Genomic DNA, 57,671 nt, shown 5'->3' with positions numbered 1-57,671 from the left:
ATAGGGGACTATGTCTATCTTTTCTCCCCGGAGCTCCTGAACCACGCTCTGCACCCGGGCGCCCCTCATCCCCACACAGGCGCCCACCGGATCTATATCCTTGTCTCTGGTCCGGACGGCGATCTTGGAACGTTTCCCGGGCTCCCGGGCCACGTTGACGATTTCTATGAGTCCCTCTGCAATTTCAGGAACTTCCAGTGCAAACAGGGCCTTCAAAAAACCGGGATGGGTGCGCGACAGTATAATCTGCGGACCTCTGGTAATCTTTTTAACCTCGCAGATAAAGCTTCTTATTCTGTCCCCCCTTTTGTAGGCTTCTTTGAAGATCTGCTCATTCACCGGCAATACGCCCTCTGTAGTGCCAAGGTTGACAATTATGTTTCCCCCCTCGACCCTCTGGACAAACCCATTGCTGATATCGCCTTTTTTGTCATGGTATTCTTCATATATATTATCGCGTTCCGCATCTTTTACCCGCTGGATAATTATCTGCCTGGCCGTTTGCACAGCGATGCGGCCGAAGGTGTTCGTCTCAATCTTGCTGCCCAGAACGTCGCCAAACTGCGCTTCCTCATCAAGGTTTGCCACTGCCTCTTCAAGGGAAATCTGCGTCTCGGGATCCATGACCTTTTCCACTACAGTCTTGAACTGAAAGACCTCGATCTCGCCGGCCTCGTCATTATAATGAGCCTCCAATTCCACGTCAGCGCCCAGTTTCTTTCGGGCAGCCATCAGCATGGCGTCTTCCAGCGCCTGGATGATCACCTCCTTGTCTATCCCGCGATCCTTTCCCATCTGTTCGATCAGACGTTTTAGCTCCGCAAACATTCAAAAAACCTCCACTTTTATTCGTTAATAACCATTATAATGACAAGGTTACAATGTATATTCCAGATTGGCCCTGAAAACCTTTTCCCTCGGGATGCGCAAGGTTTGACCATCCACGGACATCACAATGACCTTTCCTGCAACGTCGCTGTCCTCATAACTTACCAACTCGCCCCGCAAGTCGCGCCGTCCTTCCAGTTTATCCAGAAGCCGGACATGAATCCGGGAACCGCAATACCTTGCAAAATCCTTGTCCCTGTGGAGCGGACGATCGAGACCCGGCGAGGAAATCTCCAGTGTATATTGCCCCGGCGGCACATCATGGACATCCAGCAGGTCGCCCAGCTTGTCGCTTACCTGTGCGCAGTCGTCCACGGCGACCCCGCCTGCCTTGTCGATGTAAACGCGCACCAGCCAGCAGGCCTTCATCTTCAGGCATTCCACCAGAACCATCTCCATCCCCTCAGCGGCGATCAGCGGCTCTGCAAGTTGCCCAATTTGTTCTTCATACGTTTGCATGGTCCCAGCAGCCAACCTTCTTGTTGTAAAATCCGGCTTCCCCATCTCTCTAAAAAAAAAGTGGGCACAAGCCCACTCATCAAAACCTGCCGATGATTTTGTCGTCTTCTACCATCTGCCGAGGATCATTGCAAGAAGAAAATTTAAGGCGCGACAATACGTTCCGCAGGACGAGCGCTGCGTCTTTTCCTTCTGCGGCGTTTTGCCGGCGCCGCGGCCTCAGCGCCAGGAGGGTCCAACCGGGTTTCGGCGGGGGCATTTATGAAGTTTTTCCACCATTCACGAGCTTTCCTGCCTTCTTCTTGCGTCCGGGTCGTGAAGATCAGATACGTCATGGCATCCGAGAATTCGGGCCGACCGGCCAGGGAGGCGGGACGCCGCGGCGGTATTCTGTGCAGGGAGGGCTGCAAGGAAAGAATGCGGCGCAGTTGACCGCTGATCCGTCCCGGCACGCTGACGGTAGTTGCCAGCTCCGTTAGAAACGATTCACAGGCGGCATCCAGGGCCTGCAAATAGGGAACGCCCTCACGGTGACGGGCCAGGGCGTCCTCTTCCAGCCCGGGGCCAAAGAGCATTGCCAGAAAAAGCGGGGGAGAGGGGGAGAGTCCCTTTTGCAGGAGCCGATCGAGACTGTCCATGTTTGCTTGCAAGACCGCAGTCAGATCGCCTTTGGCGGCGGACCACCGAATCAGCGCGGGGAAAAGGGCGGCAAGGAGCCCGCTTTTCTCCAAAAGGGTAAAAACCGGACGGGCAGATCCGAGCAGGAAGATCTTCAGCATTTCCTCGTAGAGCCTCGCCGGCGCGGCGCGGACGATGGTGGGAGCAAGTTCGCAGATAACATCCCAAGCCTCCGCATCTATGGCAAAATCGTGGGAGGCGGCAAAACGGACGGCGCGAATCATCCGCACCGGGTCTTCCGTAAACCGGACAAAGGGATCGCCGATGGGACGAATGAGCCGCTGTTCCAAATCGCTCATCCCATTGGTGTAGTCAATAACCGAAAAATCAGCGATGCTGTAGGCCAGGGCGTTGATGGTTAAATCGCGGCGAAGGGCGTCCTCCTCCGGAGTCCCGAAAACATTGTCGCGCAGCACCATTCCGTCTTCGTCTTTCAGATGAAGCGGCGGCCGTTTTTCGCCGTCCGCTTCTTTCACTTCCTCTACCTCGGAAGGCGCGGATGCGCGAAAGGTGGAGACCTCCAGAATTTCATCCTGAAAATGCAGATGCACCAGCCGAAAACGGCGGCCGATAACCCGGGCATTGCGAAAGAGATGTTTGATCTGGCCGGGTGCGGCATTTGTCACTATGTCAAAATCCTTGGGAGTGCGCCCCAGAAGCAGGTCGCGGACGCACCCGCCCACGAGGTAGGCGACAAAACCATTGTCCTGAAGACGATAAAGGGTATGCAGCGCGTTGGGGCTGATCTGCTTGCGGGATATTCCGTGTTCCTCTCGACCAATAATTCGTGGTTGCATGGCGGTCGCTATATACATCGAAAGCCCGGGGTGTCAATACGAATTTTCATCTCCTCCGCTTTGCAGGGTGAATAAAATGAGGCATGTTCGCAACAAACCGGTTTCGGCCATGCCTGCTGCTGAATGTAATTGCCAATATTTTTTTGTTCAACGTGACTAATTTCACTTTTTTACGCATATTATACTTGACAAAAGGCCTCCCAATGGCTGATAGTGTTTCCAAATACTTGCATTGGTGTGTAAAGTGTCAAATTCATTATGAGAAAAGTGCAACTGGCTGTTTTTAGTGGGGAAGGTAACGGCCCGGCAGGCTGGGAGTAAATCCTGCGGGCGGTGTTGTCAGTTACTTGGGAATATCGAAGATATTGTAATATTATTTTTAACCATTAAAAGGAGGAGGAACAATGAAGAAAATGGTTTTGGGCGTTGCCGTGCTTCTGCTGCTGGTATTTGCAGCCACGGGCATGGCCGAGGTGAAGGCGGGCTCGCTTTCGATCACTCCTTACATCGGGGGTTACCGGTTTGAGGGAAATATGGACGTCGAAAACGGACCGGTCTTTGGTCTGCGCGGTGGGTACAACTTTACAAAGAATGCGGGGCTCGAAGGGTACTTCCACTATGTGAAAGCCGAATTCAAGGGCGTAGCCGGCAATCCTGACATGAAGCTGCTCGGCTACGGCATTGACGGCCTCTACCATTTTCTGCCGGGCAACCGCCTGGTGCCCTTTCTGGCCGCAGGCGTCGGAATGACCCATTACGACCCGGAGATAATGAACAGCCGCAACAAGTTAACGATCAATTACGGCGGCGGGCTCAAGTATTTTCTCACTGATAATGTGGCACTCCGGGCTGATTTACGACATGTCCTGCCCATAAATGGCCGTTACAACGATCTGCTCTACACCATCGGCGTCACCTTCGCCTTCGGCGGGGCAAAGGAGACGCCCGCACCCGCGGCAGCAGCAAAACCCGCTCCCGCTCCCGTTGCCCCGGCGGCGCCGGCTGCTGTGGTTATCGGCGATTCCGATAATGACGGCGTTCTGGACAACCAGGACAAATGCCCTGGAACCCCTGCCGGTGTAAAGGTCGATGCGGTTGGCTGTCCCCTTGATGCGGACGGAGACGGCGTTTACGATTATCTGGACAAGTGCCCCGGGACCCCCGCCGGTGTAAAGGTCGATGCGGTCGGCTGTCCCCTTGATGCGGACGGAGACGGCGTTTACGATTATCTGGACAGGTGCCCCGGGACCCCCGCCGGTGTAAAAGTCGATGCGGTCGGCTGTCCGCCTCCGGCGCCCGCAACCCCCAAGGAGAAGGCAATCATCGAGAAGGGCAGGGTAACCCTGAATGTGGAGTTCGACTTCGACAAGGCAGTGGTAAAGAAACAGTACTATAATGAAATTAATGAACTGGCCACTGTCCTGAAAAAATACCCTGAGCTCAAGATCGCAATCGAGGGACATACGGACAGCATTGGCAAGGCCGCCTACAACGAAAAGCTTTCCCAGCGGCGGGCGGAGGCAGTAATGAATTATCTGATCAAACAATCGGAAATCGCTGCGGCGCGTTTGAGCGCCAAGGGGTACGGCGAGGCCCGGCCCATCGCCTCTAACGCCACCAAGGCAGGCCGTCAGAAGAATCGTCGGGTAGAGGCGGCGGCCGAGTACATCATCAAGAAGTAGCCAAAAAAGAATTGGCAACGCTCTCTTTAAACCGGGGCCCTGCGAACGGGCCCCGGTTTATTCGCTTCCCTGCCCCAAAAGACGACCTGCCTCATCATTCCCGTAAACATAACGCCGTTTCAGACATTGGCCGAGGTATGCGCCGATGCGGATAAAGAGTTGCTGCTGAGCCTGAAATCCGCCGACTTTCAGGAGGGGGTCGCGCACTTTCTGGAAAAACGCCCTCCCCGCTTCAGCGGGAAATAGAGACGCTGATCATCTTTTCTGACGCAGCCTGTTTAACAAATGCTCAATCAGATCCAGTGCGTCGGCATATGCTTGGAACATTATCAAGCAAGTTATTTTATATTCGCGCCTGGTGTTGTATAATGTTTGTCAAGCGGCGCTTATCCGTAAGGCCCCGGCTTTGCCTGAGGCGGCAATGCGACAAAAATTGGAGGAGAAAGCATGGATTTTGAATTGTCGGAAGAGCATAAGATGTTGAAGGATATGACGGCCAAGTCTGCTCAGGCGCAAAAATAAGCGCGGGCGCCTTCACCGAGCCCAACGCGGGCACGGACGTTGCCGGTTATGGTACGCGCGCCGTCAAGGATGGCAGCGACTATGTGATCAACGGCAACAAGATGTTTATAACCAATGGGACGGTCTGTGATTTCATGCTGACCGCTTGCATCACGAATCCAGAGGAGAAAAAACACAAAAGATTCAGTATAATCAGAATCCCCGCCGCTACAACGGGAATAACCCGCACCAAGATTCACGGGAAGATGGGGATCCGCACCACCGATACGGCGGAAATCGCCTTCGAAGATGTCCGGGTGCCCCAGTCCAATCTGATTGGAACGAAAGAGGGTCTGGGCTTCTATCAGCTTATGCATTTTTTCGATACGACGCGCATCCAGGTCGCCGGTCAGGCCCTGGGGCTTTCCGAGGCCTGTCTGGCGGAAAGCATCAAATATGTAAAGGAGCGAACAGTCTTCGGAGCGCCGCTGGGCTCCTACCAGCTTACCCGGAAAAAGCTTGCCGAGATGGCAATCCGCATTGAAGCGCTCCGGGGAATGACCTACAAGGCGGCGTGGCTGATGGATCAGGGACGTCCCGATTACACACTGGCTGCAATGGCGAAGTTTCTGGGCGGCGAGACCGCTGTCTTCTGCGCCAATTATGCCGTCGAACTCCACGGGGGCTACGGCTACATTAATGAATATGCTGTCGAAAAGCTGTACCGCGACGCCAAGGTTCTGGAACTCTTTGAAGGAACAAAGGAGGCGGAGATCATGACGATTGGCCGCACCCTCCAGACCGGATACCGTGCCGGGTAAGCTGCTCCTCCAGTGAGTCTTTTATTTTACTGCCGACCTGTCGGGGGAAAACGCGTCTGACGAAAACGGGGTTACGGAATATCCGTAACCCCGTGATTATTCTGGAGCGGGCGATGGGACTCGAACCCACGACGTCCAGCTTGGGAAGCTGACATTCTACCGCTGAATTACGCCCGCTCATTCAATACAGCGCTTGCCGCCAGTGCGGAAAAGCGAGCGCATCATATTAAAAGCCGCTATTTTGTCAAGCTATTTTTTCTGCCGCGTTCCCTCTTCCAATCCCTTGATCAGGCTGGTCAGCGTAAAATTGATTGGCGTCGGAACTCCCAGAGCCGCGCCTTCCCGGACAATCGCCCCGTTGATGAAATCAATTTCGGTGCGCCTCCCTCGTTCGATATCCTGACGCATGGACGAGATATTTTCTTTCGTGTTTCTCATTACCGCCTTGACATGTTCCAGCGGATCGCCGGCAAAGGCGAGCCGGATGCCCAGGCGGCGGGACACCTCCCGCGCCTCGCCGACAGCTTTTTCCATCAGCTCCGTCAACTCCGGGATCTCCAGAATCTGGCCGTTTTTAATCCGCGCCAGGGCGGTAATAGGGTTTATTCCAACATTTACCAGCAGTTTCCCCCAGATAATCCCCGGCAGGTTTTCGGCTATCACAGGATTCAGCCCGGCCTTTTCAAAGATTGCCCGCAGTTGCTCTATCCTCGCTGTTTTCCGACCGGAGGGCTCCCCGAAAGTCGTCGCCCCGGTTCCGGCATGGCGAATATGCCCGGGGGCAATCATCGTCGCCCCAAAGCCGCTCGTCCCCGCCAGTATCCGCTCTTCACCGGCTATCTCGGCCAATTGCTCGACATTGCCCAGACCGTTTTGCACGGTAAAAACGATCGTCTTTTCGCCCAGCAGGGACAGGGCGCCTTTCATTGCCTCACGGGTATGGTACGATTTGACAAAGACGATCACCAGATCGACCTTGCCGATTGCCCGCGGGTCGGTTTCCGCCTGCAACGGCAAGTTCCTGTCCCCGTTGGGAGAGGTAATGGTCAATCCCCGCTCCCGGATCGTCTGAACATGCGCCTCCCAGACATCCAGCAGCGTTACAGACTCCCCCGCCTCCGAAAGCAGCGCGCCGTACAGGCATCCCATCGCCCCGGCGCCCAAAACCGCAATTTTCATCTTGCCCCCCTTTTCAGCAATACCGGACCAGCTGTCTGGCCGGCAGAGGAAAATCCCGCCGGCCGGCTACTTCCCTGCCAGTTTTGCCGCCTCTCCCTCCGCCATCCGGTAAACATGCTCCTCGCCGGGAAAGGCGCCCTTGCGGACATCCTCGCTGTATGCGGCAAAGACCTTGCGATACTCCTCGGCGACATTGCCGTACCGTTTGACAAATTTGGGGGTAAACGCCTGAAAAAGCCCCAGAATGTCCGAACAGACCATGATCTGGCCATCGCAGTCGCCGGCGCCGATCCCGTAAACCGGGACAGGAACATTTCTGCGTATCGCCGCGGTTACCTCGGGAGGCACTCCCTCCACAAGCACCGAGAAGGCCCCCGCTTCACATACCGCGATCGCGTCCTCGACAATCGCCTCTGCCGCCGCCGCTGTACGTCCCTGGGCCTTGAATCCCCCCAATGCGCCCGAACTCTGCGGAGTCAAGCCGATATGTCCCATCAAAAGCATGCCGCCATCAACGATCGCCTTGATAACCGGTGTTACCCGTTTGCCGCCTTCCAGTTTGAGGCAATCCACCCCGGCCTCTTTGTAAAACCGGATCGCGTTGCGGCAGGCGTCATCGATCCCGGCATGGTACGACCCAAAAGGCATGTCGCCGATGACAAGGGTCTCCGGGGCTCCCCTGCGCACCGCTTCGGCATGGCAGATGCATTGGTCCATGGTGACCGGAACAGTGCCGGGATAGCCATAGACAGCCATCCCGAGGCTGTCGCCAACCAGCAGCATGTCCATCCCCGCCTCTTCGGCCAGCTTGGCGGTCATATAATCGTATGCGGTCATCAAGACGGCCTTGCGCCCCTCTTCCTTCATTGTCTGCAAATCAAAGCGTGTCAGTTTTTTCGCCATTGGTGTTCCTCCCCTCAAAATAAATACACTCGTTTTTTCGCCTCAGGCTTTCAGGCGCAAGCGGACGGAGCGTCCGTGCCCGTAAAGCCCCTCAAGATCGGCAAAGCGGGCGGTCGGCTCTCCATAACGCGCCAGCGCCGTTTGCGAAAAGGACAGGACGCTGGTGCGCTTGAAAAAATCATAAACGCCCAGCGGCGAGGCGAAGCGGGCGGTTCCCCCGGTGGGCAGAACATGATTCGGCCCCGCCATGTAATCGCCCAGAGCCTCGGGCGCGCTGGCGCCTAAAAAAACCGCTCCGGCGTTGCGCAGACGGGGCAAATATGCACGCGGATTTTCCACCATCAATTCCAGATGTTCCGGGGCGAAACGGTTGGCCAGGATTATCGCCTCGTCAAGATCCCGGGTAATGATCGCGGCCCCGTAATTTTGCAGCGCCCGGGCGGCGATCTCTTTCCGCTCCATCTGCGTCATTTGCCGGCTGAGCTCCGCGGCCGCCTCGCGGGCGAATGCCGCGTCCGGCGTCATCAGCACCGCGCCTGCCATTTCGTCGTGCTCCGCCTGCGCCAGCATATCCGCGGCCGCATAGGCGGCATTGCCCGTTTTATCGGCAATGACAAGCACCTCGCTGGGGCCGGCAATCATATCGATCCCCACCTGGCCAAAAACCATTTTTTTGGCAGCCGCCACGTACCGGTTGCCCGGGCCGACTATCTTGTCCACACGGGGGACCGATTCGGTCCCGAAGGCCAAGGCCGCAACCGCCTGGGCGCCGCCGATCTTGAAGATGCGGGTGACTCCGGCAAGCTTTGCCGCGGCGGCGATCAAGGGCGGCAGCACCCCGTCCCGGCAGGGGGTAGTCAGGATGATCTCGGTCACTCCCGCAATCCGCGCCGGAATCGCCGTCATCAAAACGGTAGAGGGGTAACAGGCCCGTCCGCCCGGAGCGTAGATCCCTACCCGTTCCAGGGGCCGGACCAATTGTCCCAGTTCCACCCCCTCCTCATCGTTGACAAACCAGCTTTCCTGTCGCTGACGCTCGTGGAACCTGGCAATCCTTGTGGCGGAAAGATTAATAATCTCAATCTCTTCAGGAGTAGCATGCTTCGCCGCGGCCTGCCACTCCGCGGCGGAAACCTCCACCGTCGCGGCGGCAACGGCAAACCCATCCCAGCGGGCGGTATATTCGAAGAGGGCCTCATCCCCGCGGACGCGGACAGCTTCCACAATAGCCCCCACCGCACTCCAAAGCTGGGTGTCAAAAACCTGGCCGCGGCCCGTCAACTGTTTGAAATATTCCTCAAATTCCCCACTGTCAGCTTTAATTATCCTCATAATTTCCAACTCGTTCCTGATTTCCCGAAATTCCCTCCGTCAATCACCCGGGGATGCGTTTAATGTCGGCGCCCAGGGCGGAAAACTTCTTTTCGATCTGCTCGTATCCCCGGTCAATATGATAAACACGCGAAAGTACGGTCTTTCCTTCCGCGGCCAGGCCGGCCAAGATCAGCGACGCCGAGGCGCGCAAATCGGTTGCCATCACCGGCGCCCCGTGCAGTTGCGGAATTCCCCGCACAATCGCGCTGTTGCCTTCGATAACGATGTCCGCGCCCAGCCGGATCATCTCGCTTACATGCATAAACCGGTTTTCGAAAACTGTTTCGGTGATGACGCTCAGACCCTTTGCGATCGTCATCATCGCCATGATCTGCGCCTGCAGATCCGTGGGAAAGCCGGGGTGAGGCATGGTCTTTACGTCCACGCTTTTCACCTGTTTTTTGCCTTGCACCCGAAGGTTGCCATCCTCAATTTTTATCTCCATTCCTGTTGCGAGCAGCTTGGCCGTCAGCGCTTCGAAATCGCGGGGCTCGCAATCGAGAATCCGGATATCTCCGTTGGTCATTCCGGCCGCAATAATAAACGTGCCTGCCTCGATCCGGTCCGGGATGACCCGCGCCTCTGCCGGGTGGAGTGCTTTCACCCCTTCGATCGTTATGACGTCGCTGCCCGCCCCGCGGATTCTTGCCCCCATCCCACTGAGCACCCCGGCTAAATTGACAATCTCCGGCTCGCGCGCCGCATTCTTCAGCACAGTTGTCCCATCGGCCAGTGTCGCCGCCATCATGATGTTTTCCGTGCCCGTAACCGTTGGGGTATCAAAATAGATCGTCGCCCCTTTCAGGCGCGAAGCCTTCGCCTCGATGTACCCATCCTTCAGCTCCACCTCCGCCCCCATTTCCCTGAGCGCCTTTACATGGAGATTTACGGGTCGGGCGCCAATCGCGCAGCCGCCCGGCAGAGAAACCCGCGCCTCGCCCCTTCTCGCCACAAGGGGACCGAGCACCAGAACCGAGGCCCGCATCTTCCGGACAAGATCATAAGATGCCTCACAACTGGTAATTTCTCCGGCGCTTATCATTAAAGTTTCGCCGCCTTCGCTTTTTACCCCCAAGCTCGCCAGCAGGGTGCGGATCGTCTTGATATCCTCCAGATCGGGGATGTTGTGAAAGGTATTCCAGCCATCGACGAGGAGCGCCGAGGCCAGCACCGGCAGGGCGGCATTCTTCGCCCCGCTGATCCGCACCTCGCCCTGCAGCCTCCGCCCGCCGATAATCTCTATTTTATCCATTATTATTCCCCCGCCCCGGCAATTGACTCTTGATATTCTAAAGCCTTATACCCTATCTCTTGCTTGCCGACAAGACACGATCCATCCCCCCGTAGTCGCTGCGGCAAAAGATGTCCGCATAGCTGCCCTCTTCCCTTAACAAGGAACTAACCGCGTCTTGCTGCTCCTCGCCTATTTCCATGAAAATACGACCGCCCCGCTTCAAATGGCGCGGCCCGGCCGCGATAATTTTCCGGTACAGCGCCAATCCGTCCGGGCCGGCAAGCAGCGCCTCGCGTGGCTCAAAATCGCGGATTCCCCCCGGCAGCAACGAGTATTGTTCGGCAGTTATATAGGGAGGGTTGGAACAGATGACGTCAAAATTGCCGGGAATGTCCGGGAAAACATCCGCCTGCTGAAAATCAATCCTCCCGGCCACGCCGTGATAAAGGGCGTTGCCGTAGGCCACGGCCAGCGCTTCTCGAGAAATGTCTGTCGCCACAATCCGGGCTTCCGGAAGTTCGCTGGCCAGCGCGATCGCAATTATGCCGCTTCCCGTTCCGATATCGCATACCCGCAGATTGTTTCCGGGGGGACGGTAAAAACGCAAAACCTCTTCGATCAGGCATTCCGTTTCCGGCCGCGGAATCAGCACGGCGGGATTCACCGTAAAGCGGAGGCCCCAAAACTCCTTCTGCCCGATTATGTAGGAGACCGGCTCGCCCTGCTTCCGTCTTTCCAGGAACCCCGTGAAAGCAGTCCTCTGTTGCTCAGTTAGTGTGCGCTCCGGATATGCCAAAAGCTGGGCGCGGTCGATCTTCAGCAGATGCATCAGTAGCAGATCGGCGTCAAGACGGGGGGAAGCGCTGCCGCAGATCGCGAGCTCGGAAGCAGCGCCGGCAAGGAGCGTTTTAATGTTCATGACTTCCCGCAAACTATGTACAGGTTAAGGAAATTTATTTAAGGGGCCGCCTTGTTCAGGGCATCCGTCCGAAAATGGGCAGTCAGCGCATCGAGCATAAATTGGATATCGCCGCTCAGAAAACCTTCGAGATTGTAGGAGGTCATCCCAATCCGGTGGTCGGTCACCCGGCCTTGGGGGTAATTGTAGGTTCGGATCCGTTCGCTGCGATCCCCGCTTCCCACCTGGCTTTTGCGCGTTTCCGATATTTCGTCGTCATGTTCCCGGACGGCGATATCGAGCAGCCGGGAACGAAGAACGTTCATCGCCTTGTGTTTGTTCTTGAGCTGCGATTTTTCATCCTGGCAGGTGACGATCATCCCCGTCGGCAGGTGGGTGATGCGGACCGCCGAATCCGTGGTGTTAACGCTCTGACCGCCATGACCGCTGGAGTGATAGACGTCTATTCGCAAATCGTTCGGGTCGATGTTCAGCTCGACCTCATCCGCCTCCGGGAGAATGGCCACAGTGACCGCGGAGGTATGGATCCGCCCCTGCGCCTCCGTCACCGGCACTCTCTGAACTCGGTGCACGCCGCCCTCATATTTAAGCCGACTGTAGGCGCCCTGCCCGGCAATCAGGGCAATGATCTCCTTGAAGCCTCCCATGCCGCCGGAGGGCGTGCTGCTGATGATTTCCACCTTCCAGCCGGAGGCTTCCGCGTAACGGGCGTACATCCGGAAGAGATCCTCGACAAAGAGGCCCGCCTCGTCCCCGCCGGTGCCGGCGCGAATCTCCAGAAAGACATTTTTTTCGTCGTTGGGGTCGCGGGGCAGCAAGAGAAAATTCAGCTTTTCTTGCAGGGTTTCCACGGATTCTTTCAACCGAGGGAGCTCTTCCCGGGCAATCTCCTTCAATTCTTCGTCGTTACCCTGCAGGAGCGCCTGATCCTCCTGCAGCAGGGAAACGGCTTTTTCATATTGGCGAAAGGTCTCGACCAGCGGCAGGATATTGGAATGCTCCTTGGCGTATTTCTGGTACAGACCGGCATTCCCCAGGACAGCATGATCGCTGAGCAATTGTTCCAGCTCCCGGAGCCTGGCTTCAATTTCCTTAAGTCTTGAAAACATCGCATCCCACTATTAAAATTAATCGAGTTCATCCGCTGACTGAAGCCAGTCCGTTCCAGACACAAACAGCCGGCGACTGTCACCGGCTGTTTGTGTCTGGAACGTTATTTGGCAAAGGCAGCAGCCCACTGTTAAAACCCTCCGTTCCGGCTAAGGCCGGAAGTGGAGGGAATCCGTTGGGAAGGCGGCGCCTATAACGATAAAGGGTTACGCCTTTTTCTCAAATCCCGCATACTTGCGGTTGAACCTCTCCACCCGTCCCGCCGTATCGACAATCTTCTGCTTTCCGGTCATGAAGGGATGGCACTGGGAACAGACTTCCACCTTGATATCCTGTCTGGTTGACCTGGTCGCGATAACATTTCCGCAAACACAGCTTATCGTTGTTTCCTTATATTCGGGATGAATTCCCTGTTTCATGTCTGTATGTCTCCTTTTAATTAATCTTGGCTTCCGGCTTTTTCCGCCTTCGGCGCTTAGTATAAACCATGCAAAAAATACCCGCTCCCCTGCTCAAGCAACATCACCCTTGCCAAGCGGGCGAATTGGGGATTATAGTCATTTAAAATTGAATTTCAAGCACTTTTTATTCGCCCCTCGGCAAATCCCCATCCTGACTGCGTTGAGGCCCCCGGAACTTGCAAAAAACCGCTTACGAATTCATCGAATCGAGGAATAATTTATTGTTGTCCGTCTTGCGAATCTTGTTGATGATGAATTCCATGGCATCCACCGGATTCATCTCCTGGAGCAGTCTCCGCAATATCCATACCCGGTTGAGATTGGCCTTCGGGATGAGCAGCTCTTCCTTCCTCGTTCCGGAACGGATCAGATCGAATGCGGGGAAAACCCGCCTATCGGCGATGCGGCGGTCAAGGTGCAGTTCCATGTTCCCGGTCCCCTTGAACTCCTCGAAGATGACCTCGTCCATCCGGCTGCCGGTATCAATCAGCGCAGTGGAAATGATCGTCAGACTGCCGCCGTTTTCTATGTTCCGGGCCGCCCCGAAGAAGCGCTTGGGCTTATGCAGGGCGTTGGAATCCACCCCGCCGGAAAGCACCTTCCCGGAGGGGGGGACAACCGTATTGTAGGCACGGGCCAGACGGGTAATGCTGTCTAAAAGGATGACGACATCCTTTTTGTGCTCCACGAGCCGTTTGGCCTTTTCTATAACCATCTCTGCAACCTGTACATGGCGGGTAGCCGGCTCGTCGAAGGTGGAGGAGATCACTTCCCCCGCCACGCTGCGCTGCATGTCCGTTACCTCTTCGGGCCGTTCATCGATCAAAAGCACCATCAGCACAACCTCCTTGTGGTTGGCGGTGATGCTGTGGGCGATGTCCTGCAGAAGAACCGTCTTCCCGGCGCGCGGCGGAGAAACGATCAAACCGCGCTGCCCCTTGCCGATCGGGGTGAAGAGATCCATGATGCGCGTGGAGAAATTCTCCGGATCGTGTTCAAGATTCAACTTTTCTTCCGGGTACAGCGGCGTCAGATTGTCGAACAGAATTTTGTCGCGCGCCGCTTCCGGACTCTCGAAATTGACATCATCGACCTTCAGCAGCGCGAAGTACTTTTCCCCCTCTTTGGGGGGCCTTACCTCGCCGGAAACAGTATCACCCGTTCGCAGACTGAATCGTCTGATCTGCGAGGGCGAAACGTAGATGTCGTCCGGGCTGGGCAGGTAGTTGTAATCTACGGCCCGTAAAAAACCGAATCCGTCCGGCAGTATCTCCAGGACGCCTGAGCCCGAAATAACGCCGTTCTTTTCGGCCTGCGTTTGCAGGATAGCGAAGATCAGATCCTGCCTTCTCATGCCGCTGGCGCCGGGAACATCCAGCTCCTTGGCCATTTTTGTCAATTCACTGATAGGTTGTCTTTTAATATCTTCGATGTGCATTTTTTTTGCCTGTATAGTTGATTATTAACGAGATGCCGGATGGCACCCACCCCGTGCGGAAAAGCGAAGCTTAATGTTTATAGAGCGCTTTCGATCTCTTTTCGGTTCTTTCCATCAAAATAACTTAGATTTTATAGAAAACGATTTATATAAGAAGTGCACCGAAATATTACGAATCCCTGTTTGATAGTTTGATAAATGGATTTTATTTTAAGGGAGGAGCAACGCTTGCCTCTCTGATTTTGCAATAGGCTATACCCAAACATTACCAACTGTCAAGCATTTTTTATTGCAGCGCTCAATTAATCATAATGAGGGTGAGCTGCCGGCCTTCGTCTTTTCCCCGGGCGGCGCGATGAGAAAAAAACAACTCCCGCCGGCAGGCTGTGCACATTGCGGATGTCATGATGTTATTTGCAGGAATTCCGGCTTCCCTGAGCTGAACGCGATTGGCAAGCGAGATATCGAACATCCAGCGCTCCTTTCCCCTGCGCTTGCGAAAAAACCGCTCCGTTTTTGTCCTGCCGGCAAAAGCCTCATAGACCGGAGCATCGACCTCATAGCAGCAGGAGGCGATTGCCGGCCCGACAAGGACAATTATATCCTCCCTTTGCGAGGCAAAGCGCCGCAGAAAGATGTCGATCATTTTCGCCGCGATTCCAAGCGCCGTTCCCCTCCATCCGGCATGAGCCGCCCCCGCTACCCGGAGACGGCGGTCAAAAAAGAGCAGCGGAACGCAATCGGCTGTTTTTATACCCAGGGCAATCCCCGGGCGGGCGGTAACCAGTCCGTCGCCTTCCGGCATGGGCAGCGGCAGAGGTTCATCCTTGCCTATCTCGATTATCCTGTCGCCATGCACCTGCCTGCACATGACCAGTCCGTTTGGGGGAATAGCAAACTCCCTTTTGACAAGTTCAAGATTTTCCTTGACGTTTTCTTCCGTGTCTCCAACCAGCTCGCCGACATTGAGGCTTTCAAATCCTCCCCGGCTGACGCCTGTCCGGCGCGTGCAGAAGGCGTGGGTTGCAAATGCAAGCCCTTGAATTCCCTGTGCCTCCAGATACCCGATTCGCCCTCTGTTCGCCAACCTAAACATTTTTTCCCCTTGCCTGCCTGATGGTCCCGCTGATGCCGCATTTCACCAGGTCAATATCTGTAGTTGCGAAATCAGTGTAGGCCAGCAGCTCCTGAGTCCGTTTTTTCATTGATTCTGTTTTCACAACTGCCCTTATGCTGTTTCTTATAAATCTTTTCATACCCAAAAGGGAAGGGTAATATTATGGCAGCATTACAATCTCTGTGTGAAATATTTGGTGTCCACTATTGACGACTTACCTCAAAATCTATAAAGTATGAGTATCAAGCTTCGCTTTCCGGCGGCGACCGGAAGGATGATGAAACATTTTCGCCTTTTGAGATAACGTAACCATCGAGCGGACCCAATGGCGCGGGGGACGCCTCAGGAAGGAGGTGGTAATTAATTTAGAGAGAATTCAAGCCAAGGACAAGGATATCATTGTCCATTGCGACACAGGCCACGAGCAGAACAAGGCCCTTTCGGTTCTCCGGATGCTCGGCTACAAGGCTTTTGACATGAAGTGGGGCATGATGTCCTGGAAGACGCTCCCTCCGACAGGGGTGACTTTAAAAGCAATAGAGGGTTCCATACTGAACAACTATCCACTGGAAAAGTAACAGAAGGAATTAAAGCAGAACTTGCTTCCGGAGCGAAGCGCAGAGAACCTCCATATCCTCCGGCAGCGGCGAAAGAAATTCCATCCTTTCTCCGGTAACCGGATGGGAAAACGAGAGGCGCCAGGCATGAAGCGCCTGACGTGAAAAATTTTTCATTATGAACCGGGCGGTTGCATCCTTGACAGAGTTGCACCGCCCGGTTTTTCCATACACAGGGTCCCCGACAACCGGGTAGCCGATATCCGCCAGGTGTACCCGAATCTGATGGGTACGCCCGGTTGCGATATCGACATCGAGAAGCGCCGACTCCCTGTAACGCTCGCGAACCCGCCAGAGGGTAAGGGCGGCGCGACCGTGTTTGCTTTTGGTGGACATTTTCTTGCGGTCAGAAGGATGCCTGCCGACAGCAGCCTCGATTATTCCCGCTTCAGCAGAGGGCAGACCGTAAACAACAGCCTGATAGGTCTTTTTTACCTCGTGGCGCTTGAACTGACCGGCGAGGCCCAGGTGGGCATCATCCGATTTGGCCGCCACCATCAATCCGGAGGTGTCTTTGTCGAGACGGTGGACAATCCCCGGGCGGAGCACACCGCCTATTCCGGAAAGATCACGGCAATGAAAAAGCAGGGCATTGACAAGGGTTCCTCCCCAATGGCCGGCCGCCGGATGGACAACCATGCCGGCAGGCTTGTCAATCACAATGAGAGACGCGTCCTCGTACACTACAACCAGTGGAATATCTTCAGGCAGGGCTGCGGCATAGGGGCTTGCCTCGGGAAACTCTATCCGGACCTCGGCCCCGGCCTTCATCTTCTGACCGGCACGGCAGGGGCGGCCAGATACAAGAACCCTTCCTTCGGCAATAAGCTTCGCAATTCTGGTTCGAGTTATCCCAAGCCCTTTTCCGGCAAGCAGCAGATCGAGGCGAACTCCTTCCTCTTCCGGGGACACCGGAAAGCGGGCCTGTCTTTGTCTTTCTCCGGAAAGCGAGGCTGTATTTTCATCGGGTGCGTCCATAAATTATCCGTTTCCCCGGATGCCCTTCGTCCCGCCGCAAAAAGTCCCTCCGTCACCGGTTGCCATTTTTGCTTTGCCTCAAAACCCCCTGCAGCCCAGCACAAATATCTTTGAAATCCACATCCCGCAGAGTTCTTGGATCGAGCAGCACCTGGTCGTCGGCAACGCGGACAATCACCGGCGGGTCGCTCTTACGAAGCCCCCGTTCTATCTCGGCCGCCGAACAACAATCTGCCCTGATGCCTACAAGCGCCGTTTCCATGCCCATGACCGGCAGCGATCCTCCCCCGGCCATCGAAAAACCGCCCACCAGCCGGATTTCTACCCCCGCAGGGCAATGCCGCCGGAGCAGGGACCGCAGTTTTTTCGCCCGCTTCTCGACAGCAGCCACGGATTCAGTCAGCGCATGCAGAACCGGAATATCCGCAATGGCCTCGTCGGGGCGAAGATATTTGACCAGCGTCCCTTCCAGGGCGGCGAGGGTCAGCTTGTCAATCCGCAACGCCCGGTTAAGGGGATTTCTCGCAATTTTTTCCAGAAATTTTTTCTTTCCGAGAATGATTCCCGCCTGTGGGCCGCCCAGGAGTTTGTCGCCGCTGAAGGAAACAACATCAACCCCGGCGGCAAGACTGTCCCGCACCGTCTGCTCCCGCTCCCGGCCGTAACGGTTCAGCTCGATGAGACAGCCGCTTCCCAGGTCCTCGACAACGGGAACACCGTGTTTTTTCCCCAGCTCCACAAGCTGGCGACGATCCGTCTCTTCGGTAAATCCGACAATCTTGAAGTTGCTGGTATGTACCTTCAACAGAATGCCCGTATCCGGGCAGACAGCCCGTTCGTAATCGGCAAGCCTGGTGCGGTTAGTTGTTCCCACTTCCACGAGGCGGGCGCCGCTTTTCTCCATGACATCGGGAATGCGGAATGCGCCGCCGATTTCGACCAGCTCGCCCCGGGAAACAATCGCCTCCCGGTTCAGGGCAAGGCTGTTCAAAACAAGCAACACTGCGGCGGCATTGTTGTTGACGACCAGGGCATCCTCCGCCCCGCAGAGCGCGCACAAAAGCCCCTTGACATTGTCATAGCGAATGCCCCGCTCACCCTTTTCCAGGTTGTATTCAAGGTTGGAGTAGCCGGAGGCGACCTCGAGTACCCGCTCCATCGCCTCCCGGCAGAGGGGCGCCCGGCCAAGATTCGTGTGCAGAATAACCCCCGTCGCGTTGATCACCCGGCGCAACCGAAAGCGACGATACCCGGCAATCGCCTTCAGCGCCTGGTCAGCCGCCTGCTCCGGGGTCGGCAGCGGGCGCAGCTCGTCCCCTCCCTGGATAATTCGTCCCCGCAGTCCCTCAACGACCGTCCGGCAGACATCCCTGAGCATCTCCCGCGAAACCCCCACTGCCGCTTCCTGCTTTTCGATCCTCAAGAGCAAATCGTCTATTTTCGGAAGATCGCGCAGCAACTCCTGTTTCCGTTCATCCATTTTCATCCCTCGCAATCCTGCCACTGGCAGCGACCGTCACATTTTAACCTGTTCCCGGCAATAGTCCCTGAAGTTATTGACGGAGATAAAGAATTCCCGCATCAGGACAACCCAGAAGTACCTTCCCCGCTTAGTCAGGAGAAATTCCGGGTTTTTCCAGGAAAAGGCGCCGGCCAGGTAAAAGGCTGCTATATCCGGCCAGAGCAGACGAAACGCAGTGCCGTACTTCTTTTTCAGCTCCGTGATATTCAGCCTGGTTCCAAAGAGCTTCATCAGAAAATCATACCTGATCCTCTCTTTTTGCGAAAAAACGCGGGAGACCAGCAGCGGCGACGCCCCTTTTTCCATCCTTCCGATATAGTCCCTGATATCGAAGGTGTTGGCGTAGGAAACACCGCCCAGATAGCCGATGGCGCCGCTGCCAAGCCCGGCGTACTCGTCGTAATCAACGATATACTCGTCAATCATCGCCTTTCCCCGCGAGAAACACCATGCCGAAGAAAAGCGATATGTCGGCGCAAGCCGTCCGGCAATCTGATGGTAAAACCGCCGTTCCTGGCCGTAATCGACCACACCTAGACTGCCTTCAACCTTCCTGCGCGTTGAAGCCGATACCATCAAGGGGTACCAGGTCGTTTGATCCACCCCGAGCTCAAGGAGAATGTCCAGGTCCCGATCCAGCATCCGGGCGGTTTGCGTCGGAAAATTGAAGATCATGTCGGCGTTGAGCGTCTCAAATATTCCCAGCGTGTTGCGAATCCGCTCCTGCACCTCGGCGCTCGTTCCGTAATCATGCCGCTCCATCCTTTTGAGGAGACCATCGTCAAAGCTCTGAATGCCGACGGAAAGCCGGTTCACACCGGCCAAGCGCAAGGAGCTCAGACGTTCCCTGGTCAGGTGGTTGGGATTGGTTTCCACCGAGATCTCGCGAATCCCGAATGTCTGTCTGGCAAAATCAATGGTCCTGGTCAGCTCGTCGATCAGGACTGTCGGCGTGCCTCCTCCCACGTACAGGGAACCGAATTGGTAGCCCATATCGCGATAACTGACTATTTCCTTGCGCAGCGCCTGGAAATAGTCGCGGCAAAGCGTCTCCTGAAAGACAACCCGATGAAAGGAACAGTAGGGACAAAGCCGCTCGCAAAACGGAATATGCATGTAGAGCATCCGGGGCTGTTGATCCGCCGGTGGCGGAATATGGGGCGTCTCGCCTCCCTCAAAGCGCAGCGACCGGGAAAATTCCCGCCGGGCCTGCGCTGCAATAATGGAATCTATCAATTTCCAGCTCCCTTATATTTTTTTACGGCAGGCGCCTGCCCGCCTTTCCCTTTTGCCGCATGAACAACCGTAAGCGGCGATAAAGCATCCGGAAACTAACAGAGCTTTGCGGATTCTGCAAGAAGCTAATTTGAAATTTTCTTGAAATGCCGTAGGCGTGGTGCTATAGACATCCCTTAAAATCAAGCGCCCGGCCTCTGCAAACCCCGATAGTTGCCTGCGGACCTGGGCAAAAAAGGACACGTCAATGACCGTGCAGAGAGTCCTTACCCTCTGGGACGAAGGACAGATAATCGAGGACGACACCCGTATCTTGAGGGCGCCTTCGCTGGAGGCTCCGCTGCCCTTTAACGCGGAAGTCATCGAGGCAATCCGCGCGCTCTGGGAAACCTTTCTTGACCGGGATGATTCCGTAGGGCTGGCCGCTCCGCAGATCGGAATAAACCTCCGGATAATCGCCGTCCGGACCAGAAACTTCGACGTCAAGGAACGCGAGCAGCGCCGGCTGGATTCCGAAATCCTTGTCAACCCGAGGATCACCCAGACCAGGGGGGAGCTGGCAGCGCTGGAAGAAGGCTGCCTTTCCTGTCCGGGGGTCAATATCGAAGTCAGCCGTTTCCCGGAAATAAAAGTCCGCGCTTTTGACGACGCAAAGGGCAAAAAACTCAACCGGCGCTACCTCGACTTCGCGGCTCGCGTCGTCCAGCATGAAATAGACCACCTCGACGGCAAACTCATCGTCGATTACGAAGGCCCCGTTTACGCCTCCAAAAAATACCACAATTTTCTGCAGACCTACTTCGATAACCGCTGAAGGCGATGTTTTCATATGAATATTTAACGTCGCCTTCTATAACGATTTCCCCCTGGGAACAAAAACGGAAATAACCCATGAAAACTTTTTTTGCCGGATACCTCGAAAAATCTGTTGATATATTGATCATGCTCGCTATCGTGGGCATCTCCATGGCCGTTGGCTATTTTCTCCGCCGACAGGTGCTCGGCAGGCTTTCCCGATGGGCGAAAAAGAACGATTCTCCGACGGGCGACATCATCTTTTCCGCCATCAAATCCCCGTTTATCGTGCTGAGCGTGATGATGGGAACCTACCTCGCGCTCGAATTTTCGGACCTGTCAAAAAAGCTGGTCGATAAGGCGGAGCAGGGGCTCTCGATCCTCGCGATCGTCGCCGTCGCCCTGGCCGCGGCGAATATCCTCAGCGGCTACATCCGGATGCGCGCCGCCAAAATCGACTCGCGCCTGCCGGTGACAAGTCTCACCGAAAACATCATCCGGATCACCTTTTACAGCGTCGCGGCGCTGATCATCCTGAATCAGCTTGGCATTTCGATTGCCCCGATCCTTACCACCCTCGGCGTCGGCGGCCTGGCAGTTGCGCTCGCCCTTCAGAACACCCTCTCCAATTTTTTCGCGGGATTCAACATTATTGTCGCCAAACAGATCAAGGTAGGAGACTTTATAAAGCTCGACTCTGCCGATAGCGGTTACATTGAAGACATCGGGTGGAGATCGACAACAATAAGGACCTTGCCGGGAAATTACGTCCTTATCCCGAACGCGAAGTTGGCGGAAATGATCGTGACCAATTACAATCTGCCGGAAAATGATCTGGCAGTCATTGTGCAATTGGGGGTGCATTACACAAGCAATCTGGAGCAGGTGGAAAAAGTCGTCCGGGAGGTGGCAACGGCCGTGATGCAGGATGCGCCAGGCGGGGTTCCCGCTTTTGAACCGTTTATCAGGTACCACACGTTTGACGCCTCAAGCATAAATTTTTCGGTTATCATGAGGGCGCAGACCTTTGTTGACCAATACGCGATCACACATGAATTCATTAAAAGAATACACCGCCGTTTCGCCCAGGAAAAAATAGTGATCCCTTTTCCGATCGTCGCGTTGAACACCGGACAAGAGGGCGGTGCTGCCAGTTCATAAACGGGGAGGAGCAATCCCTGCCCAAAAGGGCTTGACAAAAAACAGGGGAAGCAGATATATCCAGACAGCGCTCGGGGATGTTGGCAAAACGCCCCGTTTGTCATTGCGGGCCCCCAAACTCCCGCATATAAACCGTGCCCGCGGCTTCCCTTATTTGAGGCCGGCGACAGTAGAGCGCAATAAATTTTATCCTTAGAGGCAATTGCAAAACTCTCACATTCTGTCATTCCCGCAATGATTTTAAGCGGGAAAACGAAGTTTAATGTTCATAATCTGGTTCTAACTGCTTGAAAAACCGTATTCCCGATAGAAGCATTGTGTACATTAAGCTCCGCTTTCGGGAATGACAAATAGTTTTGCAATTGGCTCCTTAAATATATTAGTGAGGTGAAGACATGACTCAGGAGCAAGATGCCCGTTCAGCGGCCGTGGAGCTCGGAATCGGCCGGAAGCTGCAAAACCTTCGTGAAAGGAATCGCCTTACCCTCGACGATCTTGCCGCCAAAACCGGCCTCGCGCGGGAACTGCTTGCCGATATCGAAAAGGGTGAATTCGTTCCGCCGGTAGCAACGCTTTTGAACGTCGCCCGCTCCCTCGGCGTGGAAATGGCCCATTTTTTCAAGGACGACGAACCGGAGCTGAAAATCTCGCTTACCCGCCAGGCGGACCGAATCCCCATCCGGCAGCGGCCCCACCACCGGGAAGGCGAGGTGGATTACATCTACGAAGCGCTCGAAACCCGCAAGCAGGACAAGCACATGGAACCGCTCCTCGTGTCTTTTCAGCCGCTCTCCACCTCGGAAATGGTTTTTACCAGCCACGACGGGGAGGAGTTCACATATCTGCTGGAGGGACGGCTGGAATTCAGAACCAATGACCGGGTTGAAATACTGGAATTGGGCGACACCCTGTACTTTGAGTCGGCGCAGAACCACGCCTTCCGGTCGCTTGACGGCAAGCAGGCACGGGCTCTGGTAGTCGTCTGGAACCGCAGTTAGATTCAGGGAGGATAATTCATGCTTGAACTCCGCTTTCATGGACGGGGCGGCCAGGGAACGGTCGTCGGCACCATTGTCATGGCGAAGGCCTTTTTCCGGGCCGGCTACGAGGTGCAGAGTTTCCCCGTTTTCGGCGTCGAGCGGCGGGGCGCCCCTGTCGAATCGTACGTCCGCCTTGACAAAACAAAAATATATCTCCGGACGAACATCACCACGCCGGATCATGTCGTCGTGCAGGACACAACCCTGCTGCAGAATATCGACGTCGCCCGGGGGCTGAAACCCGGCGGCTGGATACTGATCAACGACGTCAAAAACGCCAAGGATGAAAAGCGCTTCGCGAACTTTCGCTGCGCCTTTATCGATGCGAACCGCATTGCGCTGGACCATAAACTCGGCACGCGCACCCATCCGATCGTCAATACGGCGATGCTCGGCGCCCTGGCCCGCGTGCTGGAAATGCCGCCTTTGGAGGCGGTACTCGAGGCGATTCGCGAGGATATCCCGATCCGCACGGACTCCAACATCAGCGCCGCCGAAGAAGCTTACAGGACGGTATGCCTATGAATAGCGAAATGAAAAACAAACTCCTGCTTCCCCTCTCCTGCACTACGAGCGAGGGAAACAAAACCGGTTCCTGGCGGTTTTTGCGCCCGTCCTTCGCCGACAAAACAGCTCCCTGCTCCGCTGCTTGTCCCGCGGGCGAAGATATTCCGCAAATCGAGCTTTTGGCCGCGCTGGGCGATTTCAAGGAAGCCTGGGACACGATCCTGCGGGAAAACCCTTTCCCCGCCACCTGCGGCCGGGTCTGTTTCCATCCGTGCGAGGGTATCTGCAACCGGGGCAATTACGATGAGGCCATAGCCGTGCACACGCTGGAGCGGTTTCTTGCCGATACAGCCGCCCGGTACGACTTTCACCCGCCTGCGCCCGGCGCTGCTTTGCGCAATGAACGGATCGCGATAGTCGGAGGAGGACCGGCCGGGCTGGCCGCGGCCTGGTTTCTGACCAAACTGGGTTTTAAGTGCGACGTCTTCGAGACGGCAACCGCGGTGGGAGGATTGCTCCGCTGGGGAATCCCCGCGTACCGTCTCCCCCAGGACTCACTGCTTCAGGATGTCGAGCGCATAAAAGCCGCCGGGGTTGAAATATTCACCAACCGCCGGGTTGACGAAAAGTTTCTGACCGATCCCGACAGCCGTTATCAAGCCGTTATTATTGCCTGCGGTCATGCCCGGGGGCAACAGATCGGCATCCCCGGCGAAAACGCCGCCGCTGTTGTCGAGGGGCTGGATTTTCTTAGAGACCTGCGGGCCGGGATCCCGGTTTCCTGCGACGGGACAACCGCCGTCATCGGCGGGGGCAATACCGCCGTCGATGTTGCCAGAAGCGTGGTGCGACTGGGGGGAAAAGCCGTCATCTACTATCGGAGGCGCAAGCAGGATATGCCCGCTTTCGCCGAAGAGCTCCGCATGGCGCTTGAAGAGGGGGTGACGATCCAGGAACTTGTCGCACCGGCAGAGGTTAAACAAGAAGGAAATCAGCTTGTTCTTGCGCTGCAACGGATGGTTGTTTCCGGTGAGGAAGCGGGAAGGGCTCGCGTTGTTCCCGACGGCAACAGCCCGGAATTCGTGAAGGCGCAGCGCGTTATCCGGGCAATCGGGGCGGGGCCGCAGAAGGCATGGATGGAGCCACCGGCAGCAGGCCCGGATACATTAGCGTTCAGTCACTCCCGCATCGTCCTCGGCCAAGGACAGCGACCGGTTCTTTACATCGGCGATCTGGCCAATGAAACAAAAAGCGTAACCCACGCCATCGCCTCCGGCAAGCAGGCAGCCATTGCCCTGGACATATTTTTCCGCGAAGGCGCAGCGGCAATCGCCTCTGCTCTTGCGGACTGCACCGTCGGCGACGGCAGCGCCCAATCCCTGGAAATCCATCTCGGCGGGGAGCGTAAACTCAGGAGCAGTCACGTTGTCGGCTATTCGGAGATCAACACCGAATACTTCTCCTTCGCGCCCCGGATCAAACAGCCGCGTCTGCTGATCGAGGAACGCCGCCGCTCGTTTTCGGAAATTGACCTGAAAATCTCCGCCGGACTGGCGATGAAGGAGGCGGCGCGCTGCTTCAACTGCGGCTTCTGCAACAACTGCGACAACTGCCGCCTCTTCTGCCCGGACGTCGCCGTCATCAGGAAAGAGGACACCCGGCGGATTAATTACGACTATTGCAAGGGGTGCGGGATTTGCGTTGTGGAGTGCCCGCGCAATGCGATGTCCCTGGATAAGGAGGAAAGCGCATGAGAAGGGTCATCGAGGGCAGTCAGGCGGTCGCGGAAGCGGTCAGGTTGGCGCACGTGCAGGTGGTGTCCGCCTATCCGATAACGCCGCAGACCCATATCGTCGAAACCATCTCGGATTACTGTGAAAAAGGGCTCATGGAGGCACGCTTCATGCGGATGGAGGGGGAGCAGTCCTGCCTCGCCGCCCTGATCGGGGCGCAGCTCATGGGGGTGCGCACCTTCACGGCGACCTCCTCCCAGGGACTCGCGTACATGCATGAGCTGCTGCACTGGACTTCCGGCGCGCGCCTGCCAATCGTCATGGCGGAGGTAAACCGGGCGCTGGCCCCGGGCTGGAATATCTGGGCCGACCAGACGGACAGCCTCTCCCAGCGGGACACCGGCTGGATACAGATCTACTGCGAAGACGGTCAGGAGGTGCTCGATTCGACTCTGATCGCCTACCGGCTAGCCGAGGCGGTCAACCTGCCGGTCATGGTGGTTCTGGACGCGTTTTATCTGTCGCATACCTACGAGCCGGTTGACATCCCGGATGAGGCGGACGCTTACCGTTTTCTGCCGCCCTACGCGCCCCGCTTCCGGATGTCCACCGCTGATCCGCGCAGCTTCGCCGGGCTTGTTCCCCCGGTTGATTACATGGAACTGCGCCACGACATAGCGCTCGCAATGGAAGACGTCCTGCCGCAGGCGGAGCAGATCGAAGCGGAATTTGCCGCGATTTTCGGCAGGCGGTACAGGGCGATCGAGGCGGTCAACTGCGAAGACGCGGAAATCGTGTTTGTCACCTCCGCAACGATCACCAGCACCACCAGGCTTGTCCTGAAAAAGCTGCGGGAGCAGGGGGAGAAGGTCGGGCTCCTCAAGATTCGTCTGTTTCGCCCCTTCCCGACTGACCTGCTTCGGGAAGCGCTGAAAAATGTGAAGAAGGCAGCCGTCATTGACCGCAACTTCTCGTTCGGCGCCAGCGGCATTTTCGCCCAGGAACTGAAGGCCGCACTCTGCAACTTCTCTTCCAAACCGCTGGTTTTCGGGTATATCGCCGGCATCGGCGGCAGGGATGTTACCCCGGACATAATTGAGGATATCTATCGAAAAACAAAGGCGACCGCCACTCCCGAGGAAAACGGGGTATGGATCGGTCTGAAGGAGAAGGGCAATGGATGCTGAATTAGTAGAACGCGAGTTAATGCTCTCCGGCCACGTCGGCTGCCCCGGATGCGGCGCCGCCATTGCGATGCGCTTCTTCCTGAAGGCCATGGGGGAAAAGACCGTGATTGTACTGCCCGCCTGCTGCTGGTCGATTATCGCCGGTCCGTATCCGCAGTCAACGCTGAAGACCCCCATCATCCACTGCGCCTTCGAGACCGCCGCCTCCACGGCAAGCGGCGTCCGGGCAGCGCTCGACATGCTGGGCGACACGGAAACGCAGGTCGTTGCCTGGGCCGGCGACGGCGGGACATTCGACATCGGGTTTCAGGCCCTCTCCGGGGCGGTGGAGCGCAACGAGGATTTCCTCTATGTCTGTTACGACAACGAGGCCTACATGAATACCGGCATTCAAAGAAGTTCTTCGACGCCATACGGGGCCTGGACCACCACCACCCCCGGCCAGGACTGGAAAAAGATGCGCAAAAAAAACATCGTCGAGGCCCTCGTCGCCCACCGGATACCCTATGTCGCGACGGCGAGCATCGCCTTTCCCGACGACCTGATCCGCAAGGCGCAAAAGGCAAGGGAGATAAAAGGCTCACGCTTTCTGCACATCTACGCGAGCTGCCCAACGGGCTGGCGCATTCCCTCCGAGATGTCGGTCAAGATAGCCCGCATGGCCGTCCAGACCAACATCTTCCCCCTCTACGAGGTGGAGGACGGCAAGAACTACACGATCAACTACAAGCCGCGGGAATACCTCGTCCGCGAATACTTCCGCCTCCAGGGACGCTTTCGGCATCTGACCGACCATGATCTCGATCAAATCCAGGCCATGGTTGACGAAGACTGGCAGCGGCTCCTCGCCAAGGCTTAAAGACGAATCTGTTTCAGTACATGCGTGTAATTTTCCCATCCCCGGCGCGCGCCAGGTTTAACCCTGGGGTGGGGCTGTATAAAAAGCATTAGGCAAAAATCTACCGAATCGACACGATCGCCTGGACCGACGAAGAGCGGGAAAGCTTCCATGTTACCCTCGTCGAGTTGAGAGATAAAATCGACAGTTCTCTCACGCCGAGCTCTGCGCTGGCATGACAGTTTTTCCCTCTTTTTCAGAGGGCAAAACTTTTCGAGCGTCGCGTATTCGCTAATGATATCGAAATATTTCGAATGCCGGCGCGCCGGCATTGATTTTAAAACCCGGTGCCGCCGCTTGTGTTTTTGCTGTTTTTTTTGATAGGAAGGTATTTATGAAACTTGAGTGGGATCGGAAAAAGGCTGTCGCAAACATCAGAAAACACGACGTCACATTTCAGGAAGCGGCAACGGTCTTTGGAGACCATCTGGCTGTTACGTTTTAAGACCCGGATCATTTTGTGAGTGAAAACCGGCAAGTTACCTTCGGCTTGTCACTCCAAACCGCTTCCTCATTGTTTCCCGTACGGAACGTGAGGCCAAACACGAATAATGAATGCACCTCTGAGGCACCGTAACGAAAGTAAAATTTATGAATAAGGTTAATGAATCCGATGAGCTTCGTTCAGAGTATAAGAGGGAAGATTTGGGTCAGGGAATCCGCAGTAAGTATTTTGAGTCTTACCAAAAAGGAACAAATCTGATACTTCTCAACCCCTATGTGGCAAAAGTATTCCCTACAGAAGCCGCGGTTAATGAGGCACTGATGTCCTTTATTAACGTTGCACAGAAATCAACTGGCCTAAACACACACTCCCCCGGACGCTCGAAAAAGCTGCGCGCCGGTTAGCTTCTCGTTAGGGAATTGGGATTAGAAAACGCTTGGACCAGTGGCAAGTCGAAAGGATTGGAATACAGATTGGAACGGTTCCGCAGAAATAAAATAGATCGGGTTAAAAGATAATATAAGAAGAATACATCAATAATGGCTTAACGATATCCAAAAATCAATGACATCGCGATCGGTAAACGGAATAATGGAGAGGATATAACGATGAATGTACTGTCAATGATAAGCTTGCTCTGTTCAGTATTATTTCTATTGATCCTGCCCTTGCCGGGCCACGCCCTCACGCCTGACCAGGTTTTCGACAAGGTCAAGGATTCAGTCGTTGTGGTAAAAACGCTGGACTCTGAAGGCGAGGTGAAAAGTCAGGGGAGCGGGGTAATGCTCCCTTCCGGGAAAATTGCCACCAACTGCCACGTTGTGGAGGGGGGTGCCTCGTACCAGGTAGGTCGGGGCAAACAACTTGTCCGCGCCACTCTATATGCAGAAGATAAAGACAAGGACATCTGCCTACTTGATGCCAAAGGAATAAAGGGAAAACTGGCTGAACTCGGCAAGGCAGCGAATCTCAAGGTGGGCGTACCTGTTTACGCCGTGGGAGCGCCGAAGGGTCTGGAGCTCTCCCTATCTGACGGCATCGTCTCACAGCTTCGGGGTGGTCCCCCGCCTTTCATCCAGACCACGGCGGCAATCTCGCCCGGTTCGAGTGGAGGGGGGCTGTTCGATCGGGAAGGTAGGCTTGTCGGCTTGACTACTCTTTACGTAGAAGGCGGCCAGAACCTGAACTTTGCCATGCCCGTGGAGTGGATAGGCGAGATCAAGCCGGGTCGCAAAACAGTTTCTGAGGGGCGCAGTCAGACAGAATGGCTAAAACGTGCCATCGCTCTTGAAAAGCTGATGGACTGGCAGGAGCTGCTTGATTGGTGCCTGAAATGGACAAAAATCGAGCCAAAAAATGCCGGTGCCTGGTACGTCCTCGGGCTCGCTTACTACCACATCAAGCGTCATCGCGACGCCGTTAACGCCTACCGTCAGGCTGTCCTCATCGATCCGGAGAATGCCGATGCCTGGAACAACCTTGGGGCCACTTATGGCATTCTTGGGCGCTACAACGATGCCATTGACGCTTCCCGTCAGGCTGTCCGCATTGATCCGGAGAATGCCGGTGCCTGGAACGTCCTCGGGATCGCTTATAAAATCCTTGAGCGCTACAACGATGCCCTTGAAGCTTTCCGTCAAGCCATCCACATTGACCCGGATGATGCCGTTAAGTGGAATGACATTGGGAATGCTTACGGCCTCCTCAAGCGTTACAACGATGCCCTTGACGCTTTCCGTCAATCCATCCGCATTGACCCGGAGGATGCCGGTGCTTGGGCCGGCCTCGGGTGGGCTTACGCCCACCTTGAGCGTTACAACGATGCCATTGACGCCTATCGTCAATCCATCCGCATTGATCCGGAGAATGCCGATGCCTGGGGCGGCCTCGGGGGCGCTTACTTTTTCTCCGGCAACCGGTCGGCCGCCCTGGATGCTGTCCAGAAACTGCGACGTCTCGATCCTGAAAAGGCCGATATCCTATTCAACGTAATTGTGCCGCGCTAGCATAATCTAAAATGACAAGTGATGGAATCAAGTATTCTGAGAAATCAGGTTACAGGAGCTACTTGTAGATCATGATTAATAATCCAGAATGGGCATCAAAGGAGGAGTGGGATACCTACGCATGGTTCGGTTTTGCGATTCAGGAGGTACAGTCTATAGAACGAATGCTTCTCGAAATGGCGGTCGCACTCGACATACGGGAAGGTACCTCTTGTTCACATGAAGACCGCTTACTCTCATTGTATGATAAGCTCGGACGTTTAACTTTTGGGCAGCTCCGTTGTCGTGTTCTAAAATATTCGCATTTTCCTGAAGATCTTGCTACTGACCTTAAAAAAGCGGTAAACGTACGAAATGATCTTGCTCATGCATTCTTCTGGCCCAAGGACTTGGGAAACAACGAGCGTACCGAGCAGGAGGCACAAGCCGAACTGATGGCTTCGGCAAGCCTTTTCTCAAATATTTCTCCTCGTCTTGAAATTATCATGTGGAGTTTGTTCGATAATTTAGGAGTCGATCGGAGTGCAGCCGAGGATCAGGCGGCAATATTGTTAGGTAAAAAGTGATGGAATAGACGCTTGCTACTCACTAAAAATGTTTGTCATTGACCAGCAGAAAGGCAAAAATTAATGAGCCAAGAAAATGAACAAATATCATCAAATTTTCAACCTGTAAGTCATCTTGTTATTTTGTCACTCGTTACATTCGGATTCTATAATATTTATTGGTTTTACAGAACATGGGAAAGTATAAAAAGTTATACGAATGCAGATTTCCGTCCGGGCTGGCGTACTTTTGGTTTATTCATCCCATTCTATAATTTATTTAGAATCGATGGAATGTTCAGGCATGATATAGAATTGCTACGGACAACGGTGGATGGTGCAAAGCTTATAAAAAAACCTTTTCTCTATGGTTTATCGTTCGTTTTATTTACGGGTTTTTTAAAATTACCCGCCCCATTTGAGCTTCTATATTTTCTTTCTGTATGGCCGTTGGCGGGTGCTCAAAGCCATTTAAATTCTTATTGGGAAAAAGGTCAGTCTGAACTTCCGAAAAGAACGAAATTATACTGGGGTGAAATTGCTTTGATAATAATAGGCGGGGGTTTCTTCCTTATGGCGCTAATTGGTTCCTTCATCCCGGAATGAACAACATCGAGGCAAGAAGTCGGATAGATCACTGACTGCTAAAACAGAAAAACCCTTTACTGCGCGAATTGAGGTGCGATGAAGTCAAGATTACTCCGGTTCCTGTTCACTCATACATCTTTTGAAAATGGATATCTCCATCTGGCTGCATCTGGCGAAGTATGGTTCAGAACACCTTTTCTTGAACTGGAGGTTTTTCTTTCCCGCCAAATTTTCGGACTTGATATCGTTCATCTGAAGGCGTCCGGGAAGCAAGCTGTTTACTTTCTGGGACCGACTTCACATCTGCAAGCGGATTTGCGTGCATATTCGGCAAATGTGGTTAAGCAGACAAAATTATCTGTGCTTTCGCTGATTCCCGATGCGTATCCGACTCATGCGGTCTTGGATGGGGCTTGGAACAAATGCAATGAACAGTTGGAAAAGGAAATCAAGATATGTCGTTCTCGGCCACTGAAAGATTTTATTGGTGCCGACCCGGAGTTTATTGCCTTGCGTGATCTTTTGGATGCCCTGGAGATACGAGGACATAGTCGCACCAGGTATGTGGACGCCTTCGTGGAGAAGGAACTAACGGAGTACTCCAGTTTCTTCGATCGGATTGAAAAAACTCCGCTCACTTTGGAACAGCGTCTTGCGTGCGTGATATGTGATGATCGACAGCTTCTTGTAGCGGCAGCGGGCAGCGGTAAAAGCTCGGTGATTGTGGCCAAGGTTGGCTATCTTCTCGCGAAAGGATGGGTACGGCCTGAACAGGTTCTAATGCTGGCTTTCAATAAGAAAGCCAAAGAGGAACTTTACGAGCGTTGTCAACAGCGTTTTGGCGAATTTGAAGGACATGACCGGATTCGGTCACAGACCTTCCACGGATTCGGACTGGATTTGATCGGAAAATTACGTGGGCGTAAACCACGTATTTCGGATGTTGCCACAGATGATGTCCTGCGCAGACGACTAATTCATTCGTTTCTCATGAATGCCGTTTCAGCAGAGACACGGCACTGGTTGGCCTGGCGCCTCCTTCAGATATTGCAGCAAGGGATCGTGGAAACCTTAACCCAAGCGATGGAGGAAGAAAAGCGCGAACCGTTGCGGACTTTAAAGGGAGACTTGGTCAAGTCCCGGGAAGAGTTAAGAATCGCCAATTTTCTCTTTGCCACGGGAATTCCTTATGAGTACGAACGCTCCTATGAATATGATGTGGCAGACTCCGATCACGGCCAGTACAAATGCGATTTCTACTATCCAACCATAGGCGTCTATCACGAGCATTTTGCCTTGGATTCCCGCGGTGCTGCGCCAAAAGATTTTCCTGAATATCTGGAGAAAACTGAATGGAGACGGGGCATTCATCGTAAAAAGAAAACGAAGTTTTTCGAAACCCGGAGCGCGGATTTCCAGGATCACACCATTTATGACAAGATTCTGTACTGGCTGAAGGAGAACGGCTTTAAATTCGAAAAGAATTCCCGAGAAGTTGCTTTGGGTGATATCCGGAACGATGATCCGGTGGTGATCCTGCTCGATGGATACATCAGGAACCGCAAGATGAGTCAGCTTTCTGACGAGGAGATTCACCAACGCGCCAGCATAGGAAGTTCGTGGCTTCTGGATGTGCTTCCCTTGTCCGAGGAACTGTACCGCAGATACGAGGAGTATCTTGGCGCCAGGGAAGAGGTGGATTTCGAGGATATGGTGATAGATGCTGGAAATATGATTGAACAGCAGAAATATGACACGGGATACCGCTTCCTGCTGGTTGACGAATTTCAGGACATGTCATCTTCGCGAGTGGCTCTTTTGCAGTCAGTTTTGAAGCATAGTCCTGCTTCCAAGCTCTTCGGGGTCGGAGACGACTGGCAGTCCATCAATGGTTTTGCCGGTTCCGATGTTCGTATAATGTCTATCTTTCATGATGTTTTTGGTGAAGGAACTACCCAGTTTCTCACCCAGACGTTTCGGTCAAACCAGGGGATTGCCAACATTGCGTCACGGTTTGTGATGAAAAACCCCGAGCAGCTAAGAAAAACGGTTAGCGCACAGGATGTACGAGTGGAAAAAGTGTTAGAAATCCACTACCTCGATCATGAACGCGACTTCGCTTTCGTATTGAGACACTTAAAGGCGACTACTGCAACTACTGAGAATATCTACGTTCTCGCAAGATACCATTCCTATCTTGGTGAAAAAAACAGCTCTGAGCACGAAAATGCCTTCTCCAGCCTCGTGCAGTCATTTATTGGAGAGCGGGATAATCATCACAATGTGGCAAAGCTAACCATTCACGGGTCGAAGGGCTTGGAAGCCGACACGGTCATTCTGCTGGGACTGGTTTCCGAGGAAGTAAATCGGCGCTGTTTTCCCAGCCGCATGACCGAAGATGAGCTTATACAGTTACCGCTGCCACAGAGGGAAGACTTTCCCGACGCCGAAGAGAGGCGTCTGCTGTACGTTGCTCTGACCCGTGCCCGGAACCATGTTGTAATTCCTATCCCTATGAAGGGTTATTCGCCGTTTGTCAGTGAATTGTTCGAGTGCCGGGAAGAAGTTCAGGCATACCACCAAGGGAAACCAATGGAATCCTGCAATGTATGCACAAAGGGTTTCCTCATGCAGACGTCCGGCATTGTCAAATGTACAAATGAGGAGTGTGCCGTAAATACGATTTCCAAAGGAGTCAAGTGCCCAGACTGCGGAGAGGGTCAACTTGTTCCCAAATCAGGACGATACGGGCTATTTGTTTCTTGCAACAGATACCCGGCATGCTCCTACATCGACAAAATGCGCAGTCAGAAATTGAAGAATCTACAATAAAGGCTGTTATGACGAAGGAATTGCGTCGATATTTAGTGCCAAAGCGGGAAAGGATTTTTGATTTTATGAAAATGAACGACAAACAAAAATTTGAAACCCACCTCAAAAAATTTTGGAGACCGGGAGATGAAATAATCTGCACGAGAATATTTCGTCGTTCGGCCAATGTCTGTTATTTGTGCGGTCATTCGCCGATTGAATGGCATCACGTTCTCCTGAACTCTATTTCTAACCAAACCATAGATGTTGAATTCTCCTGCGTAATCAATATGAAAAAGATATTGGAAGAATGGGGCTCCGATCAAAAAATCCTTTTTTTCAAAAAGTACACTGAAGAGGCGGAGCATCTTAACCTGAATTATGAGGGAACTGCCGAAATTTTGGAGTTTAATTCCAATACAGATGTCATAATTCAGCTTCTTTCTAAACCCCATGAGCTTTCCTATAAGCAGGTCAAATCGATTATGGATCATACTATCAAATTTAAGACCGGCGTAGAAAGGGAGCTGTTTTATCTGGCTTTTGACATCTATGCAGAAAGAAAATACTATATCTATGATTCTCTGGATGAACACGAAAGAACAAGCAATGTTGAAAAGAGTATCGAAAACTATTTTCAACAAGAATGGGAAGATTTCCTGGCGTCCGAGGGTGAATATTACCAGCAGACATATGAATCTATGTCCCCTTGGTCTTCAGATGAAGAATGACATGAAGTTATGGATTAATGACAGAATGATCGTTTTTTGCTTGGCATGGACATAGGTATAAAACCATGACTTTTGGAAAAGTAAAAGATAATAATCGGTTGTCACCGGTGAAAAATATTGACGCAAATGAATTTGCCGTTTTTTCTGATATGCATCTTGAATTATGGTCTAAAATAGAGGGCGCAAATATACATCATTCTACATATGGTGCCGGGCAAATAATTCGTGTTGAACAACGAACTGACTATATTCCGTTGATTGATGTACGATTTGAAAAAGACAACAAAGAAAAAACCTTCAACTCTGAAAGTTTTAAATCTGGCATAATAGAAACCATACAAATTTCTGAAATTCAAGACAAAATTTTGCAAAACTGGAAAAACCACCATATCTTGGATAATCGACAAAATGATATAGATGTACCGAAAAATTTGGCTAATTTAAATGAAGAACAGCGAAATGCTTTACTGTGGGAGGTGCGACAACGGCTTCAATCTGATTTTCTTGGTGTCGATTCTTTTTTTCAAAAATCGTGTGCCGGGTTCATCACTGAGCAGGAGTTCGAAGCGGAAAAGCTTTCCTTTGTGAAGTCGTGGGTAACCGCTAACACTCCGAGTGCCAAGGATAGCGTGAAACAAATTCCTGACGACGAGCAGTTAGCGGCCATCGCTTCAGTGCATGGACATATCCAGGTTATAGCCCGCGCCGGAAGCGGAAAGACTGCAACACTTGTTAATCGTACTCTATTTTTGCTCAAACATTGCGGTGTGCCTCCAAGCGAGATGCTCATCCTTGCCTTCAATAGGAAGGCTGTGTTGGAGGTGCGCAGAAGACTGGTAGCCTTTCTCAGTGTGGGCGCCAATGCGGCAATCGAAGCTGACATTGATCGCCGGATTCGGGAGAGTGGCAAGCGCAAGCGATTCGATAGAGGTAAATTTGAGGTCAGCGCCGTTGACGCCATTGCCAAGAGATTTAATATCACACTTCCTCATGTAATGACTTTCCACGCTCTGGCTTACGCAATCGTTCATCCAGAGGAGAGTCCTCTATACGACGATGACGCGGGAGAAGACCAGGGATTAAGTCGGGCAGTACAGCAGTTGCTTGACGATCACCTGCAGATTCCCACGTTCAGAGACCAAATCCGTGAACTGATGCTCGCCCATTTCCGAGAAGACTGGGATCGTATCGTCGAAGGCCGGTATGATCAAAGCAAGGAAGAGTTCCTTCGCTTTCGCCGATCCCTGACACGAGAAAGTATTGGTGGCGAGTACGTGAAGTCATATGGTGAAAAAGTCGTCGCTGATTTCCTTTTCGAACATAACATTTCGTACAAATACGAGCGTAACTTCTTTTGGAGCGGTAAAAACTACCGACCGGACTTCACTATCTTCAAGACATCAAATAGCGGCGTGATCATAGAATATTTCGGACTCAAAGGAGATGTGGATTATGACGAGATGTCTGAAACCAAGCGAAAGTATTGGGATGGCAATAAAGATTGGACCTTGATTGAGTTTTACCCGAACGAGCTTGCAAAAAATGGAGTTACTTCATTTCTTGATTTACTGAAATCACGTATTGAAAAACAGGGAATTCAATGTGTTCGATTGTCTGAGGACGAGATTTGGCATCGCATCAGGGACCGGGCGATTGATCGATTTACGACTGCATCAAGGGGCTTCATTGGAAGATGCCGTAAACAGTCATTGTCGTCATCAGAACTTCGAAAACGTATAGAGGTTTATTTGCCAATTTCCCCTGTCGAGGTAATGTTTCTCAACCTCGCATGCCAGTTGTATGGCGCCTACCTTGATCGGTTAACTGCTACTGGGGAGGATGATTTCGACGGCTTGATGCAACGCGCTACCGAAGCGATCCGCTCCGGTCAGACCGTTTTCCAACGGAAATTGGAGAGCGGAGATATTGCTGCGCTGCGTTATATTTGTATCGATGAATTTCAGGATTTTTCGGATCTCTTCTACCGGCTTCTCGGTGCCCTCAGGGAGAAAAATCAGAAAGTTGAGTTATTCTGCGTCGGTGACGATTGGCAGGCAATCAATGGGTTTGCGGGCTCGGATCTTCGATTTTTCGAAAACTTCGAAGAACACATTGGAAAATCTCGCCAACTTTATATTTCTACAAACTACAGGTCTCCGAGCGCGATTGTCGCCGTCGGCAATGCGCTGATGAATGGGTTGGGAAAGCCTGCGGTAGCTTACAGGAAATCTGTCGGCAAGGTTCTTGTTTCGGATATCAACGAATTTAAGCCATCACCTATCGAGAAGGAGCGCCATCCGGGCGACATCCTGACGCCGGTGGTGTCTCGGCTCGCAAACAAAGCTTTGGTAGATGGCAAAGACGTCGTAATGCTGTGCCGGCGAAACGGGTTGCCCTGGTTCGTAAATTACCAAGATCAAGCTGGTAACGATGGGCGCGGACTTGATCGATATCTTGGTCTGGTTAGGTCCTTTTTCTCACAAGGCCTGAAAGAGCGGATCAGCATCTCAACCACGCACAAATACAAAGGCTTGGAAAAACCGGTGGTAATTGTCCTTGATGCTGTTGCACGCAGTTACCCCCTGATTCACCCCAACTGGGTCTTTTCTAGAATTTTTGGAGACAGTCCAGATAAGATCGCCAAGGAAGAAAGACGTCTCCTTTACGTTGCCCTGACACGCGCCGTGGATACTTTGATAATCATTACAGATGGCCGGAGCAAGTCCCCATTTCTTGAAGAGCTGGAGTGCATACAACCCCTATGTAAGATTAATTGGGCTGACTATCCGCCCCTTAGGGGCATCAAGATTCGCCTTGTCGTGAAGGTTGGCAATCAAGATAGCCGGGGCGGCTCCCCCACTTTTGCAATCAAAGCTCAGCTACAGGCATCCGGATATCAGTGGAGGCCCACAGGATGGCCTGGATGGACTAAGAGCTTCCCTGTGGAAGGGTTCAATCTTGAGAACCTCAAGTCGGAGGTTTGGGCGGCATCAGCCGATGGGATCGAAGTCCGTATTTTTGAAGATACCGATAAACTGGCCGCTAAGTACCTGGTTGTAAAAGGGCAATGGCAGTGTGAAGCCGATCACCTGGCAACGCTTCATGACACGGCTCAGTCTATGGAGGCATCACAAAACGGGTGAGTATCAGCCGGGTTGCTACGATCTTGAGACGATGACGACGAGGATGAAGGTGGCGAATTGGAGTCAGTGTAATATTTATTATTAGGAATGGTTTTTTGATAATGTTACTCTGATCCCAATTCACCATCGCCGGCATCGGCGGAAGAGATGACACTCCGGGCACGTCGGCTGCCCCGGATGCGGCGCCGCCATTGCGATGCGCTTTTTCCTGAAGGCCATGGGGGAAAAGACCGTGATTGTGCTGCCCGCCTGCTGCTGGTCGATTATCGCCGGGCCGTATCCGCAGTCAACGCTGAAGACACCCATCATCCACTGCGCCTTCGAGACCGCCGCCTCCACGGCGAGCGGCGTCCGGGCCGCCCTCGACATGCTGGGCGATACGGAAACTCAGGTCGTTGCCTGGGCCGGCGACGGCGGGACATTCGACATCGGTTTTCAGGCCCTCTCCGGGGCGGTGGAGCGGAACGAGGATTTCCTCTATGTCTGCTACGACAACGAGGCCTACATGAATACCGGCATCCAGCGGAGCTCGTCCACGCCGTACGGAGCCTGGACCACGACCACCCCCGGCCATGACTGGAAAAAGATGCGCAAAAAGAACATCGTCGAGGCCCTCGTCGCCCACCGGATACCCTATGTCGCGACGGCGAGCATCGCCTTTCCCGACGACCTGATCCGCAAGGCGCAAAAGGCAAGGGAGATAAAAGGCTCACGCTTTCTGCACATCTACGCGAGCTGCCCAACGGGCTGGCGCATTCCCTCCGAGATGTCGGTCAAGATAGCCCGCATGGCCGTCCAGACCAACATCTTCCCCCTCTACGAGGTGGAAAACGGCAAAAGCTACACGATTAACTACAAGCCGCGGGAATACCTTGTCCGCGAGTACTTCCGCCTCCAGGGACGCTTTCGGCATCTGACCGACCATGATCTCGATCAAATCCAGGCCATGGTTGACGAAGACTGGCAGCGGCTCCTCGCCAAGGCATAAAAAAGGGGAAAGATTTATTGATTGGGAAAATAAGCGGTGGGCCGTGCTTCCTCTTCCCGACGAAGGGAACGTGCCACATGGATGGGAGAGTTGCCCCTACCGAACGTGCCATGCGGTGCGGTTGTTCGATCCGCTGGCAAGCAGGGATAATGACAGAGGCGGAAACGTATCATGCCTGCCGCAATGGCTTTTCGCAGGCCTCTGGAAGGAGGAAGGATTGGCAGATTTTTTGTGGAGTTTTGAAGCGCTCGCCCGCTTGTGCGGGCATCAAGACCCGGGGGTGAGAAGCTGGGCGGCTGACCGGGCGCGCTATCTTTACCCGCAGGAGGCGGGGCCGCTCATGGTCGGGCTTCTGAACGACCGGGAAGAATCGGTGGCGGTCCAAGCCGCCGACTATTTCTGCGCCTATCCCGACAGTGGCATCGCCGATACCCTGCTTGCCGCCTTCAGAAAAAGCTCGGGTCTTTCGGCAGAGCGCCTCGCCCATGCCCTGGTTTTGCTGAAAGACAACAGACTTCTCGACGCCGTAAAGGAAAAGCATGTCCGGATACCCGAGGCCGAGGCTGCCCTCGCCGACTTCGCCGGGGGGTTGATGAAAGTTGCCCTCCTCGGAACAAAAGAGGCCCATCTGTACGTGGAAGACACACTTGGGCATCTCGACTCGCTTGGCCGCTCCCGGGAGGCGGCAGCTCTGTTTTTCCACGCGAACCTCGCGGCGGGCACAGACATTAGCAAACTGCTTCTTTCCGCCTATCGCAGCGGCGTGAGCGGCTATGTCGCGGCGCTCCTATCCGGAATCACGTACCGCGCCGGGGGATGGTGCGCGATTGAGGACCTTGCCGGCAAGAGGGCCTCCGAAGAACTCGCCGCGGAAGTTGATGATGCTTTCGAGCTCCTGATCAAAGGCGAGTACGCGAACGTCGCAAAATCCCTCAAAGCGCTCTTGAAAAGGCGGAGGTTCAACAAAATTTTGCAAGAGACGGGCCTAACCGCCCTGGCGATTGAGCAGAAAAAAAGGCGGGAACACGGCGAGGATGCCTATCTCCGCTGGCAGGCGCAAAGGGACGTCCCGTTCTTTCATTGCGCCGTCCTGAGCGCCTTTAAGGAAACAGCCGCGGAAATTCCCCCCGCGCAGCGGGAAATCGTTGCCTGTATTGCCATTATCGTTCTTTCCCTGCTTACAGAGTCCCGCTCCCTGCTCGCCCTGAATCCTGCAATGCTCGACCCGGATGCTGCGCTCAGGATATTTTTTGAGGACAGGCCCGCGGCGCCCCAGGACGATGCGCTTCTGGATCTCCTTGCCCAAAGTGCGGACGCGAAGAGCCTGGCCGGCGAGGCCATCCGCCGGCTGGGGCAGTTCCCTTTCGCCGAGGCAAACGGGCGAATCATCCGGTTCGCGGGCAGGTTCATCGATGCAGAGCTGGCCCGGGAGCTGCTGACAGTGAGCTTCGAAGACAACGAGTTCGCTGATGACGTCGCCAAGGCAGTCAGCAGTCTGGGCGACCTTTCCATTCCCCTGCTGTGCCCCCTTTTCGAGCAGAACAATCAGGTCGGAATCCCTCTGGCGCTGCGCGTCCTGGAGGAGACTCCAACGGAGAAGGCGGCTGATCTCGTTTTGACCCACTGGTCACTTCTGTGGGGCGAGTACAGGGAATGGCTTCTGAACACCGTGACCGGAATAGGCGATAAAAGGTTTATCCCGGTTCTGAAGACCGAGCTGAAAGCGGGCGAGCAAGCCGAAAACGAGACCTTTCGCTTCCTGTGCCTTGTCAACGGCATAACAAATCCCGAACTCAATAGCATCGAGCGGGAAAGCGAGCGCCGCGAAAAAAGAAAAAAGCGCTTGCGCCGCGCGCTGGAAGAGGGGGACATGGCAGCCCTCCTGAGGGAACCTATAGAGATCCCGCTCAAGTGCCGCTCTTGTCATAATGTCTATCATTACACGGTTGACAAGGTCTTCGCGGTCGTCGGCACAGCAGACATGGTGATTGATGACTGCATCGTCTGCAAGCAATGCGGAGCGCTCGACCACTATGAAATCCCCGAAGAGGGAAGGATCGCGGTGACAGCCCGGTTGGCGGCGCTCCATCTTCTCCCGGAAGCCGCCAAAGCAGACCTGGATGAAATGACAGTCGCCACCCGCAGGTCGGTATCGGCCCTCGGGAAGGATATGCCCATCCAGGATTTGATAGACAAATATGAGAAGAAGCTGAAAAAGGATTCGGAGAACCCCGAACTCCTCATCGGTTTTGCCAACGCCCTCCGGCAGGGCAAGCGGCGGGAGGATGCCGTGCCCATTTACGAGCGGGCGCTCAAGAACGACCCCCTGAGCGTAGAAGGTCACGTCACCCTCGGCGAATACGCCTTCGACAAGGGCGATCTCGAGGCGGCCTTTACCCATTACAGCAAGGCCGCAGAGGTCATGGACCGGGGGAACTACTACCGGCTCAACGGCGATCGCGATCAATTCAAGGAAGGCCTTCTCGATAAGCTTATGTTTGTGGCGGAAAAGCTCGGGCGGGAACTCCCCTCTCCTCATGAGCAAGGCGTCATGGGGGAGGCGACGGCGCCCCCGCGACGGGCGGTCGGCCGAAATCACCCTTGCCCCTGCGGAAGCGGAAAGAAATACAAGAAGTGCTGCCTCCTCAAGGAATCCGGGCAGGAATCGGCGCCAACTGAACCGGCGCCCCGCAAAGCGCCCGTTCCTGATCCGGTTTTCCGGCGCCTCCGGGAAAATCTTTCCCGCTACATCAAAAGGGAGATATCCCGTAACGATTTTCTGAGGGGCACGGGCATATTCTGGAATATCGAGCCTCGGGAGCCCCTCGCACTGCCCGAGAGGGCCTCCCGAGATGAAGGCCAGTTCCACGATTGGTTCATCCACGACTACCGCAGGGAAAACGGAAAAACAATAATGGAGAGCTTCTGCGACCAACGGGGGAACACACTGGCCGCAGAAGAGAAACGCCTCGCCGAATCACTTATGAAAAGTTACGAGTCCATCTACGAGGTGCAGGCTGTCCGGGAAGGGGAAGGGCTGACGATCCGGGATATCTTTACCGGCGAGGTGATGGGTGTGCAGGAAATCTCCGCGTCCTACGAGGCCGTCCAATGGGATCTCCTTCAGGCGAGGGTTTACAAAATGGACGGCGTGTGCAGGTTTGCTGGAAATGGGCAGAAGCTCCCACGGATGAGGGGAGAAGCCCTGAAGGCATACATAGACAAGGCTCGCCGGAGCTTCGAGGCCGAAACGGGGCGAGGGGGCTGGCCCGTCTTTTTGAAGGAGAACGCCTTCCTGATCGGGCGTTTCTTTGATGAGGTCGTTGAAAAACCGCCCGTGCTGCTCACCGAGGAAAGACACCGAATCATCACTGCGAAGGCCCACTTTACAGTGTCCGATTTCGGGCACGCCCGGAAACTCCTTTCCGGAGAGTACGATTTCACCGATGAGGAAGAGACCCCTTCCGGGGGCGTGAGCTACTCGTGGCTGAAAAGAGGCCCCTCCAGGGAGTGGAAAATAGGCACCGAGGAAGCTGAAAAGGGAATCGTTGCCACCTCCAGCATCGTCCATCCCTCCGGGCAGTTGACATTCACGGTCCTCGGCACGGTCAACCTCCATCCTGACAGGCTGACCCTCGAATGCATGTCCCGGGAACGACTGGAAAGGGGAAAAAAGAGGCTTCTCGATCTGCTGCGGGGTTCCGTCCGTCATCGCGTCGACGAATTCGAGGACATCGACGTAGCCATGGAACGGCAAGAAGAAAAAGAGGAAGCGGCAAAGCCCTTAAAACATGATGAGCGGTACAGAACCATGCTGACCTCGGTGATGCAGAAGTACCTGTCCGCCTGGCCCGATACGGCGATTCCGGCCCTCGGAGGCAAGACCCCCCGGGAGGCCGCGGCATCGCCAGCGGGCAGAGAGAAAGTCCTCGGCCTCATAAAGGATCTGGAATATGGGGAAGCCCAAAAGAAAAAGAACGGCGAACCCTTCATGAACCTCGGCCCCTTGCGGAAAGAGCTGGGATTCGGGAGGGATGAAGGCTGACGCAACTGGGAATAACAATCCCGACCTTATGCAATTGACTTGAAGGTCTTGATCTGCGTGTTGCTATTCATGATCAAAGAACAACTGCCAGTCCTCCGGAATTAAACCTTGGCGCGACGCAGCCGCAGGCTGTTGCTGACGACAAACACGCTGCTGAACGCCATCGCCCCGGCCGCAACCATCGGGTTCAGGAAGCCCAGCGCCGCGGCGGGAATCAGCATTACATTGTAGAAAAACGCCCAGAACAGATTCTGCTTGATCGTCCGCAGAGTCATACGGGAAAGATTAATGGCGCGCACCACAGCGCGCAGATCGCCGCTCATCAGTGTCACAGGGGCGGCCGCCATTGCCACGTCCGTGCCGGTGCCGATCGCCATGCCTACATCCGCCTGCGCCAAAGCGGGGGCATCGTTGATGCCGTCGCCGACCATCGCCACCACGCTGCCTGCCTGCTGCAACTTTTTCACTTCGTCAGACTTGCCGGCGGGCAGCACCTCTGCCAAAATCGCATCAACGCCGACCTGGCCGGCGATCGCCTCCGCCGTTTGCCGGTTGTCGCCCGTAATCATAACCACGCGCAGGCCCAGCCGGCGCAAAGCGGCAATCGCCTCGAGCGAACCCTCCTTGACGGTATCGGCGACGGCAATCACGCCTGCGGCCTGTTGGTCAACGGCAACGAGCATGGCCGTCTTGGCCTCGGATTGCAAACGTCCGACCACAGCGCTCAGTCCGTTCAGCGGGATTCCTGCCGTCTCCAGCATCCGAATGTTGCCGACCAGCACGCTTTTTCCCTCGACTTCGGCCCGTACTCCTTGCCCCGGTTCAGCAGTAAATCCGGACGCTTCCGCCAGACTCAGCCCGCGCGCCCCGGCCTCCGTCCAGACAGCCTCGCCCAGCGGATGCTCACTCCCTTTTTCCACCACCGCGGCCATTTGCAGGAGTTCATCCGCATTCCACGGGGCTCCTTCCGCGGTAACGATATCCGTAACCGCGGGCTGACCCTTCGTGATCGTGCCTGTCTTGTCGAGTATTACCAGCTCGATCTTGCCCGCCCGTTCGAGCGCTTCGCTGCTGCGGAACAGCACCCCCATCTGCGCGCCCCGGCCCGTCCCGACCATTACGGCAGTCGGCGTGGCCAGCCCCATCGCGCACGGGCAGGCAATCACAAGCACCGCCACCATGTTGATAAGCGCGGTCGTAAAGAGGGGATTGACAAACTGGTGATCGGGAAACGCCAGCGGCACAATGAAATACCAGACGGCAAAGGTCAAAAGCGCAATCGCGATGACCACGGGCACAAAGATGGACGAGACCCGGTCCGCCAGTCTCTGGATCGGCGCCTTGCTGCCCTGCGCCTCTTCCACCAGCTTGATAATCTGCGCCAGCGCCGTTTCCCGGCCTACCTTCGTGGCCTCAAAGGTAAGTCGTCCCAGTTTGTTGAAGGTCGCACCGATTACCGTATTGCCCTGCTTTTTTTCCACAGGCAGGGATTCACCCGTCAGCATCGCTTCGTCAACGGCTGAGCGCCCTTCGATAACGACGCCGTCCACCGGGATTTTCTCGCCGGGTTTAACGATAACTATATCGCCTACCTGCACCTCGTCAATGGGCGTGTCCACCTCGCGCCCGTCGCGCATAACGTGGGCGGTTTTTGCCTGCAATCCCATCAGCTTTTTGATGGCCTCGGAGGTACGTCCCTTGGCGCGGGCCTCGAGAAATTTCCCCAAGCGAATCAGCGTGATTATGACCGCCGCGGTCTCAAAATAGACATGCCCGGGAATAACCCCCAGCGTAATAAAAATGGAGTAGAAGTATGCCGTTGATGAACCCAGGGCGATGAGCACGTCCATATTGGCGGAGCCGCCTCGCAGCGCCTTGTACGCGCCCGTGTAGTAATGCCAGCCCACGTAGAACTGCACCGGTGTCGCCACCGCCCACATGGCGTAATGCACCCAGAAGGCATGGGCCCAGGGGCCAGTCAGACCAAAGTCGCGCGCCATCGAAAACAAAAACAGCGGCAGGGTAAAGATCAGCCCGGTGATAAGCAGGCGGCGCTGTTCTTTGAGTTCGCGCCCGCGCGCCTCGGCCTCGGCGTCCTCGGCCGAAGAGCCCAGCTCGAGGGCTGCAAATCCGGCGGCGGCAATAGCCTGGCGGATTTCCGCCTGGCTGATCATGGTCGGCACGTACCGGACGCGCGCCTTTTCACCGGCGAAGCTCACCTGCGCCTCGAGCACCCCCTCCAGACCGGCAAGGGCCTTTTCCAGCCGCCGCGCGTCATTGTCGTCGGCGAGCCTCCTGATGACCAGGTCGGCCTCACCCGTTGCCACACCGTAGCCAGCCCGCTCAACACGGGCGATCACCTCCGGCACTGTCAGCCTGGCCGGATCAAAATCCACGGTCGCCCGTTCCGAGGACAGATTCACCACCGCCTGGCTTACGCCATCCAGTTTCTTCAGGTTGCGCTCGACCGCCGCGACGCAGTTGGCGCACGTCATCCCCGTAATGGGGAGAAGCACGCGTTTCGTATCATCCATATCCATTCCTTAATGACTCCGGCTGATTACAGGTTGCGACACACCCCTGCTCCGCGCAGAGAAAATGCTTTCGTCAGACTGCCGAAACGTCCACGGGGAAATTGATCTCGGCCAGCAGGGCCTTGATATTCTCTTCCGTCGCCGGGGCGTCAAACGTGACGGCGACCTTTTTGGAAGCTATATCAGCCTTGACAGACTGGACCCCCGGCAACTCGCCTACCTCCATCTCGATGGTGTGCGTGCAGTGACCACAACTAATAGCAGGAACAACCCAGGTAACAGTATTCATAAAAAACTCCTTTCGATTTTTTGGCGCCGACGCCATGCCGGCACGGTGATTAAACCTTATTTGCCATGTCAAAAACTTCGGTGATCTCTTTCAGGACGCGTTCGCGCTCGCCGGTATCTTCGCCCCTGATCGCGGTTATGACGCATGTGTTCAGGTGGTTTTCCAGTATCCGGGCGCTGACCTTGTTCAGCGCCGCTTCCACTGCCTGAATCTGGCGAATGATATCGATGCAGTAAACATCCCCCTCGACCATGCGGATAACGCCGCGCAGGTGCCCCTCGATTGTTTTCAGACGACGCAAGGCTTTTTCATTTTTCATTGCCACCTCATGTTTATACTTAATTTATATAATCTTTTCTATGACCCCTCCCACCCGGGGGGGTGGTCAGATGGATTATATGCATGCTTGCCCGTCTGTCAAGAGGAAAGGTGAAAATATTTGCGTCAGTTACTTTTGTTGATTTGCCGGCGCCCTGATTATGTTGCGAGCACCGGCTAAGGGAGAGGTTTTTTTCGGACGGGTCGTCGCAGCAGGGCATCGCCGGCATGTTCTTTACTCAGGCAGGAAATTTCGTAAAAGTTTCCGGGCGGAAAACCAGCTCTTCAGGCCTGATATCGACTGGCGTATCTCCGGGAGATGTTCCCTGGTTGCCTTTGCCCCGGCATCGATGAGATTCAGGGCATGGGAAAAATCGGCCCATTCCAGAGCGGCGACCTCCGGACAAATGACAATATCGGCGGCCTGCAAGTCATAATGGACCAGACGGTTTGACATGACTTCATTGGCGCGGTCGGAGATCTCCTTTGCCGTGAGAAGCTCCTCCTGCAGCGAAATATCTTTTTCCACCACCACGGCGATCACCGTGTCGGCGCCCTGCCGGCGGGCGACCCGGGTGGGCACCATGGAGACGATGCCGCCGTCCGCAAGCAGCCTTGCCCCATCTTTAAGGGGTTCTATCGCGCCGGGAACCGCACAGCTTGCCATTACCGCCCGCCGGAGCGATCCCTTCGAAAGCACGATCTCCTCGCCGCTCACCAGGTCCGCGGCAACGCCATGCCAGGGGATCCGCGTATCCTCGATCTGGATATCGGGAACAAAGTAATCAATCATCACCTGAAATTCCTCGGCGGACAATATCCCGGGCCTGAACATGGCCTGCACCAGATAGAACGTATTGGTAAAGAAATTATGGATTCGTTTGGCGAAGTTCACATCCCCCTTTTCATTGGCCCGCTCCATCGCCCGGATGACGGAAGACTGAAATTCAGGGGTGTTCAGATATTCAGCAACCTTCTGCTCCAGTTCGCCGGCGCCAAGGCCGCTCGCATACGCCGCCCCGACCAGTGCGCCCATGCTGGTTCCGGCGATTACGCCGACGGGAATTTTCTCCTCCTCCAGCACCTTCAGCACGCCGATGTGCGCAAGCCCCCTTGCTCCCCCCCCGCCCAGGGCCAGGCCAACACAATTTACCATCAATTTCTTCATCATCAAGATCCTCTCAAAATCAAACAATCAAGACGGTTTCATACCTGCCAGTTTCCCCTGCGCATAGGCAGCCATTTTTTACTGATAGCACAAACGAAAGTAAAATTTCCACTATTTCGCCGCCTTGATATTTTGCTGACGCAGGCAGCGTTTCTCGCTTCCCCCGCCGCCTGAGCATATTGACAGTGATTTTATATTGATTATATTATGGTTAAAACAACTGGCAATTATATTAAGTATTTACAAAACATTATTAAGGAAAGGAGGAGGCTGAGATGATTAAGAACTGGTTGCCATCGGTTTGGCGCAGGAGCGAATCTCCGCTGCAGGCGGAGACGGAGCATCCCTTCCACGCCCTTCAGAGGGAGATGGGCCGGGTGTTTGACGATTTTTCCCGCAGCTTTGATCTCACGCCGTTCGGCAGCGAGAGAGGCCGGGACGTTTTCTATCCGTCCGTTGACGTTACGGAGGGGGACAAGGAGGTAACCGTCAAGGCTGAACTTCCCGGGATGGAGGAGAAGGACATTGATGTGAGTCTAACCGACAATTCCTTGACAATCCGCGGCGAAAAAAGGGAAGAGAGGGAGGACAAGGGCAAGGATTACTGGCATAAGGAAACAAGCTACGGCTCTTTCAGCAGGGTGATCCCTCTGCCGGAGGGGATCGATACGGAAAAAGTGGATGCCCGTTTTAAAAACGGAGTCCTGACGGTTACCATGCCGAAACTGGAAACAACTATTACCAAAAGCAGGAAGATTTCGATAAAGGCGGAATAACGGGGTCACACCGCGTACATTGTAACAGTCACTCGCGCGTGCGGGAAATTCTCGGGGAACCGGAAAGTGCCAGTTGTTATGAACAGAGTTCCCGCACGCGTGTCGGCGCCTTCGTCGTTCGGCGAAAGTGCTGCTTTTCCTGTCGCTGACTGGCAGCCGGACAGGGGAAGATTAACTTTACCTGATCAAAAGCAAGGGGATTTGAATCGTGACTTCATCGGTAACGGCATCGGAACATCTATTCAGGAAAACCGTCAATAGTGATTTGCTGTCGCTTCCCGGCGACAAGCTGCTCCAGCGCGTCCTCGACAGCGAAAACCCCGGGGAGCTGGTAAAACAACTGCCCGCCGAGGATCTTTTCTGGGTTGTCAAACGGATCGGTGCAGATGATTGCCTGGCCCTCCTGGAGATCGCAAGCGAGGAGCAATGGCAGTATCTGGTTGATCTCGATGTCTGGCGCAAGGATCTGTTGTCCCCCCAAAAGGCCCTCGCCTGGCTGAAACTCCTTTCGATTTTGGGCGCCGACCTCCTGCCGGCCCGGTAATTAAACCTTATTTGCCATGTGCGTCAGCTTGTCAAGAGGGAAAGATGAAAAGCGGAGATGGGGGGGCGTGAAAGAGATGGCTCTAACAGACAGGGTTCAATGGTTCGCGGGGGGTTCCTCCGGCATTTCTTCAAAACCCAGGATCATTGCCTTGATGAGGTCGAAACTGCTGCGTCCCATCGTTGACATGTAGAGATGGACGATCAAATTCAACAGAAGCAGGTAGCCTGCCGCAACATGCAGCGCGTCGAGCAGTCTGACTCCACCCAGCCAGCCGATCACGTCGTTAAAGAAGAAGATGTCGCTGAAGAGGATGCCTGTGATGATAATCAACGGGGTAATCACGAGCATGACCGAGTAGTAGGCGATCTTCTGCAAAGGGTTGAACTTCCCTTCTGCAGTGGGAGTGAAAGGATTTTCACGCCCCTGGAATATGCCAAAGAGATAGTAGTACGCCTGCTTCCCCAAGAGTGGCAAATCTGCCCGCCGCAGGAGGCAATGGGCCCGAAAGCTGCCGCTTTCACTGATATAAATCGCCCATAAGAGGAACGAGATGGTCATCGCGTAGCCGCTGTATCTATGGATTAGAACGGCCGCGCTGTATTCGGGGATCCAAGAGGCAATCCTGCGGGCAAACTCCCCGATTCCCGGCGCCCGGAGCTGGATGCCGGTAATCATCAGCGCAATGACGATCAGCGCATTGATCCAGTGCCATATCCGGATGGTCAGCGTATGCAGGATAAGCTTTTTCATCGTTTCACCGGTATCCGCAGCAGTGCATGCGCCAGGATCGAGGGGATCACCCCGACAAGGTCGATCAGTTTGATGCCGAGTTGGCAGTCCCTGCAGGCGATGCTTGCGTGAGTGGTTATTTTTTTGAACTCTTCGTGGCGATTTAAACAGTCGTCCGACGGTACAATGGCACAGACAGGGGAACTGAGTACCGGAAAGATGATGACAAGAGCCGACATAATATACCTCAGCGAACAAGAGAGAAACACAACACGGCAGTATCATAAAATTTTTGTCGGCTTTGTCAAGAAATAATATCGGGAATAATGTCTGTATGTTGATAGAATTTTCATGTTGATAGAATTTTCTTGACAGAGAGTCATCTTTTCTTTAGCATCAGCGTACGGTAAAAATATATCCTTATAAGCCAGCTTCGGACCAAAGCTAAGCGACGTGTGTGTACCGGTCATACGCGCGGCGAATCTGCCCACTATTTCACAGGTGTAAACCATGGCAAACAAGGTCTTGATTATTGACGACGACGAGGATGTAGTTTATACAATGCGCCTGCCGCTGGAAGCGAACGGCTACCAGGTCTTTCGCGCAGCCGACCGCCGGGAAGGCTTGCAAAAAGTCAAAGAAGTCAATCCCGACATCATCCTGCTGGACGTAATGATGGATTCGATGACGACCGGCTTTGAGGTATGCCGGACGATCCGCAACCCGGATCCGGCCTCCGAGTATGCGTCATACAGGGGGATCCCGATCGTGATGATTACGGCGATCCACGCCACCGCATCACTGCGTTTTGCACCGGATATGGCCCAGTTGCCGGTTGATGCCTTCGTCGAAAAACCCATCGAACCGGAAGCGCTGCTGTCCATCGTTCGCAACCATATCGGCAAACACAGACCTTAACAGAGTTGTCGCACGATTCAGCGGTCTAAAGGCCGGGCTGTATCGCATGTCTCACAACAGGCAAGCCCCCTTATATTTATACGCAGACAGGAACATATGGCGCAAGCGGACCCTCACCACACCGATCCGGATTCGGGTATTGGCCCGATTGAAGAAGAGCGGATCGCCAACGAAGCGTGGATGATCAGTCTGCGCTGGTGGGCGGCGCTCGGCGTGTTGGCCGCCACATGGTTCGCCACCTCCGTCCTCAAGCTTTCGCTGAAAGCCGACGCCTTTTACGTCATCGGCCTGGCGATACTGCTCTACAATCTATTTCTGTTTGCCATCCTCAAACTGCGGCTCCGGGTTTCACCGCGTAACGTCGAATCGCTTGAACCGCTCGTAATAGCGCAGATCATCCTCGACTGGCTCGCGATGATCCTGCTGATTCACTATTCCGGCGGCGTGGAAAGCCCGGCAATTCCCTTTTTTTTCTTTCACGTTATTATTGCCTCGATACTGCGGATGCCCCGCCAAACCTATATCTATTCTGTGGTAGCCATATTGCTTCTCAGCGGAATGACGGTCCTGGAATATGCAGGGGCCCTGCCCCATTACTCAGTAATGGGTTTTATCGACGCACCGCTGTACAAAAATAAGCTGTTTATCTCCGGAGAGCTTGCGTTTTTTGTCGGCGGCATCTTTATTACGGCCTTCATCGCCTCCACGCTCAACCGCAGCTTGTACCAGCGGCAGACCGAGGTCATCCAATTAAACAATGGGCTGCAACGGGCTTACCATCGCCTGCAAATACTGTACGACGGCATGCAGGCGTTGAACTCGACCCTGGACCTGCAGCAAGTTTTGGATCGCCTTGCGCGCGACACGGTAAAGGCAATGGGCGTGCGCGGCTGCTCGATCCGCCTGCTCGATAAAACCGGCGAGCGACTGATTGATGCCGCGGCCTATGGTCTGAGCGACAGCTACCTTCAAAAGGGCAATTTGGTTTTGAAATATAATCCGTTGGCCCGTGAAGTCCTGGCAGGCAAAACAATCACGGTTGGCGATGTGGCGCATGATGATCGCTTGCAGTATCCAAAGCAAGCCCTTGATGAAGGGATCCATGCCATGCTTTCAACCCGATTGCAAGGCAGACGCGAAATCCTCGGCATAATTCGCGTTTACTGCATCAAGACCAATCGCTTTACCGAAGACGACGCCAGTTTCCTCACTGCCATCGCCAACCAGGGCAGTCTGGCAATCGAAAACGCCATGGCTTTCAAGGCGCTCGCGGAAATGGACAAAGTCAAATCCAAGTTCATTCTGATGTTTACGCATGAGCTTCGCTCACCGATCAGCGTCGTGCACAGCCTTTTGTGCACGATCACGAGCGGTTACGCCGGCGCACCGACCGAACAGCAGGCGGATATTATTAACCGGGCCTTGCAGCGTGTCGACTTTTTAAAAACCTTGATTGACGACTTGCTCGAACTGGCCTCCGCCAAGAACGAACCCGCAGACACCGGCACATGGGTAGATATACCACTGGCAGAAGCGGTCGGACGAGTCATTACGCGCTTTGAAATGTCGGCCAAAGAAAAACAGATTAAACTAAAGTGGCAGTGCGAGCCAGAAGATTCACCGCTTATCGTATCCGCCACAAACGAGGAGCTCGATCTTATCCTCAATAACCTCGTTTCCAATGCAATCAAGTACACTCCCCAGGGCGGGGCTGTAACCGTAACGATGGACCGCGTTGAAGGGCACGTGCGCCTGAAAGTAATGGACACGGGGATCGGCATTGCGGACGATGCCCGGGCGCGTCTGTTCGAGGAATTTTACCGCGCACCGAACGCCCGGGCGCAAGTCAAGGAGGGCACCGGACTGGGTCTGGCGATCACCAAAAATCTGATAACCCGTTTTGGCGGGCGCATCAGCGTCAAAAGCAAATTAGGCGAGGGAACAGAGTTTATCATGATTTTTCCCATTAAAAAAACAGACACCCTTTTTCCTGGGCAGCAACATCCATAGAGACGGTCGCCAGGGTCTCTACGGGCAGGCACAGTTCTGAATCGGACTCCTGCATGTCGATGGATTTAAGATACCGGTGACAGGCTTCACAAACGTAGAGTCGGTATCTCCCCTCCTCACTGGGATAATAGGTCTGGCGATCCCTCTCCATGCAGAAAGGGCACCCCATTCGGCGAAAACGCCACTCCGCATTGCAACGCGAGCACAACAGGGTGCGGAAACCGGGCTCAGCATGAACGACTGCAAAAGACGGCGCTCCGCCGCAGACGGGGCAATATCCGCGGTGCCACGCGTCCTGCGCGATGCGGGGCATGATTCGTTCGCAAGCCAGTTGGACATACGGGGCCAAAACAAGACCACTGGCCGCTCTGATCACATCCGCCGACTGGCCCGCGCCAACGAGCGGGAGCCTGCTGTTAAAGATCTCCTGCGCATGGGCCAGGATCGTCTCCGGTTTCGGCTCATCGCTATCGGGAGGGAGATATCCCGTATAACGAATCAACAGCGGCGCAATATCTCTGTACAGATCAAGGAACGGAGCGGCCTCCATCCGGAGTTCCTCAAAGCTCACCTGGGGAATTCCGGATGCCAAACAGGCGGGATCGATTTCTCTATTCTCCAGATATTCGAGATGACGATCCTCTTTCAGGTGAGCCTTGAAAGTAAACTGGACATGAAAGAGTTGTTCATAGAAATGGAACAACGCCTCCAAATCGGGATGCATGGTCCTTGCCTTGGACAAATGCTCAATGATGTTTTGGTCCTGCAGACTGAACTTCATGCCCGATCCTCCAAGTAGAAAAGTGATTTGCGAAAGAAAAATATTTCGCGGTAAGTATAGACGGAAACGTCTTTATTGCAAAGCTGAAATTTTCCCTTCTTACCCACCTTTTTATAATCGGCTTGCGTACACGGCTCTGTTATAAAACAGCGATGACATTGAACTCAATTTGACATTACAGGGTTCTTTTGCTACAAGTCCCATAAGTTGTGAATCAGGAACCTTGGCAGGGAGCAGAAAATATGCGCGTGCTTGTGGTTGATGATGAGTTGGGAATTCGTGAAGGATGCCGGCGGGCTCTCACGTCTTCAGGATTGGAGGTGGAAGTAGCCGAAAACGGGCCTGACGGCCTGGACAAACTCCGTCAGGGGTCTTTTGATGTCTTGCTGGTCGATGCCATGATGCCCGGCATGAGTGGGTTGGAGATGATGCAGCAGGTGCGAAAAATAGCACCCGACATCATCAGCATCATCATCACCGGGTATGCGACCATCGAACTTGCCGTTCAGGCCATCCGCGAGGGGGCCCATGATTTTATTGCCAAGCCCTTTACTCACGAATTATTGATGCACGTCATCAATCGGGAGATGGATCGGCAGAGACTCAACCGTGAAGCCCAAAGGGTAAACGAACTGGAGGAGAAACTCCTCGGGCTTGCGAGGGTCAAAGCCGAAACAGAGAAGATCGGCACAATGCAGGGCCGTTTTATGATGACCATGGTGCACACCCTCCGGGCGCCGGTGGCCGTTGTTCAAAACACCATTCAACTCATCCGCAAAGGATATGTCCCCCCCTCGGAACAGGTTGCTTTTCTGCAACAAGTCGAAGAACGCGCCGGGGAATTGCTTGCTATCCTTGATGACCTGCTCCTCCTGTCGCGTCTCAAAGAAAATATAGGAGGGGCGAAGACGGAGACCGTTCACCTGGCGGACATGGCCGAAGGCGCCCTTGCCGCCTTCAAAAAAGAGTTTGCTGAACACGGTCTGACCGTAAGCGTGGAGCGGATGGACCACACGCTTATTTCAGGAAGCAGAGAATACCTCCAGGCGCTTTGGATGCACCTGCTCGGCAACGCCATCCGTTATACCCCACCGGGCGGGCAGATCACCCTTTCCCTTCAGGAAAATACAATCGAAAAGAGAATCATTGGGACGGTGACCGACACGGGTATTGGAATCACCACTGAAGAGATTCCCCGGATTTTCGAGGAGTTCTATCGGACCGAGGGGGCCAGGGCTATGCAGGAAACCGGCACAGGTCTTGGATTGTGCATCGTCCAGCAGATTGTCTCTCTTTACGGCGGCGCCCTTGAAATCGATTCTAACCCGGGGTTAGGCAGCTCATTTCGCTTTATTCTTCCCCAAACGGCCACCATGACTGGAGCAGGATGATGAAGCGCTGGCTAGGGGTCATTCTTGGAGGCCGATTGCAAAAAGTGCTGATCGCCTCCTTCGCCCTGGTGGCCGGACTCACCATCGGTCTGGATACACTGGTCACATCCCGGGTTATCCGTACCTATCTTTCCAAGGCGGAAGCGAATCTTGTATCCCGGGACATGGATCTGGCGAAGGCCTTTTACCGGCTCAAACTGGAGGAGGTGGAGGCCATCAGCCACCGCTTGTCTCTGGATACATGGATTATCGATGGTCTGTCAGCCGCCGCCCGGGGAGAAGCCAACGCCACACGGATCATCGACCAGCAGATCACTAATAAAATCTCCGTGCTTGCCCTCGGCGGTACCCATTTTATTGCCGTCCTGGATGAACAAGGGCGTACGGTTGTCGGCCGGGTTCTCTCCCAAACAGGGCAACTGTCGGCCCCGCTTTTGCAAGGCGAGTGGAAATGGTTGCCAATCGTTCAGGAGGCTCTGGAGACAGGCAAACCACAGACCGCCACCGAAGTTATATCGAAGGAACTATTGGCCCAGGTTGGTCTGGATCAGCAGGCGTACATTCCTCTGATCGAGACGCCGCTGGCCGCCCCGGAGCCTTTTGATCCGCGGGAAGGGACAGCCGGCCTCGCCCTGACCGGGGTCTATCCGCTGCGCAACCAGGATCAGCGGATCATCGGCGCGGTTTTATCGGTGTATCTGTTCAACAACGATTTCAATTTGGTGGACCGCATCAAGGAGGTGGCAGGGATCGACACGGTCACCATATTTTTTGGCGACTTGCGGGTATCCACCAACGTTATGGCCGAGCAGGGAAAACGCGCCGTGGGCACCCGGATATCGCAGGAGGTCCGCAACATAGTTCTCTCGGAGGGTCGCGATTATGTGGGCCGTGCCTATGTGGTAAACGAGTGGTTCATCACCCGGTATACCCCCCTCATGGACAGCCGGGGTCGCGTTGTGGGGAGCCTCTATGTGGGCGCCAGGGAATCGTTGTTCCTGACCTTGGTTCACGAATTCAACAACCAGGTCGCTCTGATTGCATTCGTCTGCATTCTTCTGGCAGGGTTGATCGCCGTGCCGATCGCCCGATTGTTCATCAAGCCAATCGGCGCCTTGGTGGAGTCCAATCGCCGCCTTTCCGAGGGGGATATGAGCGTTCGGGTGAAGGTGTCCGGAAAAGGGGAACTGGCAGCGCTGGGCCACTCCTTCAACACCATGGTGGAAACGCTCGACAGAATCCAGAAGGAATTGGTCTATAAGGAAAAACTGGCATCCATGGGCCAACTGGCCGCCGGGGTCGCCCATGAGATCAACAACCCCCTGGGCGCCATCATGCTATACTCGGAAACCCTCTATCGGGAAGCCGGGGATGACGACGCCAAACGGGAGGATCTCAAGATGATCATCGATGCGACCCACCGCTGCAAGCGGATTGTCGCCAACTTGTTGAATTTTGCCCGCGAGCAGGAAATGCTGACCCAGCAGAGCAATCTGCACGTTATCCTGGAGGAGGCGATTAAAAGCGTAAGCAGTCAACCAAGTTTCGAACATGTGCAGATCATCCGGCATTTTGTTCCGGATCTGCCGCTCATTCAGGCAGACCCGGCCCAATTGATGCAGGTGTTTGTCAACCTGCTCAATAATGCGGCCGACGCCATGTCGGGCGGCGTCATCACCATCACCACCCGGTTCTCCATAGGGCGGACAGTGGAGATCGTGACGACGGATACAGGCCACGGCATCGCGGAAGAGAACCTGGAGAAACTGTTTACCCCCTTCTTTACCACCAAACCCCTCGGAAAAGGGACGGGGCTGGGTTTATCCATCGTCTACGGAATTATTAAAATGCATCGCGGCCAGATTCAGGTATCCAGTCAAGTTGGCAAGGGAACGACCTTTATCATAACCCTGCCGATAATTCCGCCCAAAACGGAATCATCCCGGAAAGGGGCAAATGCCTCAGATACGCTGATCCAGTAAACAAGCTATGGAAACCAAAGTAATGATCCTTATCATCAGTGGAAATACCGACCTCCAGAAGGCCTGCCTTCAGGCTTTGGAGCCGGGGCGCTTTTCCGTCCAGATGACCGCTACCCTGCCGGAGCGGATATGCGCGCCCCCCGGAAAGGATATCGATATCATCCTCATGGATGCCGCGCTGCTCCCGGATCAGCCGGAGACGAATCTTCATGAGAACCTGACGGTGGATGACCCCGAAAGGGCATGCATCCTGCTGAGCGGACCCTCAACATGGAATCGGGCTCTGCAAATGGTGAAGTCGGGTTTTTACGATCTCATTTTACTGCCAATCATTCCCGAACTCCTGTCGCTGCGCATCGACCGTGCCCTGGAATGGCGCAGGAAGGCCCTGGAATTTAGAAGGCTTCAGATTTTCGAGCAGGATGTCTCCCGCCTTTTGTCCGTCACCGAGGGGGAGCTGGAGACCTCCGAGCTTTTCGACAAGGATTTCCTGGCGCCGGCCGCCTTCCGGCTTACGATTGCCCATGAATTCCGCGCCCCGCTCACCGCCCTTCAGAGTTTTCTGCTCATTCTGCTGAAGGGGTATGTCCCTCCGGAAAAATGGAACGAGATGATCCAGCACGCCTTGGATCGTTCCGAGGATCTGTTGAACCTCGTCGACAGCCTGATGAATCTGGCCACCGCAAGACAGGAAATGTCCCCGGAGAATCGGTCAGTTGTGCAACTCGGGGATGAACTGGAAGATGTTCTGCCTTCCCTGAAAACCGAGGCCGAGGGGAAGGGGCTTTTGCTGACGCTGACCATCCTTGATAATCCCAGGGTGGAGGTCCACCCCAATCACATGAAGCATCTGTGGACCAACCTGATTTCCAACGCCATCAAATACTCCCGGAGCGGGGGGCGCATCCGGGTAACGCTATCCCGGGATGAGAGAAACGCTATTGGGGACGTTGAGGACACGGGGATCGGCATCTTGCCGCAGGATCTGCCCTTCATCTTCAACGAATTTTTTCGGACCGTAGAGGCAAAGAAGATGGTGCGGCGGGGAACGGGGCTGGGACTGCCTCTCGCCAAACGCATTGTGGAAGGGTACGGCGGCAACGTCGAGGTAAAATCCACCTTCGGCGAGGGGAGCCTCTTTTGCTTCACGCTGCCGTTGGCCGCCGCCCCGCCGGGTGAAGACTCGAAGGGTTGAAGAGGCGCGCCCTAACAATGGACGGGCCCCCTCAACCGGCACTTTTTATCCGAGGATCCTTTTGACCTGTTCGAGAAGTTTGTCCGGGTCGATGGGTTTGTGAATCCATTCAGAAGCGGGGACGTATTCGTCGGACGGCAGTTCACTGCGCACCCGGTCCCCGGTGAGTGAAGTGGCCATGATCACCGGAATATCCTTGAGATCCTTGTCGGCTGCCATCTGGCGGCGGGTATCCAGACCGTCGAGGATATAGGACATCATGACATCCAGGATGACCAGATCGGGCTTTTCCTCCCGCATTACCTTCAGCCCCTGCTCCCCGTTGGCCGCCGTCAACACTTCGTGGTTCTGAAACTGCAGAATCGTCCGGGTAATCTTGATAAAATCGGGATCGTCATCAACAACAAGGATTTTGGACATACCTCTTCCTCCTTCAATTAGTCTCCGTGGGAAGCATTTTTCTTCTTTGCTTCGTAGAGTTCCTTCGCCCGCTTGG

51 protein-coding genes and 1 tRNA gene (2 of these 52 cut by a window edge) are annotated in these 57,671 nt (G+C 54.5%); 27 read left to right on the top strand and 25 right to left on the bottom strand.

Features of this window, described 5'->3' with window-relative positions; translation table 11 throughout:
• The 3 genes from nusA to pcnB form a co-directional block, all read right to left on the bottom strand.
• Window positions 1-828: the 5' portion of a transcription termination factor NusA gene (gene nusA / locus K0B01_02080; protein ID MBW6484926.1), read on the bottom strand. Its footprint begins 429 nt before the window's first position; 828 of the gene's 1,257 nt are visible here — the first part of the coding sequence; the start codon lies at window positions 826-828; its stop codon lies off the left edge, out of view.
• 48 nt (window positions 829-876) lie between these two features.
• Window positions 877-1,347, bottom strand: a complete 471-nt coding sequence (locus K0B01_02075; GenBank protein ID MBW6484925.1) for a ribosome maturation factor RimP — start codon at window positions 1,345-1,347, stop codon at window positions 877-879.
• 143 nt (window positions 1,348-1,490) lie between these two features.
• The gene (gene pcnB / locus K0B01_02070) at window positions 1,491-2,822 is read right to left on the bottom strand and encodes a polynucleotide adenylyltransferase PcnB (protein MBW6484924.1); all 1,332 of its coding nucleotides are present in this window, start codon (window positions 2,820-2,822) and stop codon (window positions 1,491-1,493) included.
• Between the two features lie 404 nt (window positions 2,823-3,226).
• On the opposite strand from pcnB, the gene K0B01_02065 reads away from it, so the two are divergent.
• Together K0B01_02065 and K0B01_02060 are read left to right on the top strand one after the other, a co-directional pair.
• Window positions 3,227-4,504, top strand: coding sequence for an outer membrane beta-barrel domain-containing protein (locus K0B01_02065; protein ID MBW6484923.1), 1,278 nt, complete (start codon window positions 3,227-3,229; stop codon window positions 4,502-4,504).
• Between the two features lie 605 nt (window positions 4,505-5,109).
• Window positions 5,110-5,826: an acyl-CoA dehydrogenase gene (locus K0B01_02060; protein ID MBW6484922.1), complete on the top strand. Its 717-nt coding sequence runs from the start codon at window positions 5,110-5,112 to the stop codon at window positions 5,824-5,826.
• Window positions 5,827-5,928: 102 nt separating this feature from the next.
• Here the strand turns inward: K0B01_02060 and K0B01_02055 are convergent.
• From K0B01_02055 to pgeF, 10 genes are all read right to left on the bottom strand, one after another.
• Window positions 5,929-6,003 (bottom strand) — tRNA-Gly (locus tag K0B01_02055).
• 72 nt (window positions 6,004-6,075) lie between these two features.
• Window positions 6,076-7,005, bottom strand: a complete 930-nt coding sequence (locus K0B01_02050; protein ID MBW6484921.1) for a 2-dehydropantoate 2-reductase — start codon at window positions 7,003-7,005, stop codon at window positions 6,076-6,078.
• Window positions 7,006-7,071: 66 nt separating this feature from the next.
• Entirely contained in the window at window positions 7,072-7,908 is an 837-nt protein-coding gene (gene panB / locus K0B01_02045; protein MBW6484920.1) for a 3-methyl-2-oxobutanoate hydroxymethyltransferase, read from the bottom strand.
• Between the two features lie 42 nt (window positions 7,909-7,950).
• The gene (gene hisD, locus K0B01_02040; GenBank protein ID MBW6484919.1) at window positions 7,951-9,240 is read right to left on the bottom strand and encodes a histidinol dehydrogenase; all 1,290 of its coding nucleotides are present in this window, start codon (window positions 9,238-9,240) and stop codon (window positions 7,951-7,953) included.
• Between the two features lie 43 nt (window positions 9,241-9,283).
• Window positions 9,284-10,534 carry a UDP-N-acetylglucosamine 1-carboxyvinyltransferase gene (gene murA / locus K0B01_02035; GenBank protein MBW6484918.1) on the bottom strand — a complete coding sequence of 417 codons (1,251 nt, stop codon included), beginning with the start codon at window positions 10,532-10,534 and terminating at the stop codon, window positions 9,284-9,286.
• A 52-nt stretch (window positions 10,535-10,586) separates the two neighbouring features.
• A complete protein-coding gene (gene prmC / locus K0B01_02030) occupies window positions 10,587-11,435 on the bottom strand; it encodes a peptide chain release factor N(5)-glutamine methyltransferase (protein ID MBW6484917.1) in 849 nt (282 codons plus the stop codon).
• 38 nt (window positions 11,436-11,473) lie between these two features.
• Window positions 11,474-12,544, bottom strand: coding sequence for a peptide chain release factor 1 (gene prfA / locus K0B01_02025; protein MBW6484916.1), 1,071 nt, complete (start codon window positions 12,542-12,544; stop codon window positions 11,474-11,476).
• 207 nt (window positions 12,545-12,751) lie between these two features.
• Window positions 12,752-12,964: a 50S ribosomal protein L31 gene (rpmE, locus tag K0B01_02020; protein ID MBW6484915.1), complete on the bottom strand. Its 213-nt coding sequence runs from the start codon at window positions 12,962-12,964 to the stop codon at window positions 12,752-12,754.
• 232 nt (window positions 12,965-13,196) lie between these two features.
• Window positions 13,197-14,444, bottom strand: coding sequence for a transcription termination factor Rho (gene rho / locus K0B01_02015; GenBank protein ID MBW6484914.1), 1,248 nt, complete (start codon window positions 14,442-14,444; stop codon window positions 13,197-13,199).
• Window positions 14,445-14,742: 298 nt separating this feature from the next.
• Window positions 14,743-15,540, bottom strand: a complete 798-nt coding sequence (pgeF, locus tag K0B01_02010; protein ID MBW6484913.1) for a peptidoglycan editing factor PgeF — start codon at window positions 15,538-15,540, stop codon at window positions 14,743-14,745.
• A gap of 374 nt (window positions 15,541-15,914) precedes the next feature.
• On the opposite strand from pgeF, the gene K0B01_02005 reads away from it, so the two are divergent.
• Entirely contained in the window at window positions 15,915-16,139 is a 225-nt protein-coding gene (locus K0B01_02005) for a hypothetical protein (GenBank protein ID MBW6484912.1), read from the top strand.
• A gap of 9 nt (window positions 16,140-16,148) precedes the next feature.
• Here the strand turns inward: K0B01_02005 and K0B01_02000 are convergent, their stop codons facing one another.
• The 3 genes from K0B01_02000 to K0B01_01990 are packed head-to-tail and all read right to left on the bottom strand — an operon-like array spanning window position 16,149 to window position 19,914.
• Window positions 16,149-17,156 carry an RluA family pseudouridine synthase gene (locus tag K0B01_02000; protein MBW6484911.1) on the bottom strand — a complete coding sequence of 336 codons (1,008 nt, stop codon included), beginning with the start codon at window positions 17,154-17,156 and terminating at the stop codon, window positions 16,149-16,151.
• 52 nt (window positions 17,157-17,208) lie between these two features.
• Window positions 17,209-18,636: an L-seryl-tRNA(Sec) selenium transferase gene (selA, locus tag K0B01_01995; GenBank protein MBW6484910.1), complete on the bottom strand. Its 1,428-nt coding sequence runs from the start codon at window positions 18,634-18,636 to the stop codon at window positions 17,209-17,211.
• A 36-nt stretch (window positions 18,637-18,672) separates the two neighbouring features.
• Window positions 18,673-19,914, bottom strand: a complete 1,242-nt coding sequence (locus tag K0B01_01990) for a coproporphyrinogen III oxidase family protein (GenBank protein ID MBW6484909.1) — start codon at window positions 19,912-19,914, stop codon at window positions 18,673-18,675.
• Between the two features lie 247 nt (window positions 19,915-20,161).
• Between K0B01_01990 and def the strand changes: the two genes are divergently transcribed.
• From def to K0B01_01905, 17 genes are all read left to right on the top strand, one after another.
• A complete protein-coding gene (gene def / locus K0B01_01985; GenBank protein MBW6484908.1) occupies window positions 20,162-20,728 on the top strand; it encodes a peptide deformylase in 567 nt (188 codons plus the stop codon).
• 77 nt (window positions 20,729-20,805) lie between these two features.
• Entirely contained in the window at window positions 20,806-21,870 is a 1,065-nt protein-coding gene (locus K0B01_01980; GenBank protein MBW6484907.1) for a mechanosensitive ion channel family protein, read from the top strand.
• A 395-nt stretch (window positions 21,871-22,265) separates the two neighbouring features.
• Complete coding sequence (locus K0B01_01975; protein ID MBW6484906.1) at window positions 22,266-22,868, top strand: XRE family transcriptional regulator; 603 nt, start codon at window positions 22,266-22,268, stop codon at window positions 22,866-22,868.
• 18 nt (window positions 22,869-22,886) lie between these two features.
• A complete protein-coding gene (locus tag K0B01_01970) occupies window positions 22,887-23,435 on the top strand; it encodes a 2-oxoacid:acceptor oxidoreductase family protein (GenBank protein ID MBW6484905.1) in 549 nt (182 codons plus the stop codon).
• Window positions 23,432-25,171 (top strand): FAD-dependent oxidoreductase, encoded by a 1,740-nt coding sequence (locus K0B01_01965; GenBank protein MBW6484904.1) that lies wholly within the window; start codon window positions 23,432-23,434, stop codon window positions 25,169-25,171. The genes K0B01_01970 and K0B01_01965 overlap by 4 nt, the downstream gene beginning before the upstream one ends.
• Complete coding sequence (gene porA / locus K0B01_01960) at window positions 25,168-26,337, top strand: pyruvate ferredoxin oxidoreductase (GenBank protein MBW6484903.1); 1,170 nt, start codon at window positions 25,168-25,170, stop codon at window positions 26,335-26,337. The genes K0B01_01965 and porA overlap by 4 nt, the downstream gene beginning before the upstream one ends.
• A complete protein-coding gene (locus K0B01_01955; protein MBW6484902.1) occupies window positions 26,327-27,196 on the top strand; it encodes a 3-methyl-2-oxobutanoate dehydrogenase subunit beta in 870 nt (289 codons plus the stop codon). The genes porA and K0B01_01955 overlap by 11 nt, the downstream gene beginning before the upstream one ends.
• 373 nt (window positions 27,197-27,569) lie before the next feature.
• Window positions 27,570-27,680 carry a BrnT family toxin gene (locus K0B01_01950; protein ID MBW6484901.1) on the top strand — a complete coding sequence of 37 codons (111 nt, stop codon included), beginning with the start codon at window positions 27,570-27,572 and terminating at the stop codon, window positions 27,678-27,680.
• 146 nt (window positions 27,681-27,826) lie between these two features.
• Complete coding sequence (locus K0B01_01945) at window positions 27,827-28,084, top strand: hypothetical protein (protein MBW6484900.1); 258 nt, start codon at window positions 27,827-27,829, stop codon at window positions 28,082-28,084.
• Window positions 28,085-28,288: 204 nt separating this feature from the next.
• Window positions 28,289-29,686: a serine protease gene (locus K0B01_01940; GenBank protein MBW6484899.1), complete on the top strand. Its 1,398-nt coding sequence runs from the start codon at window positions 28,289-28,291 to the stop codon at window positions 29,684-29,686.
• A 71-nt stretch (window positions 29,687-29,757) separates the two neighbouring features.
• The gene (locus K0B01_01935; protein MBW6484898.1) at window positions 29,758-30,252 is read left to right on the top strand and encodes a hypothetical protein; all 495 of its coding nucleotides are present in this window, start codon (window positions 29,758-29,760) and stop codon (window positions 30,250-30,252) included.
• Window positions 30,253-30,315: 63 nt separating this feature from the next.
• Window positions 30,316-30,837 (top strand): DUF4234 domain-containing protein, encoded by a 522-nt coding sequence (locus tag K0B01_01930; protein ID MBW6484897.1) that lies wholly within the window; start codon window positions 30,316-30,318, stop codon window positions 30,835-30,837.
• A gap of 78 nt (window positions 30,838-30,915) precedes the next feature.
• Window positions 30,916-33,651: a UvrD-helicase domain-containing protein gene (locus K0B01_01925; GenBank protein ID MBW6484896.1), complete on the top strand. Its 2,736-nt coding sequence runs from the start codon at window positions 30,916-30,918 to the stop codon at window positions 33,649-33,651.
• Window positions 33,652-33,659: 8 nt separating this feature from the next.
• A complete protein-coding gene (locus K0B01_01920; protein ID MBW6484895.1) occupies window positions 33,660-34,361 on the top strand; it encodes a hypothetical protein in 702 nt (233 codons plus the stop codon).
• Between the two features lie 65 nt (window positions 34,362-34,426).
• The gene (locus tag K0B01_01915) at window positions 34,427-37,504 is read left to right on the top strand and encodes a UvrD-helicase domain-containing protein (protein ID MBW6484894.1); all 3,078 of its coding nucleotides are present in this window, start codon (window positions 34,427-34,429) and stop codon (window positions 37,502-37,504) included.
• Between the two features lie 196 nt (window positions 37,505-37,700).
• Window positions 37,701-38,492 carry a hypothetical protein gene (locus tag K0B01_01910; protein ID MBW6484893.1) on the top strand — a complete coding sequence of 264 codons (792 nt, stop codon included), beginning with the start codon at window positions 37,701-37,703 and terminating at the stop codon, window positions 38,490-38,492.
• 217 nt (window positions 38,493-38,709) lie between these two features.
• Window positions 38,710-42,537: an SEC-C domain-containing protein gene (locus tag K0B01_01905; GenBank protein MBW6484892.1), complete on the top strand. Its 3,828-nt coding sequence runs from the start codon at window positions 38,710-38,712 to the stop codon at window positions 42,535-42,537.
• A 101-nt stretch (window positions 42,538-42,638) separates the two neighbouring features.
• Here K0B01_01905 and K0B01_01900 read toward each other — a convergent pair whose 3' ends face one another.
• The 4 genes from K0B01_01900 to K0B01_01885 all read right to left on the bottom strand — a co-directional run bounded on the left by K0B01_01900 (window position 42,639) and on the right by K0B01_01885 (window position 46,849).
• Entirely contained in the window at window positions 42,639-45,071 is a 2,433-nt protein-coding gene (locus K0B01_01900) for a heavy metal translocating P-type ATPase (GenBank protein MBW6484891.1), read from the bottom strand.
• Between the two features lie 73 nt (window positions 45,072-45,144).
• Window positions 45,145-45,360 carry a cation transporter gene (locus K0B01_01895; GenBank protein MBW6484890.1) on the bottom strand — a complete coding sequence of 72 codons (216 nt, stop codon included), beginning with the start codon at window positions 45,358-45,360 and terminating at the stop codon, window positions 45,145-45,147.
• Between the two features lie 49 nt (window positions 45,361-45,409).
• The gene (locus K0B01_01890; protein MBW6484889.1) at window positions 45,410-45,679 is read right to left on the bottom strand and encodes a metal-sensitive transcriptional regulator; all 270 of its coding nucleotides are present in this window, start codon (window positions 45,677-45,679) and stop codon (window positions 45,410-45,412) included.
• A 234-nt stretch (window positions 45,680-45,913) separates the two neighbouring features.
• Window positions 45,914-46,849: a patatin-like phospholipase family protein gene (locus tag K0B01_01885; GenBank protein MBW6484888.1), complete on the bottom strand. Its 936-nt coding sequence runs from the start codon at window positions 46,847-46,849 to the stop codon at window positions 45,914-45,916.
• A 272-nt stretch (window positions 46,850-47,121) separates the two neighbouring features.
• Between K0B01_01885 and K0B01_01880 the strand changes: the two genes are divergently transcribed.
• Window positions 47,122-47,622, top strand: a complete 501-nt coding sequence (locus K0B01_01880) for an Hsp20/alpha crystallin family protein (protein MBW6484887.1) — start codon at window positions 47,122-47,124, stop codon at window positions 47,620-47,622.
• Window positions 47,623-47,830: 208 nt separating this feature from the next.
• A complete protein-coding gene (locus K0B01_01875) occupies window positions 47,831-48,166 on the top strand; it encodes a hypothetical protein (GenBank protein ID MBW6484886.1) in 336 nt (111 codons plus the stop codon).
• A gap of 96 nt (window positions 48,167-48,262) precedes the next feature.
• Here K0B01_01875 and K0B01_01870 read toward each other — a convergent pair whose 3' ends face one another.
• On the bottom strand, window positions 48,263-48,919 hold the full coding sequence (locus K0B01_01870; GenBank protein ID MBW6484885.1) for a cytochrome b/b6 domain-containing protein: 657 nt from the start codon (window positions 48,917-48,919) through the stop codon (window positions 48,263-48,265).
• Window positions 48,916-49,137, bottom strand: coding sequence for a hypothetical protein (locus tag K0B01_01865; GenBank protein MBW6484884.1), 222 nt, complete (start codon window positions 49,135-49,137; stop codon window positions 48,916-48,918). The genes K0B01_01870 and K0B01_01865 overlap by 4 nt, the downstream gene beginning before the upstream one ends.
• Window positions 49,138-49,408: 271 nt before the next feature.
• Between K0B01_01865 and K0B01_01860 the strand changes: the two genes are divergently transcribed.
• Together K0B01_01860 and K0B01_01855 are read left to right on the top strand one after the other, a co-directional pair.
• The gene (locus K0B01_01860; protein MBW6484883.1) at window positions 49,409-49,816 is read left to right on the top strand and encodes a response regulator; all 408 of its coding nucleotides are present in this window, start codon (window positions 49,409-49,411) and stop codon (window positions 49,814-49,816) included.
• Between the two features lie 96 nt (window positions 49,817-49,912).
• Complete coding sequence (locus K0B01_01855; GenBank protein MBW6484882.1) at window positions 49,913-51,826, top strand: GAF domain-containing protein; 1,914 nt, start codon at window positions 49,913-49,915, stop codon at window positions 51,824-51,826.
• On the opposite strand, the gene K0B01_01850 is transcribed toward K0B01_01855, so the two are convergent.
• A complete protein-coding gene (locus K0B01_01850) occupies window positions 51,783-52,607 on the bottom strand; it encodes a formate dehydrogenase accessory protein FdhE (GenBank protein MBW6484881.1) in 825 nt (274 codons plus the stop codon). The two genes, K0B01_01855 and K0B01_01850, sit on opposite strands and share 44 nt — an antisense overlap.
• A 242-nt stretch (window positions 52,608-52,849) precedes the next feature.
• Here K0B01_01850 and K0B01_01845 point away from each other — a divergent pair, with 242 nt between their 5' ends.
• The 3 genes from K0B01_01845 to K0B01_01835 are packed head-to-tail and all read left to right on the top strand — an operon-like array spanning window position 52,850 to window position 57,175.
• Entirely contained in the window at window positions 52,850-53,998 is a 1,149-nt protein-coding gene (locus tag K0B01_01845) for a hybrid sensor histidine kinase/response regulator (GenBank protein ID MBW6484880.1), read from the top strand.
• Window positions 53,999-54,033: 35 nt separating this feature from the next.
• Window positions 54,034-55,980 (top strand): cache domain-containing protein, encoded by a 1,947-nt coding sequence (locus tag K0B01_01840; protein MBW6484879.1) that lies wholly within the window; start codon window positions 54,034-54,036, stop codon window positions 55,978-55,980.
• A gap of 22 nt (window positions 55,981-56,002) precedes the next feature.
• Window positions 56,003-57,175 (top strand): hypothetical protein, encoded by a 1,173-nt coding sequence (locus K0B01_01835; protein ID MBW6484878.1) that lies wholly within the window; start codon window positions 56,003-56,005, stop codon window positions 57,173-57,175.
• A gap of 45 nt (window positions 57,176-57,220) precedes the next feature.
• Here K0B01_01835 and K0B01_01830 read toward each other — a convergent pair whose 3' ends face one another.
• Together K0B01_01830 and K0B01_01825 are read right to left on the bottom strand one after the other, a co-directional pair.
• Window positions 57,221-57,595, bottom strand: coding sequence for a response regulator (locus K0B01_01830; GenBank protein ID MBW6484877.1), 375 nt, complete (start codon window positions 57,593-57,595; stop codon window positions 57,221-57,223).
• Window positions 57,596-57,612: 17 nt separating this feature from the next.
• A protein-coding gene (locus tag K0B01_01825) for a cytochrome b/b6 domain-containing protein (protein MBW6484876.1) crosses the window boundary here: on the bottom strand, window positions 57,613-57,671 show its 3' end. 664 nt of this gene lie beyond the right edge of the window; 59 of the gene's 723 nt are visible here — the last part of the coding sequence; the start codon falls outside the window, past its right edge; it ends in the stop codon at window positions 57,613-57,615.

Source organism: Syntrophobacterales bacterium (assembly GCA_019429105.1).
In the GTDB taxonomy this organism is placed as follows: Bacteria; Desulfobacterota; Syntrophia; order Syntrophales; family UBA5619; genus DYTH01.
This window is presented reverse-complemented; position numbering and strand designations above follow the sequence as displayed.

Coding starts and splice junctions, on each gene's coding strand:
- K0B01_01860 (MBW6484883.1), top strand. CDS start 49,409: ATGGCAAACAAGGTCTTGATTATTGACGACGACGAGGATGTAGTTTAT.
- K0B01_02050 (MBW6484921.1), bottom strand. CDS start 7,005: ATGAAAATTGCGGTTTTGGGCGCCGGGGCGATGGGATGCCTGTACGGC.
- K0B01_01870 (MBW6484885.1), bottom strand. CDS start 48,919: ATGAAAAAGCTTATCCTGCATACGCTGACCATCCGGATATGGCACTGG.
- rho (MBW6484914.1), bottom strand. CDS start 14,444: ATGCACATCGAAGATATTAAAAGACAACCTATCAGTGAATTGACAAAA.
- K0B01_01880 (MBW6484887.1), top strand. CDS start 47,122: ATGATTAAGAACTGGTTGCCATCGGTTTGGCGCAGGAGCGAATCTCCG.
- K0B01_01910 (MBW6484893.1), top strand. CDS start 37,701: ATGCGCTTTTTCCTGAAGGCCATGGGGGAAAAGACCGTGATTGTGCTG.
- K0B01_01925 (MBW6484896.1), top strand. CDS start 30,916: ATGAAGTCAAGATTACTCCGGTTCCTGTTCACTCATACATCTTTTGAA.
- K0B01_01895 (MBW6484890.1), bottom strand. CDS start 45,360: ATGAATACTGTTACCTGGGTTGTTCCTGCTATTAGTTGTGGTCACTGC.
- K0B01_01920 (MBW6484895.1), top strand. CDS start 33,660: ATGACGAAGGAATTGCGTCGATATTTAGTGCCAAAGCGGGAAAGGATT.
- selA (MBW6484910.1), bottom strand. CDS start 18,636: ATGGATGAACGGAAACAGGAGTTGCTGCGCGATCTTCCGAAAATAGAC.
- K0B01_01950 (MBW6484901.1), top strand. CDS start 27,570: ATGAAACTTGAGTGGGATCGGAAAAAGGCTGTCGCAAACATCAGAAAA.
- K0B01_01935 (MBW6484898.1), top strand. CDS start 29,758: ATGATTAATAATCCAGAATGGGCATCAAAGGAGGAGTGGGATACCTAC.
- K0B01_01930 (MBW6484897.1), top strand. CDS start 30,316: ATGAGCCAAGAAAATGAACAAATATCATCAAATTTTCAACCTGTAAGT.
- K0B01_01850 (MBW6484881.1), bottom strand. CDS start 52,607: ATGAAGTTCAGTCTGCAGGACCAAAACATCATTGAGCATTTGTCCAAG.
- K0B01_01965 (MBW6484904.1), top strand. CDS start 23,432: ATGAATAGCGAAATGAAAAACAAACTCCTGCTTCCCCTCTCCTGCACT.
- K0B01_01980 (MBW6484907.1), top strand. CDS start 20,806: ATGAAAACTTTTTTTGCCGGATACCTCGAAAAATCTGTTGATATATTG.
- def (MBW6484908.1), top strand. CDS start 20,162: ATGACCGTGCAGAGAGTCCTTACCCTCTGGGACGAAGGACAGATAATC.
- panB (MBW6484920.1), bottom strand. CDS start 7,908: ATGGCGAAAAAACTGACACGCTTTGATTTGCAGACAATGAAGGAAGAG.
- K0B01_01845 (MBW6484880.1), top strand. CDS start 52,850: ATGCGCGTGCTTGTGGTTGATGATGAGTTGGGAATTCGTGAAGGATGC.
- prmC (MBW6484917.1), bottom strand. CDS start 11,435: ATGAACATTAAAACGCTCCTTGCCGGCGCTGCTTCCGAGCTCGCGATC.
- K0B01_01955 (MBW6484902.1), top strand. CDS start 26,327: ATGGATGCTGAATTAGTAGAACGCGAGTTAATGCTCTCCGGCCACGTC.
- murA (MBW6484918.1), bottom strand. CDS start 10,534: ATGGATAAAATAGAGATTATCGGCGGGCGGAGGCTGCAGGGCGAGGTG.
- K0B01_02065 (MBW6484923.1), top strand. CDS start 3,227: ATGAAGAAAATGGTTTTGGGCGTTGCCGTGCTTCTGCTGCTGGTATTT.
- K0B01_01865 (MBW6484884.1), bottom strand. CDS start 49,137: ATGTCGGCTCTTGTCATCATCTTTCCGGTACTCAGTTCCCCTGTCTGT.
- K0B01_01890 (MBW6484889.1), bottom strand. CDS start 45,679: ATGAAAAATGAAAAAGCCTTGCGTCGTCTGAAAACAATCGAGGGGCAC.
- pgeF (MBW6484913.1), bottom strand. CDS start 15,540: ATGTTTAGGTTGGCGAACAGAGGGCGAATCGGGTATCTGGAGGCACAG.
- rpmE (MBW6484915.1), bottom strand. CDS start 12,964: ATGAAACAGGGAATTCATCCCGAATATAAGGAAACAACGATAAGCTGT.
- K0B01_02000 (MBW6484911.1), bottom strand. CDS start 17,156: ATGGACGCACCCGATGAAAATACAGCCTCGCTTTCCGGAGAAAGACAA.
- K0B01_01835 (MBW6484878.1), top strand. CDS start 56,003: ATGATCCTTATCATCAGTGGAAATACCGACCTCCAGAAGGCCTGCCTT.
- prfA (MBW6484916.1), bottom strand. CDS start 12,544: ATGTTTTCAAGACTTAAGGAAATTGAAGCCAGGCTCCGGGAGCTGGAA.
- K0B01_01975 (MBW6484906.1), top strand. CDS start 22,266: ATGACTCAGGAGCAAGATGCCCGTTCAGCGGCCGTGGAGCTCGGAATC.
- pcnB (MBW6484924.1), bottom strand. CDS start 2,822: ATGCAACCACGAATTATTGGTCGAGAGGAACACGGAATATCCCGCAAG.
- K0B01_01900 (MBW6484891.1), bottom strand. CDS start 45,071: ATGGATGATACGAAACGCGTGCTTCTCCCCATTACGGGGATGACGTGC.
- K0B01_01830 (MBW6484877.1), bottom strand. CDS start 57,595: ATGTCCAAAATCCTTGTTGTTGATGACGATCCCGATTTTATCAAGATT.
- hisD (MBW6484919.1), bottom strand. CDS start 9,240: ATGAGGATAATTAAAGCTGACAGTGGGGAATTTGAGGAATATTTCAAA.
- K0B01_01855 (MBW6484882.1), top strand. CDS start 49,913: ATGGCGCAAGCGGACCCTCACCACACCGATCCGGATTCGGGTATTGGC.
- K0B01_01970 (MBW6484905.1), top strand. CDS start 22,887: ATGCTTGAACTCCGCTTTCATGGACGGGGCGGCCAGGGAACGGTCGTC.
- K0B01_01940 (MBW6484899.1), top strand. CDS start 28,289: ATGAATGTACTGTCAATGATAAGCTTGCTCTGTTCAGTATTATTTCTA.
- K0B01_02075 (MBW6484925.1), bottom strand. CDS start 1,347: ATGCAAACGTATGAAGAACAAATTGGGCAACTTGCAGAGCCGCTGATC.
- K0B01_01915 (MBW6484894.1), top strand. CDS start 34,427: ATGACTTTTGGAAAAGTAAAAGATAATAATCGGTTGTCACCGGTGAAA.
- porA (MBW6484903.1), top strand. CDS start 25,168: ATGAGAAGGGTCATCGAGGGCAGTCAGGCGGTCGCGGAAGCGGTCAGG.
- K0B01_01885 (MBW6484888.1), bottom strand. CDS start 46,849: ATGATGAAGAAATTGATGGTAAATTGTGTTGGCCTGGCCCTGGGCGGG.
- K0B01_01945 (MBW6484900.1), top strand. CDS start 27,827: ATGAATAAGGTTAATGAATCCGATGAGCTTCGTTCAGAGTATAAGAGG.